Source organism: Bradyrhizobium sp. MI1.10 (assembly GCF_055811035.1).
On sequence record NZ_JBVVPN010000043.1, the window covers coordinates 1 to 54,991 of the forward strand.

Genomic DNA, 54,991 nt, shown 5'->3' on the forward strand with positions numbered 1-54,991 from the left:
TAAATCACAAATACCAACTCTGGGGTTTGCCCGCAGGGGTGGGGCCCCCCGGCTGGGGGCCGGCCCGCCAAAAATTCCCGCGCCCAAAACCCGGGGCCCCCCGCCGGGGGGGACAGCCGGGGGGGGTCGGGGGCACGACACGGGGTGGATGAGGCGCCCGTGTCGGACGCGGGATCCACGTGAGATCGGCCTCAGGGACGCAAAATCAGAAGCAGGTACGAACGCGGCCAACGTACTGGCCGTAGGCGTTGTACTGGGCGGCCCAGCCGCAGCGATGATAGCCGTTGTAATAGGGGTCGTTGCTGGCGGCGATCGCGGAGCCGACGACGGCGGCGGTGGCGATGCCCAGGCCGACGCCGACGCCCCAGCCGAGCGGCTTGGCTTGCGCCTGCGAGGTGGTGGCGACGACGCTGCCGGTCAGGGTGAGCGCGGTGAGGGCAACTGCGAAAATCTTGGTCTTGATCGACATGTGAAACTCCATCCGGGTTGAGGCGGTCCGTTGTGGCCCGCGTACCGAGTTGGACGGAGGCTCCGCGCGTCCGGTTCGAAACCGGCAAAAGCGGAGCTCGACTTTGAATCTTTCCCGAATGATTCCAGCAGGATAAGCGCTAACCGAGCGGGCCTTTGGCGAGCCTGTTCACGTCGAAGTTATCGACCTCGGCAAGCAGCTCGCAAAAAGCGCGGGCGCCCTGGTCGATCAGTTGCTCGCCCTTCGCGGCCACGGCCAGCGTCGCATTGCCGACCGCGCCGCTTGGGTTGAGATCCTGCGCCTGCCAGGCGAATGGTGCGGGTCGCTGCGTCGACAGCCAGCGATATTGCTGCTCCATCGCGATGCTGCTCGCGGGAAAATCCGCGATCGCATCACCGCGTACCTGATCGGGATAGCGCGCCAGCATGATTGAGGTCTCGACCGCGCCGCCATGAATGCCGTGGCGCACTTCGTCGGCCGGGAACAGGCTGTCCGCGCCCGACAACCGCGACCACGACGTCGTCACCACGAACAGCTTCTGATGCGCGCGAAGATCCTGCGCGATCAGCATCATGGCCGCGCTGTTGCCGCCATGGCTGGTGATGATGACGAGCTTCTTCAATCCGCGACGCGCGACATCTTCGCCAATCGCGGTCCATTTTTTCAACGCGATGTCGGTCGGCAGCGTCTGCGTGCCCGGATAGTCGATATGCTCGGTGGAAATCCCGATCGGTTCAACGGGCAGGAAACTGGCCGGAGCGCTCTCGGGCAGCAGCTCGCGCACCCGCGCGAGATAGGTGTCGGCGATCAGCACGTCGGTCTCGAGCGGCAGATGCGGGCCGTGCTGCTCGGTCGCCGCCAGCGGCAGCACTGCGATCCAGCGCGACACCTCGGCGGGGCTGGCATCGGCCCAGCGGATCTCGGTCCAGTCGCGGGAAGGCGTCATCAAGGTTTCTTTGCCCGAATTTGTCGCGTAATTTGGGGTATCAGGGGACGCGGGCCAGGCCGGCTCGCGTCCCTGAATGTCTTGCGGTTTTATCGCGTTGCTTGGACATCGGCTAGAAGCGATCGACGGAGTCCCATCATGAGCCCCTCTCATCTGCGGCGAGCCTTAACGGCGGGTCTGATGGCCGCTTTCGTCTCGGTGGTCCCGGCGCGCGCCGAGACCCTGGACAAGGTCACCTTCGGCACCAATTGGGTCGCCGAGGCCGAGCATGGCGGCTTTTTCCAGGCCGTCGCCGACGGCACTTACAAGAAATACGGCCTCGACGTCACCATCGTTCCCGGTGGTCCCAACGAAAACAACCGGATGCTCCTGATCGCCGGCAAGATCGATTTCTTCATGGCCGCGAACACGCTGATGTCGTTCGACGCGGTCGCCAACAACGTCCCGGTCGTCACGATCGCCGCGGTGTTCCAGAAGGATCCGCAGGTGATGCTGACGCAGCCCGATGCCAAGGTCACCAAGATCGAGGACCTCAAGCCGCTGACGCTGTTCGTCTCCAAGGAGGGCATGACCAGCTATTTCCAATGGCTGAAGTCCGAATACGGTTTCAGCGAGAAGAACGTTCGCCCCTACAATTTCAATCCGCAGCCCTTCATCGCCAATCCCAAGAGCGCGATGCAGGGCTACGTCACCTCCGAGCCCTTCGCGGTCGAGAAGGCCGCCGGCTTCAAGCCCAACGTGCTGCTGCTCGCCGATTACGGCTTCAACACCTATTCGACCCTGATCGAGAGCCGCCGCGACGTGGTCGAGAAGAAGCCCGACCTGGTGCAGCGCTTTGTCGATGCCTCCATGGTCGGCTGGTACAATTACATCTACCGCGACAATTCCGCGGGCAACGCCATGATCAAGAAGCTCAATCCGGAAATGACCGACGAGCTGCTCGCCTATTCTGTCGCCAAGATGAAGGAGTACGGCATCGTCGATTCCGGCGATTCGCTGAAGAACGGCATCGGCGCGATGAGCGACGAGCGCTACACCTCCTTCTTCAACAAGATGGTGAAGGCGGGCGTGGTGAAGGCGGACCTCGATTTCCGCAAATCCTATACGCTGCGCTTCGTCAACAAGGGCGTCGGCGCCGAGCTGCGCCCGAGCAAGCCGTAGCGCAAGGCCGATGTCATCAGTCCAAACGTCGGCGGGGGTCGAGGCCGGCCTGACGGCCCTGGCTGTCAGCCTGCGCGGCGTGACAAAGACCTATGATAACGGCGTGCTGGCGCTCGGCCCGCTCGATCTTGCGGTGCGCAAGGGCGAGTTCATCTCGCTGCTCGGTCCGTCAGGTTGCGGCAAGTCGACGGCGCTGCGGCTGATCGCGGAGCTCAGCGCGCCGTCGTCAGGAATCGTGAGGCTGGCGCGTCGCGAGGGCGGACCCCAGCCAGGTCATGTTCAACCAGGTCATGGCATCGGCTTCGTGTTTCAGGAACCGACCTTGATGCCCTGGACCAGCGTGCGCGAGAACGTGCGGTTGCCGCTGAAGCTCGCAGGCGTTCCGAAGGCGGAATCGCGCGCGCGTGCCGACGAGGCGCTGGCAAGCGTCGGGCTTGCCGATTTCGCCGACGCCTTTCCCCGCGAGCTCTCCGGCGGCATGAAGATGCGGGTGTCGCTGGCGCGCGCGCTCGTCACAGACCCAGATATCCTCCTGATGGATGAGCCGTTCGCGGCGCTCGACGAAATCACGCGCTTCCGCCTCAACGACGATTTGCTCGCGCTGTGGCGCAGGCTCGGCAAGACCGTCATCTTCGTCACGCATTCGGTGTTCGAATCCGTCTATCTGTCGCAGCGCGTGGTAGTCATGACGGCGCGGCCGGGCCGCATCCAGGCCGACTTCCGCATCGAGACGGTCGAGCCGCGTGGCGAGGAGTTTCGCACTTCAGTCGCCTATTCCGATTATTGCCGGAAAGTGTCGGCGGCGCTGGCGCCGTCCTATGCAGGGCAGTCGACGCTATGAACGCGCAAGCTTCCGTCACGGCGAGGCCGTCCGGCGCAAAACGCGCGGTGCGCTTCGTGCTGCCCGTCATCGTGTTCGCGGCGGGCCTGCTCGCCTGGGAGCTCGTGGTCCGCATCAAGGACATCCCGCCTTACGTGCTGCCGGCGCCCTCGGTCATTTTCCTGACGCTGATCAAGGATTGGGCGGTGCTGTCACAATCGCTTGCCGCGACGCTGCTGACCACGCTTGAAGGTTTTGTCGCGGCCAGCATCGGCGGCATCGCGCTGGCGCTGCTGTTCAACCAGTCCAAATGGGTGGAAGCATCGCTGTTCCCCTATGCCGTGGTGCTTCAGGTTACGCCTGTCATCGCGATCGCGCCGCTGCTGCTGATCTATCTGGAGCAGCAGACCGCGGTCGTGGTCTGCGCCTTCATCGTCGCCTTCTTCCCGGTGCTGTCGAACACTACGCTCGGGCTCAATTCGGTCGATCGCAACCTCGCGGGCCTGTTCCAGCTCTATGGCGCCTCGCCGCAGCAGACCCTGCGCTTTCTCAAGCTGCCGGCGGCGCTGCCTTATATTCTCGGCGGGCTGCGTATCGCCGGCGGCCTGTCGCTGATCGGCGCGGTCGTGGCCGAAATCGCGGCGGGAACGGCCGGCGCCGGCTCCGGGCTCGCCTACCGTATCGCAGAATCCGGCTACCGCCTGAACATACCCCGCATGTTCGCAGCGCTGCTGCTGTTGTCGCTGGCCGGGATTGTCATCTATGGGGTGCTGGCGCTAGTTTCCCACCTCGTTTTACGGCGCTGGCACGAGAGCGCGCTTGGAAAGGACAACTGATGACCACCGGTTCGATTTCGTCCGAAAAGATCGACCTCCTGATTTATGGGCCGGTCCGGCCGATCCTCGAGAACGGGTTTTCCGATCATTTCGTCGTGCACAAGGCGGAGACGTGGGGGGATCTCGAGCGGCTGACGCCGGCAATCCGCGAAAAGATCCGCGGCGTGGCGGTGACCTATCACACCGTGCGCGCCGACAAGAATTCGCTGTCGCAATTGCCCAAGATCGAGATGGTGGCGAGCTTCGGCGTCGGCTACGACCACGTCGATGCCAAATACGCCGCCGAGCACAACATCATCGTCACCAATACGCCCGACGTGCTGACCGAGGAGGTCGCCGACGTCGCGATGGGCCTTCTGATCTCTACCGTGCGTGAGTTCATCAAGGCCGACCGATATGTGCGCTCCGGACTCTGGCAGACCCAGAACTATCCGCTCAGCGTCGGCTCGCTGCGCGACCGCAAGGTCGGCATCGTCGGCATGGGCCGGATCGGACAGGCGATCGCACGGCGGCTCGATGCCTCGCTGGTGCCGGTGGTCTATCACACCCGCAATCCGTCCAAGGACGTCGCCTACAAGCATTACCCCGACCTGATCGACATGGCGAAGGCAGTGGACACGCTGATGGTGATCGTGCCCGGTGGCGCCAGCACCAACAAGATGATCAACGCCGAGGTGCTGAAGGCGCTCGGCCCGCGCGGTGTGCTGGTCAACGTCGCGCGCGGCTCGGTGATCGACGAACCGGCGCTGGTCCAGGCGCTCAAGTCCGGCACCATTCTTGCCGCCGGCCTCGATGTGTTCGCGGCCGAGCCGAACGTGCCGGACGAGCTCAAGACCATGCAGAACGTGGTGCTGCTGCCGCATATCGGCTCGGCCTCGGTGGTGACGCGCAACGCGATGGATCAGCTCGTGGTCGACAATCTCAAGTCCTGGTTCTCAGGCAAGGCGCCATTGACGCCGGTTGCGGAAACGCCGTTTAGGGGACGCTGATGGGAGGTCTTCGGGTCCTAGCATCTGTGATCGCGGCATGCGTTGCCGCGATCGGCATCGCGCAGGCGCAGGATACAACGACCCTGAAGAAGGAGATGCCCGGGCAGTGGGAGCTCTCGACCACTGAGCGCAGCAAGACCTGCGTCGTCACGCTCAAGGCGGACGCCGCCGCTCAAGGCTTCAAGCTCGAGCTGGAGCCGGCCTGCAAGGCCGCGCTGCCTTTCACCAAGGACATCGTCGCCTGGAGCGTCAGAGGTCTCGACATCGTCCGCTTGCAGGATTCGAGTGGTGAAGCCGTGATCGACTTCACCGAGGTCGAGGCCGGCATCTTCGAGGGCCTGCGGCAGGGCGAGGGCGTCTACATCCTGCAGGACCTTGCCGCCGCCCGCTCGATGGCAAAGTCGATGGACCAGATGATCGGCGACTGGTCGATCGTGCGCGGCAACGGCCAGCCGGTCTGCGGGCTGACGCTGACCAACACGGAAGCCGGGCCGGACAATTTCCAGGTCTTCCTCAAGCCGAAATGCGATGCGGCGATCGCGCAGTTCAACCCGACGCAATGGCGGCTCGACCGCGGCCAGATCATCCTGCTGTCGAAGGCCGGTGAGGCCTGGCAGTTCGAGGCCGACGACAACGCGCAATGGCGGCGCGTCCCCGATACCGCCGATCCCCTGATCATGCTGCGTCAGTAGCGTTCGCCCGGCCTCGCAATTTTCCCGTTCCTGATGTCGATCCGGCGCCGGCTGGATCGTCATCCCAATAGCGAGCTGATTTCGCGGCCGAACTGGCCGCGTCTCGCCTCAACAGGAGTTTTGCATGCGCTTCATGTACATCGTTACTTCTCCGAAGCCCCTGGCAGGGCCGTCCCCGGCGCTGGCGGAGGCGATGCAAAGGATTTCCGAACGGGAGATCAAGGCCGGCCGGATGCTCGATAATGGCGGCCTGATGCCGCTTGCGACCGGCGCGCGGGTGTATGTCGCTGACGGCGAGCTCAGCGTCATCGACGGCCCGTTCGTGGAGGCCAAGGAGGTGATCGGCGGCTATGCCATTTTCGAATTGCGCGACAAGGACGAGGCCCTGGCGATGGCCAAGGAATTCATGCAGTTGCACCTCGACCACATGCCGGGCTGGGAAGGCACCTGCGAATTGCGGGCATTCGCGACGCCGGGCGTGGACGTGGCCTGTGAGGTCAACGCGCGTGCAGGGGTCGCCGCCCACGCCTGATGGACAACTCCGCTCGTCTCCTTCGGCGGCGATGACGGCCGCCGACACCGACATCGATCGTGTCATCCGCGCCACTTGGCGCGTCGTGCAGCCGCGGCTGATAGCCACGCTGTCGCGGATGCTGCGCGACGTGCCGCTGGCGGAAGAGCTGACCCAGGACGCGCTGGTTGCGGCGCTGGAATCCTGGCCCATCGTCGGCGTGCCCGAAAATCCCGGCGCCTGGCTCATGACCGCTGCCAGGCGCCGCGCGCTTGATCATTTGCGCCGCGGCAAGATGCTCGCGGAGAAGCACGACATGCTGGCGCGGGACATGTTGCAGGAGCAGGCGACCGTGCCGGATTTCGATGCCGCGCTCGACGACGACATCGGCGACGAATTGTTGCGGCTGATCTTCACGGCCTGTCATCCGATCCTGTCGCGCGAAGCCCGCGCGGCGCTGGCGCTACGCATGATCTGCGGCTTGACCACATCGGAGATTGCGCGCGCCTACCTCGTGCCGGAAGCAACGATCTCGCAGCGCATCGTCCGCGCCAAGCGAACGCTGTCGGAATCCGGCCTCGCCTACGAGACCCCGAGCGGCGAAGCTCTGTCGGAGCGTCTCGCCTCGGTGCTGGAGGTTGTCTATCTGATCTTCAACGAGGGCTATCTCGCGGCGCGGGGAGAGGAATGGTTGCGGCCGCAGCTCTGTGACGAGGCGTTGCGCATGGGCCGGGTGCTCGTCGGTCTGGCGCCGGACGAGCCGGAAGTTCACGGCCTCATCGCCCTGATGGACCTGAATGCTTCGCGTACGCGTGCGCGCACCGATGCGAATGGTGATCCCATTCTGCTGATGGACCAGGATCGCACGCTCTGGGATCAATTGCAGATTCGTCACGGCCTGCGGTCGCTCGAACGTGCCTGCGAGCTCGGCGGCGCCGGAGGATTTTACGCGCTTCAGGCCGCCATCGCGGCGTGTCATGCCACGGCGGCGGATTCTGCTGCAGGCACGGACTGGCGGCGCATCGCGCAGCTCTATGCCGCGTTGGCGCTTCTGGTGCGCTCGCCGGTCATCGAGCTCAATCGCGCGGTCGCGGTCGGCATGGCGGAGGGACCGCAAGCCGGGCTCGACGTGCTGGACGCAATCGCCGTCGAGCCGGCGCTGACGGCCTATCATCATCTGCCGGCGGTTCGCGGCGACTTCCTGCAAAAGCTCGGGCATCTCGCAGAGGCGCTGCTGGCGTTCGAGGCTGCCGCTACTCTTGCGACCAATGGGCGTGAGCGCGCGCTGATGCAGCGTCGCGCCGCGGCGCTGCGCGACCAGTGTCTCTAGGTCGTCGGCCTGGGCGGCGGCGCGGTGCCTTGGGCCCACTTCTCCATCTTGCCGAGTATGCCCCAGGCCGTGAGCGCCAGCGAGATCGGCATCGCGAACTGGCCGAGGCCCGGCACCGCCGACACGAGCGTCCCGAGCAACCCGGCAATGCCTCCCGCGTTGGGGCTCGCCGTCACCGACGAGAGCAGCGCCGTGATCAGCGAGCCGCCGATGCCGAGCGCAGTCTTCTTGCCGTCGAGCATCTTGCCGATGGTATCGCCGAGCGCGCCATTGACCTGGCCGAGGACAGGCTTGCCGTCCCGGTTGAGCAAGGTGCCGAGCAGGTCGACGACCTGCTTCAACTGGTCGACGGGAGCGGTGCTGGTCGGGGTGAGGGGGCCTGGCATGGAGGATGTCTTGTTGACGAGGGAGAAGAGCCGTTCGAACAGGCTGATCGGATCATTGGTGGCGGGCAGTGTATTGCCCGATGTAGTCGTTGCCGGCGTCACACCGCCGACCGGCGGCCGCAGCAATTGCGCGAGGTCCTCGAGCCGCTTCATGATCCGGGACACATCGCCGGTCGGTCCGGTGGGGGCCGACTGCGTCGCGCGCGTGAGGGCGGCGACCGTGGCGCCGTCGAGAAGTCCGGTATCTCTCAGGCCGTTCTGCTGCTGAAATTGCGAGACCGCGGTTCTGGTCTTCGGTCCGCTGATGCCGTCCTCGGCGAGCGGCGGATTGGCGCCGAGCTTGTTGAGCGCCTGCTGCATGAGAACGATCGTCGACGCCGCGTCGTCTTCCGGCTCCGCGCGGCTCGCGAATTGCGGGCTGTCGTCGAGGGTGATCGAGGAATCCAGCGACATCATGGCATGCAGGATTACCGCGGTGCCGAGCTGGGAATCGACGTGGTTCGAATCGAACACGTGATCGCGAACGAATTTGCCGGCCCTTGCCTCGGGCGGGCCATACAGCGTCGAACCGCCATAGAGATAGGGCGAATTGCAGCCCTTGGCGTGATAGCCGAAGCCGTTGAACGCTTCGAGCCGGAACAGAATCCGCGCGATCCCCCAGTCGTGAGCGCCGACGAAATTCTCGATCCTGAAGGCGTCTACGGCGCCGTCCACGAACGTGGCAAACGGACCGCGCCCCTTCGGAACGAGCGCCGTCACGCGATGAAGCGTTTCGCCGTTGCCGAGATAGGTGTCGAAATCGAAATTGGACTCGCGGTAATGGCAGAGGGCAGCGAAATGCCAGGGGACGCCGGTCAACCGTTCGATCTGCTGATAGGTCGCCTTGCCGTTGATGGCCTTGCGCGCGACCGCATTCGCGTCGGACAGGCGCGAAGGCCGGATCTCGAGATTGGACCAATTGCGCTCGTATTCGCTTTTCAAACTCTCGAATGAAATCATTTTCCGCTCCCACAATGAATGAACTATCGCAACTCCGCGTCAGACGAAGTGAACCGGGTGCCGTGATCAGGGCGTGAGGCCAGCGTGATCTCCCGCAAGTCTGGCAGGCCGCCGCGGCGCCGCGTGTGAAGTGGGTTACAACCTCGCCGGGAAAATGAGCGGCAGGACCGGGATCAGGGCGGCCGCCCGCGAGGGAACCGGCAGGGCCGCTGCCCCGTTAGCGACGCGAGACAGTCCGGCCAAGGAGCCCTGCATGACCACGCGCGTCCTCGCGATCGGCATCGAACCCGGCAATGCGGACTACAGCGCATTCCCGCAGCTCACGCCGGAGCTCGTGCGCAACTATATCGATGCGCAGCTGCTGCGCCTGCGCGATCTCGGTTACGAGGTCACGAGTTGCCTGATCGATCTCGATGCCGCGGCGGAAGCCGCCGTCACGGCGGCGTTGCGCGAGGAGAATTTCGACTGCATCGTGATCGGCGCGGGGCTGCGCGAGCCGAAGGAGCGCCTGCTGCTGTTCGAGAAGGTGCTCAACCTCGTCCACCGCCTGGCGCCGGATGCGGCGATCTGCTTCAACACCACGCCGGCCGACACCGCCGAGGCCGTGCAGCGCTGGGTCGATGCATGAGATGAAGCATCCGGCCGCGCGGCGCACGCGGCATGGCCTGAGCCGCCTTCGAGCCGAGCCTCCGACGCCATCGCGAGACGTGCCGGGTCCCGGCATGGTGATTTTTCTGGTCCGAATCCGGTTGCGGCGCTATGACTCGTCTGACCACAGGGGAGGGCGAGCATGCTTCGAGGTCTTCGCATTGGAAGTTTCGCTATCGCGGCATGTCTGGCGGTCGTAATCGCGATGCCGGCTCATGAAGCGGCGGCGCAGGACGCAATTGGCGGTGCCATCCTCGGCGGCGTCGGTGGAGCGATCGTGGGTGGCGCCATCGGCGGAGGCCGCGGAGCCGCCATCGGCGCTGTCGTCGGTGCCGGCACGGGCGCCGCGATCGCCTCCGAGGGCGAACGCCGCCGCTCCGGCTATTACGCCTATCAGCGCGGCTGCTACATGCAGCGCCGGGACGGCTCCTATGTCCCGGTCGATCCGCGATATTGTTACTAGATCAACCGCATCCCGCGCAAACTCGCATGCCCGCTCTTGCCCACGATGATGTGGTCGTGGACGGCGATGCCGAGCGGCTTGGCGATGTCGATGATCGCCTTGGTCATCTGGATGTCGGCCTGCGAGGGCGAGGGATCGCCTGAGGGGTGGTTGTGCACCAGGATCAGCGCGGTCGCGGATAATTCCAGCGCGCGCTTGATCACCTCGCGCGGATAGACCGGGGTGTGATCGACGGTGCCGGTCTGCTGCACCTCGTCGGCGATGAGCTGGTTGCGCTTGTCGAGGAACAGCAGGCGAAACTGCTCCTTCTCGGCAAACGCCATGCTGGTGCGGCAATAGTCGATCACCTCGTTCCAGGACGACAGCGCGTTGCGGCTGTTGACCCCGCCCTTGGCGACGCGGTGCGCCGCCGCCGCGAGCAGCTTGAGCTGGTGGATCGCGGATTCGCCGACGCCGTCCACCTCGCGCAGGCGCGACACCGGCGCGTGCACGACCTCGGCAAACGAGCCAAAGGTCTTGATCAGCGACTTCGCCAGCGGCTTGGTGTCACGCCGCGGCAGTGCCGGAAACAGCGCCATCTCCAGCAGCTCGTAGTCGCTGAGCGCGTCCGCACCCGCGCTGTAGAAGCGCTCGCGCAGCCGTTCGCGATGGCCGAGATAGTGCGGCGGCGCGTGCTCCGGCTTGCTCTTGTCATGGTCGGTCTTGGCGGGCATCGGCCGCCAGCATTGCTGCGGGTAATCGTTTTTGCAACCGTCAATTGCGCCTGCGGCGCGCTGGTCCCGACAGCTGGCCCAGAAGATGGTGGCTCAGCCTATCGGCTTCTTGGCGCTGTGCGCCGGCGGGGACACCGTAATCGCCACGACGCCGACGAGAATGAGCGCCATGCCGGCAAGGCTGGACCAGCTGAAGTGCTCGCCGAGCCATACGGTGCCGAGCGCCACGGCAAAGCCCGCACGCAGGTAGCTCCCACTGGTCGTGCCAAGCGGGCCGAGCGTGCGGATCAAGCGGAAGTAGATCACCATCGCAAGGGCCGTACAGACAATCGCGAGCGTGATGACCGCTGCGATCGCGCTCGCGGGCGGTGGCGGGAGGGTCCAGGGCCGTTCGATGGCGGTGGCCGCGGGCAGCATCAGCGCTGCGGCGCAACTCATGGCGCCGGCCGCGGTGACGATTGCGGGCAGGCCCGAGAAGCGTTGTCCCCATATCGGTGCCAGCGCGTAGCAGAGGCTCGCGCACAGCACGGCCGCCTGCGCCAGCGGTGCCGTCGTGCCGATCCCTGAGAGCGCGTCGGCACCCATGGTCACCGCGACGCCCGCAAGGCCGAGGGCGACGCCGATGATCTTCCGGCTACTCATGGTCTGCCGCCCGAGCCGGGTCATCAGCGCGATCGCGAGCACGAACATCGGCGGGGTCGCATTGAGCACGCCGGCAAGACCGCTTGCGATATGCATCTCGCCCCAACTGATCAGTGAACGGCAAGGCGCTTTGCAGCAGCCCTTGCACGAAGAAAGCCGCCCATACCGATCCACGGCCGGGAAGGGCGTGTCCCTGCGTGCGAGCGACCGCAATCAGGAGAATGGCCGCGATCGTCACACGCGCGGCAACCATCGTGAAGGGCGGGATCGTCGGGACCGCGACCTTGATCAGCGTGAACGAGCTGCCCCAGATCAGCGAGAGCAGCAGCAGAAGCCCGATATCGAGCGCGAGAGTGGTTTGTTCTGTCGTGTGTTGCGCCTGCGGGCTCATGCGAATCTGCTCCGGGATGGACCGGGACCATGATCCGGCGCGGCGGCGCAGGCTGGCTGGATTCGGACCTCATCGCCCGACCGAGTCCGATTTCGGCTACTCGGCGTGCAGCGCGGGCATTATTGTCGCGCAATGGCGACAGGTTCGGAACATCGGCAGACGCTGCCACCGCATCTCGACTGGGACACTTGCGATCGCGCGCGCCTCGCGCGTGCGCGCGCATTCGACGGCCTGTTCTTTTCGGGTGTCCGCTCGACGCGGATCTACTGCCGGCCGGTCTGCCCGGTTCGCCCCGCGCGCTCCGAAAACGTCACCTTCTATCCGACCGCCGCCGCCGCCGAACGTGCCGGCTTTCGCCCGTGTCTGCGCTGCCGGCCGGAAACCGCGCCGGGGTCGCCGGCCTGGATGGGAACGGCGAGCACCGTTGCGCGCGGCGTGCGCCTGATCAATGAAGGTTTCCTGGATCGTGCATCCATGGCGGAGCTTGCAGAAGCCCTTGGCGTCGGGCCGCGCCATCTGCTCCGCCTGTTCATGCGCCATGCCGGGGCGAGCCCGAGCGAGATCGCGGCGACGCGGCGCGTGCAGGAAGCCAAGCGCCTGATCGACCAGACCAGCATCACATTGGCGGAGATCGCCTTCGCCGCAGGCTTCGGCAGCGTTCGCAGATTCAACGATGCCTTTGCCGCGACCTACAAGCGGCGACCGTCGTCGTTCCGACGGCCGCGATAGGCGCGCGGTGGGATCACCCGATCTGCTTCTCGCCGTGCCGCTCCGACAGCGTGAAAATCTCGACGCCGGTGGCGGTGACGCCGACGGAGTGCTCGAACTGCGCCGACAGCGAGCGGTCGCGGGTCACGGCGGTCCAGCCGTCGGAGAGGATCTTTACGTGCGGCTTGCCGAGATTGATCATCGGCTCGATGGTGAAGAACATGCCGGGCTTGAGCTGCACGCCTTCGCCGGGCCGGCCGATATGAATGATGTTCGGCTCGTCGTGGAACATGCGCCCGAGGCCATGGCCGCAGAAATCGCGCACCACGCTCATGGCCTGCGGTTCGACGAAACTCTGGATGGCGTGGCCGATGTCGCCGGTGGTGGCGCCGGGCTTCACCGCCGCGATGCCGCGCATCATCGCCTCATAGGTCACCTCGATCAGCCGCTCCGCCTTGCGCGCGATCGGGCCGACCGCATACATCCGGCTGGAATCGCCGTACCAGCCGTCGACGATGAAGGTGACGTCGATGTTGACGATGTCGCCCTCTTTCAGCGGACGGTCGCCGGGCATGCCGTGGCAGACCACGTGGTTGAGCGAGGTGCAGGTCGAATAGCGGTAGCCGCGATACATCAGCGTCGCCGGATAGGCATTGTTGCTGAAGGCGAAGTCGCGGACGAACTGGTCGATGCGCTCGGTCGGAACGCCGGGCCCGACGATGTCCGTGAGCTCGTCGAGACACTTCGCCACCAGCGCGCCCGCCTTGCGCATGCCGGCAAAGGCGCTTGGCCCGTGCAGCTTGATCTGTCCGGTCTTGCGCAGGGAGGTATCGGAGGCTTCGACGTAGCTCATGCGGGCGCAATCTTCTGAGGTGGGCTCGATATCGGCGGAAAGGCTTGATTTCGCGCCCCAATTTAATGATTGCGCGCCTTCATGCAAGTCAGGCCTGCCTGCCTTGCGCCCTTAAGCTGGCCTAATTCGGGACTTCCATGATGGTTTCCACCGGCAGGGCACCGCCGCGGACGCGGATTTCGCGGACCGGGTAGGGAACCCGGATACCCTCGCGCTTGAAGGCGTCCCACAGCGCCAGCATCACGTCGCTCTTGACGTTGTCCATGCCGTCGGGGTCGGCGATCCAGAAGGTCAGCGAGAACTTCATCCCGGCTTCGGCGAACTCGGTCAGGATGCAATTCGGCGGCTTGCCCTTCTGTGCGCGCGGATGCGCGGCCGCGGTCTCGGCGGCGAGCTTGCAGACCAGCCGTGGGTCCGCGTCGTAATTGGTGCCGAAGGCGATCTTCACCAGCGTGTTCTTGTCGGTGTAGGTCCAGTTGACGACCTTCTGCGTCACCAGATCCTCGTTCGGCACCAGGAATTCGCGGCCATCGCCGGCGGCGACGGAAATATAGCGCGTCTTCATCGCGCTGATCCGCCCGGTGTTGTCGCCGATGGTGACGAGATCGCCGGGCTTCACCGATTTGTCAGCGAGCAGGATGATCCCCGAGATGAAATTGGCGACGATCTTCTGCAGGCCGATGCCGATGCCGACGCCGACCGCGCCGGAGAACACCGCGAGCGCCGAGAGATCGATGCCGACCGTGCCGAGCGCGATCACGATCGCGACCGCAAGCAGGCCGATGCGGATGATCTTGACCAGCAGCACCTGTACCGACGGGGTCAGATCGGTGGTCGAGTTGATCCGGCTCTCGGCGAAATTGCTGGCGATGTTGGTGAGCCAGAGCGCGATGAGCAGCAGCGCGCCGGCCTTGATCACCAGCAGCGGTGTCAGCCGCAGCCCGCCGAGCACGATGGCGAAGGAATCGAGCAGGTCGACCGTCGCATCGAGCTGGCCGAGGATCGAGAGCGCCGCGACGAACCAGGCCGTGATCGACACCAGCTTGACGATGAAGGCGTTGCGCAGCACCGAGGTCACCAGCCGGACCGCGAGCCAGGCCAGGCCGAGCTTGGCGGCGACCATCAGCAGATAGGAGCGGCTCGGCCAGGTGGCGTGGTACATGACCACGCGCGAGATGATCACGAGCAGGGTGAACACCGCCGTCGAGGCGCTGGAGACCATCACCCGGGCGAAGTGCCGGAGCGGCAGCGGCCAGCGCATCGCCAGCGAGGTCATGTCGACCCGGCTGCGAACGGCGGCTTCGGCGGCATAGGCGATGCCGGCCGCGGCCAGAATGAGCCCGAACTGCAGGTAGAACCAGGGCGAGGAGATTTCGGCCCCGACGCTGCGCGCAGTGGTCTGCACGAACTCCATGAAGTCTTTGAGGTCCATGTCTATCGGTCTCGTCGGGGAGCGGGCGGGAGGCATTGATTCGAGCGCGCCGGAGAATCCCACAAAGGGCCCGGCCGGGCCACCGATACACCGCTAAGTAAAGCGCGTTAAGGCCGCAAAATGCGGGCAGATTGCCGCGAGCGGGAGAAAATGGGTTGGCGTGGGAGTCCGCCGACGATAAGGATGCAATTCCAGCGATTTCGTACCCGGAAGGTGGATGGCTTCCCTCGACACTGTCAGCCTCGCCATATTGCTCGGCGCCGTCCTGGTGTTGGCCGGGATCCTGTCAAGCCTGCTTGCGCTGCGCTTCGGCGCGCCCCTTCTGCTCGTCTTCCTCGCGATCGGCATGCTCGCGGGCGATTCCGGTCCCGGACAGCTGCAGTTCGACGACGTCCGAACCACCTATCTGGTCGGCTCGGTCGCGCTCGCACTGATCCTGTTCGATGGTGGCTTGCGGACCCGATTTGCCAGCATTCGCACCGTGCTCGCGCCTTCCATGGTGCTCGCGACCGTCGGCGTGCTGCTGACCGCGCTGATCACGGCGCCGTTCGCTAAATACGCGCTCGACCTCAACTGGACGGAGTCGCTGCTGGTCGGCGCGGTGGTGGCCTCGACTGACGCGGCCGCAGTGTTCCTGCTGGTGCATACCCAGGGCCTGCGCCTGCGCCCGCGCGTCGGGGCGACGCTGGAGGTGGAATCCGGCACCAATGATCCCTTCGCGATCTTCCTGACCCTGATGCTGGTCGAATACATCTCGCTCGGAACGGGCACGGCCGTGCATGTGCTGATGGAGTTCGCCCAGGAGGCCGTGCTGGGCGCCGTCGTCGGGGTGATCGGCGGGCGTCTGGTGGTCATCGCGCTCAACAAGGTCGCGCTGCCGCAGGGCCTCCATGCGCCGTTTGTCACCACCGCCGCGCTCGTCATCTTCGGCGGCTCGCAGATCATGCACGCCTCGGGCTTCCTCGCGGTCTATCTCGCCGGTATTATCATCGGCAACCGGCCGACGCGTGCGCATAATTCGGTGGTGGCCTTCCTGGACGCCGCGACCTGGCTCGCGCAGATCGTGATGTTCGTGCTGCTCGGCCTGCTGGTCTCGCCGAGCCGGCTTGGCGGCAGCGTGCTGCCGGCGGTCGGGATCGCATTCGTCCTGATGCTGGTGGCGCGGCCGATCGCGGTGTTCGTGTGCCTGGCGCCGTTCCGCTTCAACTGGCGCGAAAAGATCTTCATCGCCTGGACCGGTCTGCGCGGCGCGGTCGCGATCTTCCTGGCCTCGATCCCGATGCTGGTCGGGCTGTCGAAGGCCTATCTCTATTTCGACGTCGCCTTCGTCGTCGTCATCATCTCGCTCCTGCTGCAAGGCTGGACGCTGGCACCGGCCGCGCGCAAGCTGCACGTGGCGCTGCCGCGCGCCGAGCGTGGCCCGCGCCGTGTCGAATTGGATCTGCCCGGCCAGCTCGAGCAGCAGCTCGTCGGCTATCCGGTGCGGTCCAAGAGCCTGTATTTTCGCCGCGGCCTGATCCCGTCCTGGTCGAAGCCGACGCTGGTGATCCGCAACGAGAACATCTTGACGCCGATTGAAGCCGAGCCGATCGCGCCCGGCGATTACATCTATCTGCTGGCGCCCCCGGAAAAGGCCGAATCGCTCGACCGCTTCTTCGTCGACATGCAGCCGAGCTCGGCGCCGGACCCGCATCTGCTGGGCGACTTCATGGTCTCCGGCGAGCACACGCTCGCCGAGCTCGCGGAGATCTACGGCGTGAAGGTCGGCGAGGACGAGAGCGGGCACACGCTCGCTGATTATTTCGACGTCCATCTCGACCGCGCGCCGAAAGAGGGGGCGGAGCTCGTGCTGGATCCGATCGTGCTTGTGGCGCGCTCGATCTCCGGTGGCCGAGTCAACGTCGTCGGCCTGCGCCTGCCGGAAGATGAGGAAACCCCCGCCCCGCTGACGCGCATGCAGGTCCTGCGGCGCAAGCTCGCGGATTTGTGGAGCTCGGTGGCGGGGGTTTAACGCTACATCCGCGTCGGCGGTCATTGATGAAGCGCACGTCTGCTTCTTCGTCGTCCTGGCCTAGTGCGCAATTGCGCACGGGGGCCAGGACCCATAACCACCGCCAGCTGTTTCGCGAAGGCTGGTGGTGACGATCTGCCCCACCCGCTTCTCCCTAGGGTAATGGGTCCTGCCTTTCGCCAGGACGACGGCGGGGTCCGTGGCGACAGCGCGGGAACCGCCACCAAATCGCCGCAACCGCCGAAGATTTGCGCGTCTTCGTGACCGCCGCTCCCGGAACGCTCCGCGATGCCGCTCGTTCTTAGCGGCGTAAACGCAGCTGACAGGAGTAATCCATGCGAAAGCTCATCTTGCCGGCGATCGTTGCGATCGGCATCGGATCGGCCGCGCCCGCGATGGCCTATGACACCGGAGATCAGATCTCGATGCAGGTCGCGCTCGATGTCGCCACCGATATCGGCGTCATGACCGTCTCGCACACCGAGTTCCTAGGCGATGAATGGCAGATCGAAGGCCGTGATCGCGCCGGCCGCTGGATGGAGGTCGACGTGGACGCCCGAACGGGCGAGGTGCGCAACGTCGATCGCGGCTGGTAGTTGCGGTTCCCGGTAGCAGAGCGCGCCGCCGCAACGCGCGGCGACCGCGTCGCCTCGGTGCGGCTGTCGAGCGCGCTCCACGTTCATCTGGTGGAAGCGCTCGGCAATGCGGAGCTGTCGCACTTCCTCGCCGATCTGCTCAGCCGGTCCTCGGTGATGGTCTCGGTCTACGAGCCCGCCCCAACGTCGTCCTGGCGAAAGCCAGGACCCATTACCCCGGGGAGTAGTTTTGCGAACACCAGTTACGTTTTCTTCGCTGGTACGCACACCACCTGCCGCTGATAGATCACGCGGTATGGGTCCTGGCTTTCGCCAGGACGACGGCGGAGGGTGGGCCGGCGGCTTGCCTCATCCGTTGCCTGCTCAACCGCCCCTCACGTCAGCACCTTCACCCCGCCGAACGACGTCACGCGGCCGTGCTTCAGCATCACGATCTGCGTCGCGAGCTGGCGCAGCTCGGCGGCGTCGTGGCTGACATAGACCATGGGGACGTTGGCCTCGTCGCGCAGCCGCACCAGATAGGGCAGGATCTCCAGCTTGCGGCCCTCGTCGAGCGCGCCGAGCGGTTCGTCGAGCAGCAGCAGGCGCGGCCTCGACAGCAGCGCGCGGCCGAGCGCGACCCGCTGCCGCTCGCCGCCGGAGAGCTTTCCGGGACGGCGACCCTGCAGTGCGCCGATGTCGAGCAGCTCGATGACGCGCTTGTGCTGCGCCGGATCGGGCGCGAGGCGGTTCATCCGCCTGCCATAGTCGAGATTTTGCGCGACGTTGAGATGCGGAAACAGCCGCGCATCCTGAAACACATAGCCGATGCGACGGCGCCAGGTCGGGACATGAATGCCGGCCACGCTGTCGTCGACAGTCTCGCCGTCGATCACGATGGTGCCGCGGTCGGGCCGCAGCAGCCCCGCGATCATGTTGACCAGCGAGGTCTTGCCGGCGCCCGACGCTCCGAACAGGCCGATGACGCGGCCCTCGCTCGCGAAGGCGGCGGACAGCGAGAACTCGCCGAGCTGCTTTTCGATGTCGACACGCAGCATGGTCAATTCCCGTGCAGGCGTGCGGTGGCGCGGCGGGCGAACCATTCGGCGGCGATCAGCGCGCCGAGCGCCAGCACGATCGAGACGATCACGAGCCGTCCCGCGGCGGCGTCGCCATCGGGGGTCTGGATCAGCGAATAGATCGCGGACGAAATCGTCTGGGTCTCTCCGGGAATGTTGGAGACGAAGGTGATGGTGGCGCCGAATTCGCCGATCGCCTTGGCAAAGCCAAGCACCATGCCGGCGAGCACGCCAGGCAGCGCCAAGGGCAGCGTCACCGTGAAGAACACTTTGAAAGGAGTGGCGCCGAGCGTCTCGGCGGCCTGCTCGAGCCGGCGGTCGATCGCCTCGATCGACAATCGCATCGGACGCACCAGCAGCGGAAACGCCATCAGGCCGCAGGCAAGCGCGGCACCGGTCCAGCGGAAGGCGAAGACGATGCCGAGATGGTCCGCCAGGAAGCCGCCGACGAGTCCGCGGCGGCCGAAGGTCAGCAGCAGCAGATATCCGGTGACGACGGGCGGCAGCACCAGCGGCAGATGCACCAGCGCATCGAGCACCGACTTGCCCCAGAACTCACGCCGCGCGAGCAGCCACGCCAGCGCAATGCCGAACGGCGTTGCCACCAGCGTTGCGATCACGGCGACCCTGAGCGAGAGCAGGATCGCCGTCCATTCGGCGGGAGAGATGTCGAGCATCAAATCGCAAAATTAAGTGGAGGGGCTGATCAGGAACTTGAAACCGTATTTTTCCAGAATGGTCTTGGCGGCGGTCGAGCGCAGGAAGGCGAGATAGTCGCTGGTCTCGCCCTTGGCTGTCGTGGTCGCAGCGACGGGATAGATGATCGCGGGATGCGAATCCGTCGGGAAGGTGCCGACGATCTTCACGCCGGGCTCGACCTTGGCATCGGTGGAATAGACGATGCCGAGATTGGCCTCGCCACGCGCGACCAGCGTCAGCGCGGCACGCACGCTCTCGGCCATGGCGAATTTCGGCTCCGCCGCCTGCCAGGCGCCGAGCTTTTCCAGCGCCGCCTTGGCATATTTCCCGACCGGCACCGACTTGACGTCGCCGGTCGCGATCCTGCCATCGCCGGCGAGTTTTGCGAGGTCGAAGCCCTGCGCGATGGCGACGTTGTCGAGTCTGGAATCCTTCGGCGCAATCAGCACGATGCTGTTGCCGAGCAGATTGACCCGGGTCGGCTCGTTGATGGTCTTCTTGGAGATCGCGTAGTCCATCCAGTCGGTGTCGGCGGAGACGAACACATCGGCCGGCGCGCCCTGCTCGATCTGCCTGGCGAGCACGGAGCTTGCGGCATAGCTGACGCTGAACTTGACGCCGGTCCTCGCGGTGTAGGCCGCGTCGACCTCGTCGAGCGCGTTCTTCATCGAGGCTGCCGCGAACACGGTGATGGTCTTGTCCTCGGCGGCGGCAGGCGAAAGGCCCGCGCCCGCGAGGATCACGAAAGCGGTGAAAAGTCCGGCAATACGAATCATGGATGCGCTCCGTGCGAGATCGCGCGCGCAAGAAGCACGCGCAGATCCGGCGTTGGTGGGTCTGAGCGACGAGCGGAAGCGCTGTTCCACGGGTCCCGGCGGCGGCTTACGGCCGGCAGGGATATCGCTACTCTCGAAGATAGCAGGCCAGGGCCTCAGGTCAAAGGCGACCGCTTGGCTCATTGCGCCGGTAGGATGGCGATTGAGAGCGAATTGTCCTTGGCGCCGCTGACCTGGAGCACGACGGGCTGGCCCGACAGCTCGTATTTCATGGTCTTGCGGATGCCGTCGCAATCGGTCGCGCCACTGAACGCCACGGGCTTGAGGGCATGCCCGTCCTGGACCAAATCGACCCACGCGCCCGAGGACAGGCTGACCGTGTAGAGCCCGGCCTTCGGGGCCTTGATGCCAGTGAAGCCGGCAAATGTGCCGTCCTTTGGCGCGCGCTCCGGAGGCGTCGGCAGTTTTGCCTCCGCGGACGCGACCAGCCCCAGCGTGATGGCCGACGACGGCAACGCGGCCTGCTCGCTTCCCGATGCCATCTTGACACCGTCGGGCGCGGTCAGCGCGGCGCGCTCGCGCTCGATCGACCATTTGAATTTGTCGCAGCCGCTGGGTTCTTCCGCCGCAAAGGCGGGCGCGATACCGAGCAACAGCAATCCAAGCAGCAGAGGGATGCGCATCTCAGTCCACCGCGATCATCACATCGGAGGCCTTGATCACCACCGTGACCTGCCCCTTCGCCTTGATGCCGAGGTCGTCGACCGCCTCGTTGGTGATCGAGGAGGTCACGATCGTACCGTTGCCGATGTCGACACGGACGTGGGACGTCGTGGCGCCCTTCGTGACTTCGATGACCGTTCCCTTGATCTGGTTGCGTGCACTGATGCGCATGGGCTCTCACAATGGCTGGCGCGCGCGACGAAGCCGCACGCGTGAGGAGGGATTTGGTTGATGAGGGCGGGATTGCATCCCGGCAGGGCCGACCCGCTTACGGCAGGGCAGCGCCGCACTCTAACGCATTTGGAGATCCGAGGACTAGCCGCTGACGAAGTTGTTACAGCCTGACCGGCTACGGCTTCGCATTGCCCGCGTGCAGCACGGCCTTGCAGGCCGCCGGCATCTGCGCCAGCGTCATCGGCGGTTTCGGCTTCGGTGGCTCCGGCGGGGGTTTGGGGTGCAGCACGCCGTCGCTGAACCAGTAGGCGAGATCGGACGGCTTGCAGCCTTCGTCCTCGGATTGCGACGGCTGGCCCTCGCAGTCGCTCGCGCCCGCCGGGCAGTGCATGCGGATGTGGAAGTGGTAGTCGTGGCCCCACCACGGCCGGATCTTCGACAGCCAGGAACGGTCGCCCTTGGCCTCGCGGCACAGCGCCTTCTTGATCGCGGCATTGACGAAGATGCGCTGCACCGCCGGCTCCTGCGCCGCATCGCGCAGCACCAGCACATGGCCCGGCGTGAACACCTTTGGATCGATGTCGAGCCGGTCCGGCCGCACCATCATCACCGCCGACATGTCCTCGCGCTCTTCGCGCGAGAGCCGATGGTCGGGCATCGGCGTCAGCCAGATGTCGGCATCGAGGCCGATCTGGTGGCTGGCATGGCCGGACAGCGCCGGTCCGCCGCGCGGCTGGGCGATGTCGCCGACCAGGATGCCCGGCCATCCCGCGTCCTTGTGCGCCCTCGCCGCAAGCCGCTTGATCAGCGCGATCATCGCGGGGTGACCATAGCTGCGATTGCGCGATAACCGCATCACCTGCCAATTGTCGCCATTGAGCGGCATCTGCTCGGCGCCGCCGATGCAGCCCTTCACATAGGAGCCGATGACGTGCGCCGGTCCCTTCGACGGCAGCAGCTTTCGCGCGAACAGCTCCTTGGCACCAATACTCGGATCGTTCGGATTGGCGAGCGGCGGCAGCGGCTTTGGGTTGACGCTGCCCTTGTCCTGGGCCAGCGCGTCGCCGGCGGCCAGGAGCGTCATGACGAGCAGGAGAGGGGCGAGGCGGCGGGGACTCATGTTGACATTCTTATAGCCCAACACCGCGTCAGGGTTAAGGAACAGTCCAGCAGATGAAATCTCGTTCAAAAGTCGCAGTTCCGCAGCGTCGGCCGGCCGATTCTTAACGACGCGATAACCCTCTTATGCATTGACCAAAATTCGTGCGCGGGACGCGTGCTCACCCCCTTCTGCATGCAATCGCGCGCGATCCCGGAAATGATTCAAGGCAGCGCGCAATTTTGCGCCATCTCGTTCTCCGATGACGACAATGCGATGCGCCTGGAGCGCCCATCGGCACTGCCGCGCCTTGCAAACGGGCAATGAGGGCTGTTTTTTCGAGACTGCCAGACCGTGCGTCCCACCGCCATGCCACCCAAGATTACCTTTTTTTCAGACACTTGCCCCAAGAGTTGCGGTGGCTGGGCGCGACTGGGGCGAGTGAAGTTGAGTTTGGGGTTTCGAAAGCCAAAAAAGCGAAAGGGAAGCGTGCTTGGCAGGTCCGGCCTGCACCCGCGCAAGCCGCGCTTTGCGCGCGCCCCTCATCCTCCGTCCGAACGCGACGAAGCTTTGCGCAGCCGTGCCGAGGCTGCGATCGCGGAAGCGCGCAAATCCCATGAGCGCCTGCGCCAGGCCATCGACATCCTGCCGCAAGGCATCGTGTTTCTCGATGCCGAGGGCCGCTATGTCCTCTGGAACAAGCAATACGCGGAGATCTACAGCAAGACCGCCGATCTGTTCGAGGAGGGCGCCCGCCTGGAGGACACGCTCCGCATCGGCGTCGCCCGCGGCGACTATCCCGAAGCTGCCGGCCATGAGGAAGAATGGATCGCGGAGCGGCTGCAAAAGCTCTATCAGCCCGGCTCGCGCCACGAGCAGAAGCTGGCGGACGGCCGCGTCATCCTAATCGACGAGCGGCTAACCGAGGACGGCGGCGTCGTCGGCCTGCGCGTCGACATCACCGAGTTGAAGCAGCGCGAGGCCTCGTTCCGGCTGCTGTTCGACGGCAATCCGGTCCCCATGATCGTCTGCGCGCTGGACGACGAGCGCATCCTCGGCGTCAACGATGCCGCGGTCGCCCATTACGGCTATAGCCGCGCCGAGTTCGAGCGGCTGACGATCCGTTCCCTTCAGGCTTTCGACAATGAGCCGCCCTGGACCGCCGCTTCGGCCGGTGAGGAGCAGGCCGGACGCACCTGGAAGCACGTCAAGGCCGATGGCGCCCTGATCGACCTTGCGATCTATTCCCGCGAACTGACCTATGCCGAGCGGCCCGCGGTGCTGCTCGCGCTGATGGACATCACCGAGCGCAAGCGCGCCGAGGCGCGGCTCGCCTTCATGGCCCAGCATGACGGGCTGACCGGTCTGCCGAACCGCAATCTGCTGCGCCAGCAGGTCGACGAGATGCTGCTGCATACGAGGCGCAGCACCGACAAGGTCGCCCTGCTGATGCTGGGGCTCGACAATTTCAAGGCGGTCAACGACACGCTGGGGCACGCGGTCGGCGACAAGCTGCTGCGCGGCGTCGCCAAGCGGCTGCGTTCGTCCTTGCGCGAGGACGACGCGCTGGCGCGGCTGAACTCGGACGAGTTCGCGATCGTGCAGAGCGGCCTGACGCGTCCCGAGGATGCGGTGCTGCTGGCCAAGCGCCTGCTCGAAGCCATCGCCGATCCCTATCTGCTCGACGGCCATTCCGTGGTGATAAGCGCCTCCATCGGCATCGCGATGGCGCCGGGCGACGGCGACGATTCCGAAAAGCTGCTCAAGAGCGCCGACATGGCGCTGTCGCGCGCGAAGCTGGATGCGCGCGGCTCGTTCGCGTTCTTCGAGGCGGCGCTCGATGCGAAAGCGCAGACCCGCCGCAAGATCGAGGTCGAGCTGCGCGACGCCATCCAGAACGACGTGCTGCGGCCGTATTACCAGCCGCTGATCGACCTCCAGAGCGGCCGCATCACCGGCTTCGAGGCGCTGGTGCGCTGGCCGCATGCCGAGCGCGGCATGGTTTCGCCGGCCGAGTTCATTCCGGTGGCGGAAGAAACCGGGCTGATCAATCCGCTCGGCGGCCTGATGCTGCGCCGGGCCTGTCACGACGCAGCGACCTGGCCGGACGACGTCCGCGTCGCAGTCAACCTGTCGCCGCTTCAGTTCCGCAGCGGCAATCTGCTTTCGGTGGTGACGGATGCGCTGAAGCATTCCGGCCTGCCGCCGCGGCGGCTCGAGCTCGAGATCACGGAAACGCTGCTGCTGGAAAAGAGCGCCCAGGTGCTGGCGACGCTGCACGCGCTGCGCGCGCTCGGCGTGCGCATCTCGATGGACGATTTCGGCACCGGCTATTCCAGCCTGAGCTATCTGCGCAGCTTCCCGTTCGACAAGATCAAGATCGACCAGTCCTTCGTGCGCGATCTCGGCGCCAATCGCGAGGCCCAGGCGATCATCCGCTCCATCGTCAGCCTCGGCAAAGGCCTCGGCGTCACCATCACCGCCGAAGGCGTCGAGACCGAAGCCGAGCTGAGCTGCCTGCGTGCCGAAGGCTGCGACGAAGGCCAGGGGTTTCTGTTCAGCAAGGCCCGGCCGAATGCCGAGATCATCAGCCTGCTCGCCGCGCAGCGCGGCATCGACGGTGCCGAGGAAGACGCCGCGCTGGTGGCCTAGAGTTAGGATGCTGACCTGTTGTCTCGCGTCTCCAGATGCCCAAACCTGGAAGCTCACCGACCGACAAGTGTTACGGCCTCTTGCTCCTCGGCAGGAGCGGTTTCATGGGACCGCACGAATACGAAGCGGGATGCTGCGGGGATCTGTGCGTCGGCGCTGCCATCCTGGCCGATGAGGATCAGTCCCGCGCCGCCATTGGCGACATTCAAGATGACGGGCGCGCCCTGCCAGGTCCTGATTGGCTCCATTCCGATGATGAGAAACTCACCGATCGGCTGGTCGAAATATTGAAGCCTCAATTGTGGTCCGACTTCTGCAGCCGCCAGGCCGAAACCCAATTGTTTGGCGCGCGCATAGATCTCCGCCAGCAACGCCGTGTCGGTCCGAAAGCCCAGTTCGGCTGCCGACACCGTGAAAAGCTCTACACTCGTTTTCGTGGCGCTAACGGTAAACGTTGGCCGCGCGAGAATTTCGCCAGCCGAGTTTCCGATGCCACAACCTGCCGCATCCAAAGCGTTACTGAGGGCGAAGAAGTTTGCAAACGTCCCGATCCTGATCGTCTTCCACGCGGGGAGATCGACGGCGGATTTGATTGGGACTTGCGGCCGATCAGACGGCGCCTGCTTGAGCTTCAGCTGATTCCGCAGGACGTCTCGCGCCGAGCATTGAGCCACGGCTTCGCTCGCAAACAGGAGCGTGCATGCGGTGCAGAGGGTGGCAACAATGAGCATGCCACCATGGTGCCATCCCGGCGAATGACCCTGAATGGCATGGCAACTGACTTTCCTGCCAGCTGTTCGGCCCATAACGGACCTCTCTTGCGCAAATGCAGCGCGCTAAAAACAATTCGGAATTATCACTTCCACATGGTCGGCGCGGTCACAGCGGAAAAGCCGTCGTCCTGTAGCTATGGAAATTAGTCGGGGAAAATTCACCAAGGTTCAGCGACGAAGACGCCGGATGGCGAACTCAATATAGGTCAGCGTGCGTGCACTTTCGCAACTGGTCGACGTCAGCGCTCCCCTGAAAGGATCATCTTACCGACATCCTCGTAATGCGTGTCGCGCGCCTGGATCTGCTGGGCGATGGCGTGCATGTCGCGAAAGCGGCGCTCGAACGGATTGCTGCGGAATACGGCGGTCGCGCCGGCCATGTGATAGGCGGTGTCGACCACCTTGGCCGACTGGTGAATGGTCCAGGTCGCGGCGAGGCGAACCGAGCTCCGATGCGCCGCGCTGAACGCGCCGGTCGCGCAGAGGTCGCGCCACATCGCGCTTGCGGTCGCATAGAGATAGGCGCGCGCGGCCCGCAGGTCGCCCTCGGTGCGACCGATCAGGCCCTGGACCGCCGGGTTGTCGTGCATGGCGCTGGCCGCCAGCGACTGATGCTTGCCGCGCGCCAGCGCGATCGCGGCATCCAGCGTGGCGCGCGCCCCGCCGAGCGACACCGCGGCAAAGCCGAGGCTGAAGGTCGAGCCGGTGCCGATCCTGTAAAGTGGACCCTGCTCGCGTAGCGCGGACGGCACGTCACGAAACGCGGTGAAGCGCTCGGGGACGAACAGGTCGGCGACCTCGTAGGAATCGGTGCCGGTGCCGGCGAGCCCGATCGCCTGCCAGACGTCGTGCAGCACGGCGCTCGCGACCGGAAACAGGATGGTGCGCACCTCTGCCGAGCCGTCGGCATTTTTCCGTGGCGTGCCGTCGGCGCCGACGATGCGGACATGCGCCCCGAGCCAGCTCGCCTGCCGCGAGCCCGAGGCAAAATCCCAGCGCGCCGTGACGCGATAACCGCCCTCGACCGCCCGCGCCTCATGCGCGATTGCGCCCCAGGCGAGGATGCCCGGCGCCGTGTTGAAGATCTCCTGCGCGGTGTCGTGGTCGAGCGAGGCCGCGATCATCGCACAGACGCTGCATTGGCCGAGACACCAGGCGGTGGAGGCATCCGCTTTCGCGATCTCCTCCAGCATCTGCATGAAGGCTTCCGGCGGCGCTTCGACGCCGCGAAGACTCTGCGGCAGCAGCGCGCGATAGAGCCCGTTCTCGATCAGCGCGTCGACGACGGCCGGCGTCAGCCGCCGCGTCCGCTCGATATCGTCAGCCTCGCCCGCGATGAGCGGCGCGATGGCGCGGGCGCGTTCGCCCAGATCGACGCCGGAAATAGTGTTCATTCGCGTTTCCTCGCCCCTTCTGCCGTGAGCGGTAAGTGGTGCGATGGTGGTCTATCTGGCAGGGAGGATCAAGCTGTCGCGCAATTTCGCGCGCACGCGGATGACATCACAGCGCGGGCAAGCCCGGCGGCGGCTTGCGAGCGTTGCTTGCTTGCTCGAAGGCATACGCCAGACGCAGCAGCTTGTGCTCGCTCCAGGCGCGCCCTGCGAAGGTGACGCCGAGCGGATAATCAGGCGTGTCTTTGCCGTCGAACGTTCCCGAGATGAAGCCGCCGGGCACCATGACGCTAGGATAGCCCGCCTTGGCGGCGATCGCCGCGCCAGTTGCGCCTGGGAATAGCACGGCGTCGAGCTCGTGCCGGTTCATGTAGGCGTCCATACCGTGCGTCTTGGCGGAGAGCAGATCCATGGCACGTGCAGATTTGTACACACGTTCGCTCAAGTCGCCTCTGGTCAGGTCGGCGGCGAGGAAGAAGTCCTGGCCGAAGCGCAGCGCCTTTCCCGCGTTCGCGTTGTTGAAGGCCACGACGTCGGCAATGGTCTTGATGTCAGTATTGGTGGCCCAGTCCCTCAGATAGAGATTAAGATCACTCTTCAACTCGTAAAGGAAGACGACCGGCGGCCGCACGACCGTGCCTTTTTGGCTGCTTAGGGGATTGCAATTGAGCACCGCCATAGTTGTGCCCGGCCCACCGATCCAGCCGAGCGTCGGCATGTTGGCGCGCACGATGACGGCGCCGAGATCTTCCAGCGTCTTGATCGTTTCGGTCATCAGCTTGAACCTGTCGGGCAGCAGCTTGCCGTAATAGCAATCGTTCAGCGGGTCAGCGGGGTCGCTCGGCACGCCGATGCGCGCGCCCTTAACGGCGTCCGACGCGAGGCCGGCGGTGTAGTCGGCCGGGCGCCGCTGCGCTTGCGTCACTGGGTCGAGCGGGTCCTTGGCAGCCAGCACATTCAGCAGCATCGCCGCATCGCGCACCGTGCGCGTCATAGGCCCGGCGGTGTCCTGGCTGTGCGCGAGCGGCAGGATGCCGGCACGGCTGATCAGCCCGACCGTCGGCTTCACGGTGACCAGTCCGTTCAGGCTGGCAGGAAACAGCAGCGAGCCCGAGGTTTCGGTACCGATCGAGGCCGCGCACAGTCCGGCTGCCACCGCGACGGCCGAACCCGAGCTTGAGCCCCCTGGGGTCAGAACCGGGATGCCGTGCTCGTCCATCAGGCCTGGTGCGTAGGGGTTCTTCACCTGCCCGCCCAGCGATGAATAGCCCGAGGGCATGTCGATCGCGAGCATGTTGGCGAACTCCGTCAGGTTCGCCTTGCCCAGGAGCACCGCGCCGGCGCTCCGCAGCAGCTTGACGATGGTGGCATCATCCCTGGCGTGCGCGCCCTCGAGCGCCAGCGAGCCCGCCGTGGTCGGCTGTTCGTCGCCGGTCGCGATATTGTCCTTCAGCAGGATCGGTACGCCCGCCAGCGGCCGCTGGACCGACGGCCTCGTGCCGTCGAGCGTGCCCGCGAGCGCATCGGGATTGAGCGCGCGGACCGAGTTGAGTTTAGGCCCATCGCGGTCATAGACCGCGATGCGGGCAAGATAGAATTCGGCCAGTGCCCTCGCGGTGATCCGCCCGCCGGCCAGGTCATCGACGATGTCGCTCATCGGCGCGTGCGCGAGCATCTGCATGGTCGGTGCCGACGGCGTCCGTTCAGTCAGGCCAACTCCAGGAAGCTCGGACATGCGCGTTTCCTCGCCCATTCTGCCGTGAGCGGTCAATCGCGCGATGGTGATCTATTTGCAGAGGAGGATCAAGGTGGTGTGGCGTCAATCCGGCAATCACTACGTGAAGTGCGGAATCGGAGATGATAGCGCAAGCTCGAAGAGCTCACGCCGGCCCCAAGAAACTATTGGTGCTGCTCGGACATTATCGTTGTCCAGAAGAGCATGATACTGTTCCGAAACAGGCAGCGATTTTGACCTCCAACCGGCAGCGGCAAATGTCCTCGTCTGATGCTCCAATGAAACGCGGTGACGCAGCCCGCCGAGGGCGGAGACAGACGAAGACCCTACTGCTGATTTTAGCCATCGGATTTCTCGTTTTCGGTGCCGCTGCGGGTACATTGTATTACGCGCTGCGGCCGATAACTCTTCGGATTGCCGTCGGACCGCCGGGAAGCAACGATCACAAAGTGATCGAGGCGATGACCGAGGCCTTTGTCAACGAGAGCAGGACCGTGAGGCTGTCTCCGATCACGACCGCCGGAGCGGCCGAAGCTCTCGCTCTGCTCGGTGCCGGCAAGGTCGACCTTGCGGTGGGTCGCGGCGATCTGGAAATGCCCGCCGACGCGCAAACAGTCGTCATCTTACGCAAGAACTTCGTCGTGCTGTGGTCTTCTTCGGGACCGGCGGGCAAGGGCTCCAAGCGAAAGCCGGCGGCGAAAATCAAGGAGGTCGCCGATCTCGCGGGACACAAGGTGGGGGTGATCGGCGCGACCCCGGCGAACGCCGCGTTGCTGAGGGTGATCCTGAGCGCCGCCGGTGTGGAGCCGGACAAGGTCACGGTCACTCAATTCGGCACGGGCCAACTCGAGGAGCTGGCGCGCGACCCGAGCCTCGACGCCTTCATGGCGGTCGGTCCGCTCGACAGCAAGATAACCGCCGACGCGATTGCCGCGACCGCCCGGATGCGGGGCGAGCCGAAATTTCTCGCGATCGACGCATCGGAAGCCATCGCCCTGAAGCATCCTCGTTATGAATCGGAGGAAATTCCGCCAAGCATTTTCAATGCGAATCCAGCCCGGCCGGATGACAAGGTGGAGACCGTCAGTGTCAGCCATTTGATCGTCGCACGGAAAGCCTTGTCCGAAACGACAGTGTCAGCGTTCTACCGCCAGCAATTCGCCCTCCGCCAGGCGATCGCCAGGCAGGTGCCTGGCGCTGCGCAAATCACCAAGCCGGACACAGAGAAGGAAGCCGAGCTGCCGGTTCACCGGGGAGCGGCGGCCGTGATCGACGGGACCGAGCGCACCTTCCTCGACAGGTACGGCGACTACTTCTGGTTTGCGCTCCTGCTTCTCTCCGGCATCGGCTCGGCCGGCGCCTGGCTGCGTCAATATCTGAATCGGGATGAAAGGGACGAGAACACCAGCCATCGCAACAGAATCCTGGCCCTGGTTTCCAAGGTGCGCACCGCGGAGTTCGACCACGAACTGCTGGCCATGCAGCAGGAGGTTGACAGCATCATCGAGGAAACGCTTGGCTGCTACGATGACGGCGCCATCGAGGAGGAGGAGCTGGCAGCCTTCGGCCTTGTGCTCGAACTGTTCGACCATGCCCTCAGTGAGAGGCGCGCAGCGTTGCAAACCCCTCCTTCGAACGTGCTCGCCGCGCGGCGGTAGGCGAAACAATAAGCCCGCTGCCCGCTGAATCCCAGAGAACAGTCCAAACCGGATCTAGGTCGGGTCCTTTAGCAGGCGCTCCATGATAATCGTGCGTTCGTCACCATGATAGCTGTCGTGCACCGCCTTGAACCCGAGCCGCGCGTAGAAAGTCTCGGCGGTAACGGAAGAAGGGACGGTCAGCGAAGCAATGTTTCGCGCGCGCGCCGTGCGCTCAATCTCGGCCATCAGCAGCTTGCCGATGCCCCGGGCCTGAACATCGGGAGCCACGAAAACGGTGCGGACCACATTTCCGTCGAGACCTGCGGTCGCAACGATGCGGCTGCGGATCGTGGCGACAAACACGGTGCGTTGTCCGATCAGTCGCCGTACGGCTTCGGGACTGAAGCTATGCGCGATCCTTTCGATGATCCCGTCCGCATAGTCCTTCGCGTTCGTTTCCCGCAGCGCCCACAAGATGACCGCGCTGATCTCATCGGCATCATCTGCGCGTGCAGGCCGGATTGCGCATTCCATGGGCCACTCCAGTCGGCGCGCCGGGTTCGCTCCGTGAAAAGCGCAATGACCCCTCGCTATTGCAGTCCCAGACCGCTGCAGTACCACGCCATGTCTTCGTGTCTCCAGCCCCGCTTGACGCCTGATTCCTTGCATTCGTTGTAGGTCTTGAAGTTTGCTCCGTTTCGGCAGCCTGACGGGTAGCTCCCGAAGCCGCCACCCGAGGTGGAACATGCGACCGGGCTGGCTGCCGTGGTCGGGGCGGCCGTGGCTTTGGGAGCTGCGTTCGCTGATGTGATCGACAAAATGATCAAGCCCCCTAACGCTAAAACCGAAGCTTTCATTGCCTTCTCCTGATCGCAGGGATGCGTCATGCTATCCCAGGATGTGTTGTAGCAGAAGATGCAACCGAGATGAAGGAACACTGTGCTGCGCGCGCTTTCTGGTTGTGCCATTCAACAGCAAACCCCCACTGCGTCGGTTCCTTCGGAGGAACGGTCATCAGCTCCAGGCGTTTGAGGTAGCGAAAGGACACTTGCATGACCGAGAAATTCGATCCGGCGCCGCCGGACAAGAACGCGGAAGATCTCAAGCGTGGCATCCGACGCGACAAGGCCAAGGACGACGAATTGGAAAAGGGCTTGAAGGACAGTTTCCCGGCGTCGGACCCGGTGAGCAGCACCCAGGCGTCGAAGGCGACGCCGGACGCATGAAGGAGGGATAGATTATGGGCATCGCAGCCTATGATATTGTTGGCAGGGATGGTGCATGGCACGTCGACCACGATGGTGAAATCAGGAACACTTACCAGACCAAGGAAGCCGCTTTCGAGGCGGCTGTTGCGGCGGCATCGCTTGCCATGCGGCAGGGTCACTCCGTCCGGCTGACGGTGCCGGAGAGCGAGAACGCCGTCGGCGCGGAAAATTCGGGCGGATGACCTTCGAGGAAATCCCCGTTCTACACGGCCGCCAGCAAATGAGCTGGCGCAAACGGCTTGCGCAAAAAAATCGTGTTGGGCGGCAGCGGCGCCATCACCGTCCCGGACATCAGCACGATGTTCAGCCCCGGATGGGCACTGCGAGCGTACTCTGCGAGCTCGAGCCCGGTCATTCTCCCTGCGAGGTTGTGATCGGTGATGAGCGCCCGCAGCTCCGTGCCCGTCGACGCCACGATAAGCTCCGCCGCTTCTGCGGTGGCACATTCGACGACTTCGAACCCTTCGTCCTTGAGGAGGTCGGATAGAACTTCGCGCTGGAGCGAGTCATCCTCGACCAGCAGCATGACGAAATTCGACATGCGGTCATTCCCAACTTATCGGATGTTAATGCGCATCCCGGAAGATTGTTCGGTTGTGATGTCTTCGTTCGCAGCAACCTGCGCACGGCATGATCAGTCGAACATGTTGCATTCTCCTTGAGGCTTCGACGGAGGCGCCGAAGCGGGGATCGGACAGGAGTGGCAATGGCAATCGTCTTCATCACGGGCAGCACGGACGGTCTGGGCCGCGCAGCTGCCCAGTCTCTCCTCGAACAGGGCCACCAAATCGTCCTGCACGCGCGATCGGCGGAACGTGCGGCGGCAATCTCCGAGCTTGAATCGCATTCCGCACGGGTCGTGATCGGCGATCTCAAGAGCGCCGCCCAGACGAGGCACGTGGCAGATCAGGTCAACGCAATCGGACGAATGGACGCGGTCATCCACAACGCCGGCGTCTATACCGAGCGCAGCCGCGGCCCGACGCCCGAAGGCCACGCCACCACCCTGGCGGTCAACACGCTCGCACCCTATTTGCTCACCGCCCTGATGAAGCGCCCCGATCGCCTGGTGTATCTCAGCAGCGGACTACATCGCGGCGGAGAGGGATCGCTAGGCGATCTCGACTGGACGAGGCGAGCCTGGGATTCGGCCAAGGCGTATGCGGAGAGCAAGCTGCACATGGTCGCACTGGCCTTTGCCTTGGCGCGGCGTTGGCCGCAGGTGCTGAGCAACGCCGTCGATCCCGGCTGGGCGCGCACCAAAATGGGCGGTGCCGGAGCGCCGGTCGGCGTGGCCACCGGACAACGGACGCAGACCTGGCTCGCTGTGAGCGATGATCCCGCCGCCCTGGTCAGCGGTCGTTACTGGCATGACCTCCGGCAACAAGAGCCGGCGCACGAAGCGACCGATCCCGATTTTCAGGACAGGCTTCTCGACAGACTGGGCGAGTTGACGGGGGTGATGCTGCCCCCGGCGTAGAAGCAATTCGCCTGATGCTCGTAGGATGGGTAGAGCGCAAGCGAAACCCATCAAACTTCCAGACAGCGCTCGTCGGCCGATGGGTTTCGCAAGAGCTCAACCGATCCTACGAGCTGATCGGGCGTTGGTCCAAATGACCGGAATGTGCACCGATGCCTCGTCGAGCCGGTGTTCCTCCAATCGCACCGAAGACCTCGCGTGAGGTCCGTCAGACGTCCGCTATCGGAAACACTTCCAGCTTGGCTGCTGATTTTTCCAGCAACGAGGCCTGACCTGTCCGCCGAGGGTCATTCCGATAGTTTTGAAAGTCCTCATCGGATGCGAAGCTGACGATGTGCATCTCGATGGTGCCATCCGGAGTTCGAAGCCGACGGTCCAGACGTCCGTTGAACTCGGGCAATAGCGGCAGAACCGCGCCCTTGTAGGCTCGAAAGTCCGCGATACCCTCTGCCGGTATTCGGGCCACGAGCACGACTGGTTTGCTTTGATGGGACATCGCCGCCTGCCGACCGCACCGCTGCCATGATGCCATCATGCTCCTGTTTTGCCCGACGAGTCAAACAGGATTCGTAAAATCGGAAGTTGGAAAAACCTTGTGCCAACAACGTGCCGGCTACTGTGCATGGGGTTGTTTTCGCGTTTTTTGTTATCCGGCCCCAAACATCCCTACCGGACCTGTGTTGTTTCGCTCGAGCCGGGCTAGGCCCCCGCCTCAGCTATCCACCTTCAGCGCGGCAATGAAGGCTTCCTGCGGGATGTCGACCTTGCCGAACTGCCGCATCTTCTTCTTGCCTTCCTTCTGCTTCTCCAGAAGTTTTCGTTTGCGCGTGATGTCGCCGCCGTAGCACTTTGCGGTGACGTCCTTGCGCAGCGCACGCACCGTCTCGCGGGCGATCACCTTGCCGCCGATCGCCGCCTGGATCGGGATCTGGAACATGTGCGGCGGGATCAAATCCTTCATCTTCTCGACCATGGCGCGGCCGCGCCCCTCCGCGCGGGTGCGGTGGACCAGCATCGAGAGCGCGTCGACCGGCTCGTTGTTGACGAGGATCTGCATCTTCACCAGATCGGCCGGCTTGTAGTCGGTGAGATGATAGTCGAACGAGGCGTAGCCTTTGGAGACCGACTTCAGGCGGTCGTAGAAGTCGAACACGACCTCGTTGAGCGGCAGATCGTATTTCACCATGGCGCGGGAGCCGACATACGTCAGCTCCTTCTGCACGCCGCGGCGATCCTGGCACAGCTTCAGCACGCTGCCGAGATATTCGTCGGGCGTGAGAATCGTGGCCTCGATCCAGGGCTCCTGGATCTCCGCGATCTTGACCACATCAGGCATGTCGACAGGATTGTGGATCGAGATTTCCTGCCCGTCGGTCAGGCTCATCTTGTAGATCACGCTCGGCGCGGTCGCGATCAGGTTGAGATCGAATTCGCGCGACAGACGCTCCTGGATGATCTCCAGGTGCAACAGCCCGAGGAAGCCGCAGCGGAAGCCGAAGCCGAGTGCGGCCGAGGTCTCCATCTCGTAGGAGAAGCTGGCATCGTTGAGGCGCAGCTTGCCCATCGCCGCGCGCAAGGTCTCGAAGTCGTCGGCGTCGGCGGGGAACAAGCCGCAGAACACCACGGGAATGGCCGGCTTGAAGCCCGCCAGCATCTCGGTGACAGGCTTCTTGTCGTCGGTGATGGTGTCGCCGACGCGGGTGTCGGCCACTTCTTTGATCGCGGCGGTGATGAAGCCGATCTCGCCGGGGCCGAGCTCGTCGACCTGCGTCATCTTCGGGGTGAAGAAGCCGACGCGCTCGATGTCATAGGCCGCGCCCGTGCCCATCATGCGAACCCGGCTGCCCTTCTTCATGACACCGTCGACGACGCGGATCAGCACGACGACGCCGAGATAGACGTCGTACCAGCTGTCGACCAGCAGCGCCTTCAGCGTCGCCTCGCGGTCGCCCTTCGGCGGCGGCAGGCGGGTGACGATCGCTTCCAGCACATCGGGCACGCCGAGGCCGGTCTTGGCCGAGATCATCACGGATTCGGAGGCGTCGATGCCGATGACGTCCTCGATCTGTTGCTTGACCTTCTCGGGCTCTGCGGCGGGGAGGTCGACCTTGTTCAGGACCGGAACGATCTCATGCCCCGCATCGAGCGCGTGGTAGACGTTGGCGAGCGTCTGCGCCTCGACGCCCTGGCTGGCGTCGACCACCAGCAGGGAACCCTCGCAGGCCGCCAGCGACCGCGAGACTTCGTAGGCGAAGTCGACATGGCCGGGCGTGTCCATCAGGTTGAAGATGTAATCCTTGCCGTCCTTGGCGCGGTAGGCGAGGCGCACCGTCTGCGCCTTGATGGTGATGCCGCGCTCGCGCTCGATGTCCATGGAATCGAGCACCTGCTCCTTGCCCGCCATTTCCCGGTCGGTGAGGCCGCCGGTCATCTGAATCAGGCGGTCGGCCAGCGTCGATTTGCCATGGTCGATATGGGCGACGATGGAGAAATTGCGGATGTTGGAAATGGGGACGGTCGTCATGGGCGCGGGATACCACTCACATCCCCGTGCGGCAACCATATTGCTGTATTTTCAGGGCCTTTGTTCACGCCAAGCTGATTCCACGACAGCCCGAAACGCGCTACGCAACGCCTGATGTCCAGGCCCATGTCGACGACCTCGATCCCGTCTGCCCGAGCGCGCGCGAAGACCCGGGTGAGCTATGCCCGCTTTCGGGCCTGGCTGGTTGCCAGCGCGACCCGCCCCGAGGCGCGCCTGTGGCTGGTGATCCAGCTCGCCATCCTGCATGCGGTGCTCTGGACCTTCATCCTGATTAATCTCAAGGCCGCGCAGGACGTTCACATGGACGTCGCGGAAGCCTGGGGCTGGGGCCAGAAATTCCTCTGGGGCTACGGCAAGCACCCGCCGCTGTCCGGCTGGGTCGCCGGCCTCTGGTTCACATTGTTCCCGCCGACGGACTGGGCGACCTATGCGCTGGCGATGACGACCGTCAGCACCGGTATGGTGATCTGCTGGCTCATCGCGCTACGCGTCGTGGATGCGCGGCGCGCGTTCCTGGTCGTGGTGATGGTCGCGCTCTACCCGATCTTCAATTTCAAGGGTTTCAAGTACAATCCCGACCTGCTCCAGCTCGTCACCTTGCCGCTCGTCGTGCTCGCTTATCTCAATGCGTTCGAGAAGCGGGGCTGGCAATCCGGAGTCTTGCTCGGCCTTGCCGGCGCACTGGCGCTGATGACCAAATACTGGGTGCTGACCATGATCGGCGCCATCGGGCTTGCCGCGCTGATCCATCCGGAGCGGATGAGATTCCTGTCGTCGCCGGCGCCATGGGTTGCGATCGCGACGATGGTGGTGGCGATGATCCCGCACATCGTCTGGCTGGCGGACGCGCATTTCGTGCCGCTGACCTATGCGGGCGACACCTACAGCCTCGAGGACAGCGGCCAGGTGCATCAGCTCGTGGCCGGCTATGCCCTGCATAATGTCGCGCTGCTGGCATTGCCGGTGGCGCTGGCTGCACTGGCGATGGCGCTGGTGCCGCCTTGGTTCAGGCTGCTCCTGCGTGCGCCCTTGCGCATCGTCACGCGGGCCTGGGCGCGCGGCGCGAATGTGAGCGTGAACCTTTCGCAGGCGCGCAACGTCTGGATTATCCAGATCATCGTCGCGGTCGGCCCGGCGCTCGGCGCGCTCGCCTTCAGCATCTACATGAAGACCGATTGGGGCATCTCGCTGTTCTTTCTGGTGCCGCTCTCGCTGGTCGCGATCCCGGCGTTGCGGGTGCAGAGTGCGGCGCTGTTCAACATTGTCGCGATCTGGCTCGTGCTCAGCGTTGCCACGCTCGCTGCCTCGCCGTGGATCGCCGCGCGCGAGATGGCGGCCAATGCCGGCAACACGGCGACTTATGGCGCGCGCTCGGATCTCGCACGCGAGCTGACGCAGGCCTGGCACGCGCGCTTCGCCTCGCGCTGGGCGGTCGTCGCCGGCACCATGGAGTCGATCCAGCCGATGGTGTTCTACAGCCCGGATCATCCGGCCGCGTTCACGCCGCTCGAAGCCTGGGGGTCCGGGTTGATTTCGCCCGATGACGTCAAGCGATACGGCTTCATCGGCGTGTTCGACCCGGCCGACGGCCGCCTGCCGGCGTTCGAGAAATGGGTGTCCGAAGTTGCGCCAAACGCCGAGCGCATCGTCATGACGACGCGCCGTTTCACCCACGGCAAGGCCGGTCCGTCGATGAGCTGGAACATCTACATCGCGCCGCCGGGGAAATGATCGAGGCGAAGCCGCCTAAATCCCTTCCTCGTTGAATTTGCTTTCAACGAGTTCGGTGATCGCCGCGAGCGCGGCTTCGGCATCGTCGCCGGAAGCGGCGACCGTGATGGTGGTGCCGGGACCGGCGGCGAGCATCATCAGGCCCATGATCGAGGTGCCGCCGACGGTTTCGCCGCCGCGCGTCACCCAGACCTGCGCGTTGAAGCGCTCGACGGCCTGGACGAACTTGGCGGAGGCCCGCGCGTGCAGGCCGCGCTTGTTGATGATCAGGAGGTCCTTGGAGATCGCGCCCGCGGGCACGCCCGTCCCGGCTTGCGGCGCCTCGTCGCTCATTTGCCGGCGAGGACGCGGCTGGCGATGGTGACGTATTTGCGGCCGGCTTCCTGGGCCATCGCGATCGCGTCGGGGAGCGGACGCTCCTCGCGCACCTTGGCGAGCTTCACCAGCATGGGAAGGTTGATGCCCGCGAGCACTTCGACCTTCGGCCGGCTCATGCAGGATATTGCCAAATTGGACGGCGTGCCGCCGAACATGTCGGTGAGGATCGCGACGCCGTCGCCGGAATCGACGCGGTTAACCGCCTCGATAATGTCGCTTCGACAGAGATCGGAATCATCTTCGGCGCCGATCGTGATCGCTTCGATTTGCTTTTGTGGGCCCATGACATGTTCAAGCGCTGCCTTGAATTCGTCGGCAAGGCGCCCGTGGGTCACAAGTACTAGACCAATCATCGGAAAACTCCTCGCGGGCGCTTTTGGTGCACCGCACGAACGCGCCACTTTGACCATCCAGAGCCCCCGCGCAAGAGGGGATGTTGCGTATCTCCCTGAATCTAGACGGATGGATAAGGGGAGCTGCGCCGGTCTATTCGGTCGCGAGTGTGGGGTTCATATGGTTACCATTTCCCTTCAAACAATCGGCTGAAGGGTTAACGGAAGATGAACTCTTGGTAGTGGTCAAGGCCGCGACAACCAGAGGGAGGGGCAAATAGTCGCGGCCCACAGGTATTCGCGGTATTTCGACACCGAAAATGACTGTTTTCAAAGATTCTGCCGGCGGCAGTCGCTCCGCATCCGCGGCGTCCAGATCGACCACGAGGCCGACGGTCGCATGCTCCACAAAGTCGCAGCGGCGGATTCCCAGCCCCCGGATCTCGATCAGGCCGGCCAGGACCGGGGCGGGGCGGACCTCAATTTCGCGGCCGAGTGTCGCCAGATGGACACGGTCATCACCGACCAGAACGGCCCTTTCGAGCACGCCGCTACGTCCCGCCATGATCAAATCGAAGGCAAGGCGCGACTTGCCGGAGCCCGAGGGCCCGCGGATCAGCACCGCCAGATCTCCAACCTTGACCGCCGAGGCGTGAATGCTGGGGCCGCCGTCGCTCATAGCGCCGGCAGCCTCACCACGAAGCGCGCGCCGACAACACTCGGCGCTCCGTCCTCGTCCGCCGGGCCGGGGCGGTTCTCGGCCCAGATACGTCCGCCATGCGCGTCGACGATCTGCTTGGAGATCGACAGGCCGAGGCCGGAGTTCTGGCCAAAGCCCTGATGAGGTCGGTCGGTGTAGAAGCGCTCGAAGATGCGCTCCAACGCGTCGTCGCGGATTCCGGGGCCGTCGTCGTCGACCACGATCTCGATCTCTCCGCGCACGCGGCGGCAGGTGAGGCGCACCTTGTTGCCGGGCTCGGAGAAGGACTGTGCGTTCGAGAGCAGGTTGGAGACCACCTGTCCGAGCCGCGAATCGTGGCCGGTCACGGCGAAATTGTCGGTCGGGCTGCGGCCCTCGAAACGCATTTCGACCGCGACGTCATGGCCGAGCTTGGTTTCATTGGCGACGGAGACGAGCGTCGTCAGCAGGCGGCGCAGGTCGACCGGGATCGCATCCTGGCGCTGCAGTTCGGCATCGAGACGGCTGGCGTCGGAGATGTCCGAGATCAGCCGGTCGAGCCGCTTGACGTCATGCTCGATCACCTCGAGCAGCCGCGCGCGGCTGTTCTCGTTGCGCGCCAGCGGCAACGTCTCGACCGCGGAGCGCAACGAGGTCAACGGGTTCTTCAATTCGTGGGCGACGTCGGCGGCGAACATCTCGATCGCTTCGATGCGGCTGTAGAGTGCACTGGTCATGTCGCGCAGCGCACCGGAGAGATGGCCGATCTCGTCGCGACGACGTGTGAAGTCGGGAATTTCGACCCGGGTCCTGATGCGGCGGCGGATCAGCTCGGCGCTGTCTGCGAGCCGGCGGACCGGACCTGCGATCGTGCTGGCGAGCAGCAGCGACAGCATGATCATGACCGCGGCGGCGACACCGCCCACCTTGAGGATCGCGAGGCGCTCCGCGGTGACCATCTGGTCGATGTCGTCGCCCTGCGTCGACAGCATCAGCGCGCCGTGGATGGCGCGCGAGCGCAGTACGGGGACCGCGACCGAGACGATCACCTCGCCGCGCGCATTGACCCGCACCATCGAGCGCTTCTGGCCCTGAAGCGCGTCGCCCACCTCCGCATAGCCATTGCCGTTCTCGGGGCCGAGCTCGCGATAGAGCGGCAGGTCGCCGCGATTGAGCCAAGTACGAACCGCGACCATGCCGCGTTCGACCATGCCCGGCTTCTCGGCGGAGACTGACGGCAGGGGGAAGCGCACCACGGTATCGAGGCTGCGGCTGTCGACCAACAGGCTGCCGTTCGGGTCGTAGATGCGGGCGCGCGTCTTGGTCGGCGAGATCAGCGTGCGCAGCACCGGCGCCACGCGCTCCGGATTGATCGGAAAATCCAGCGGGGAATACTCGTCCGACCCGCCATAGGTCTCGCCCGGCTTGAGGTCGAGCAACCGGTCGGGGTCGATGGTGATGGCGTTGGTCTGCACCGTCGCGGAGGCCGCGATCGCGCCGGCGATGATCTCCGCCTGCACCAGCAGGCTCTGCGCGCGCGCGTCGATCAGGCCGGCGCGGAATTGCGACAGATAGAGGATGCTCGCCACCAGCGCGACGAGGCCGGCGAGGTTGAGCGAAACGATGCGGCGGGTCAGGCTCGAGAAGGACAGCGCGAAGAAGAACTGCCCGGCGCGTTTCAGCCAGTTCAGCGGACGCCAGCCCCGCACGGCCGGCTTGTCATCGGCCAATTGATCCGGAGCGCCGCGGGCGGTGACGTCCTCGGCGTTCTGGTTCTCGTCAGGCTGCGTTCGGTCAAGCAATGCTCACGCCCGCGTTAGGACAGCTCGTGCGAAGGTCCCCGCATCCTAGAGCCATCCCGGTCCCGATGGAATCAGAACCGGCGATGCTCTCGGTCTTTCGTGGAGGCGCGCGCGCCTCAGGCTTCCTTGAAGCGGTAGCCGACGCCGTAGAGCGTCTCGATCATCTCGAACTCGTTGTCGACGACCTTGAACTTCTTGCGCAGCCGCTTGATGTGGCTGTCGATGGTGCGGTCGTCGACATAGACCTGGTCGTCATAGGCGGCGTCCATCAGCGCGTTGCGGCTCTTCACCACGCCGGGCCGGGTCGCGAGCGCCTGCAGGATCAGGAATTCGGTGACGGTCAGCGTCACCGGCTCATTTTTCCAGGTGCAGGTGTGCCGTTCAGGATCCATGCGCAGCAGGCCGCGGTCGAGCGCCTTGGCGTCGTTCTCCTTCGGCGTGACGGTCGGATCCTTCGGCGCCGAGCGGCGCAGCACCGCCTTGACGCGCTCGACCAGCAGGCGCTGCGAGAACGGTTTGCGGATGAAGTCGTCGGCGCCCATCTTGAGGCCGAACAGCTCGTCGATCTCTTCGTCCTTGGAGGTCAGGAAGATCACCGGGAGATCGGATTTCTGCCGCAGCCGGCGCAACGTCTCCATGCCGTCCATGCGCGGCATCTTGATGTCGAGGATGGCAAGATCGGGCTGGGTGGTGCGGAAACCGTCGAGCGCGGAGGCGCCGTCGGTATAGGTCATGATGCGGTAGCCTTCGGCCTCCAGCGCGATCGAGACGGATGTGAGAATGTTGCGGTCGTCGTCGACCAAAGCGATTGTGGGCATGAGCCTCTGCTTTCTGCTTTCCGTTTGGGTCGTGGCTTGAAAACGGCGAGCAATCCACTGATGCGCCGCATACATGGGTGCCGATGTTGGCATTCGAACCTTGTCACCGAGCAATGCAAGCTAGGCTGAAGTGTGACCAAGTTCCACGAAACACGGCAGATTCGCCGCATCTCGACCCATATCCGGGCCCCGGTTTACCCGAAAAAAGGCCCTCCATGCAACCACCTGACCCGAGAAAGCCGATGCAACCGACCTCCGATTTCGACCCCGGAAAGCTCGCCAAATCGCTGCTGCGGCGGTCACGGCAGGGGGCCCTGGCGACATTGATGGCCGGCAGCGGCGATCCCTATTGTTCCCTGGTCAATCTGGCGAGCCATCCGGATGGCTCCCCGATCCTGCTGATCTCGGGATTGGCCGTGCACACCAGGAACATCCTGGCCGACAGCCGGGTGTCCCTGATGCTCGATGAGCGGGCGGCGGGCGATCCGCTGGAAGGTGCCCGAATCATGCTGTCCGGCCATGCCGAGCCGGCCGATGCGGACAAGGATCTGCTCCGGCGACGGTATCTCAATGCTCATCCCTCAGCGGAAGCCTTTGTTTCGTTTAAGGATTTTTCTTTCTTTCGGATCCGACCTACGGGAACCCATCTGGTCGCCGGCTTCGGCCGGATCGTCGATCTCAAGCCGGAGCAATTCCTGACGGACCTCACGGGGGCCGAGGACTTGCTGGCGGCGGAGCAGGGCGCGGTCGAGCACATGAATGCCGACCACCGCGAGGCCATGGGCCTCTATGCAACAAAACTGCTGGGCGCTGCCGCGGGCGACTGGCGCTGCACCGGCTGCGATCCGGAGGGCCTCGACATGCAGGACGGCCAGACCGCCTTGCGGCTGGACTTCCCGGAGCGGGTTACTGATGGCACCTTGCTGCGCAAGATGCTGGTTCGCCTCGCCGGCGAAGCGCGCACCAGGATGGACCAGAGCGCAAAAGATTGAACGCTGCTGCCCATCGCCGCGACCCAAGACCATAATTGGTCAGAAGGCGGCGGCGAGAGCGTCATGGCAGAATGGAATAGACTGACGCTGGTTGCGGGTTTGACGCTCGCGATCACCGCATCGTTTGTCACGCCCAGCCTTGCCCAGACAAGCCTTGCTCAGAAAGGTCTCGCCGCGGAGGGCGAGCGGATCAACGCACTCATGAGCGCCGGCAGATATTCGGAAGCACTGCCGCTGGCGCAAGGCATGGTCGCGAGCCTGGAGAAGAGCGACACCGGTCGCGACCTCGCCGCCGCGCTGAACAACCTCGGCCAGGTTCATGCCGGTCAGGGCCACGACGATCTGGCGGAGCCGCTCTACAAGCGCGCCATCATGCTGATGGAAAAGTCGCTCGGTCTCGAAACCCCGTTGATTGGAGCCGAACTGAGCAATCTCGCCGCGCTTTACCAGCGGCAGAGCCGCTACGCCGAGGCCGAGCCGCTGTTCAGGCGAGCGCTCGCCGTTCGCGAGAAGGGGCTGTCGCGCGAGCATCCCGATGTCGGGCAGTCGCTCAATAATCTCGCCACGCTCTATGTGAAGCAGCAGCACTATGCAGACGCCGAACCGTTGTTTCAGCGGGCGCTCGCGATCTATCAGAAGGCCGGCGGCCCCGAGCATCCGGCGGTGGCGACGGTCCTGAACAATCTCGGCCAGGTCTATCGCGATCTCAACCGCGATGCCGACGCGGAAGCGCCGATCAAGCGCTCGCTCGCGATCCGCGAGAAGGTGCTGGGACCGGATCATCCCGACGTCGCCCGCTCGCTGAACAATCTCGCAGGCCTCTACGAGCACCAGCAGCGCTACGGCGACGCCGAGCCGCTCTATCGCCGCGCGCTGCTCATCCGCGAACGCGCGCTTGGGCCTGATCATCCCGAGGTCATGACCTCGACCAGCAATCTCGCTTATTTCCTCTACGTGGCCGGGCGCACCGCGGACGCATTGCCGTTCGCGGAAAGGACGCTTCGGGGCGATCGCGCCCAGTTGCGCGTCGTGTTGCCGGTCCTGTTTGCCGCACGCCAACAAGATCTGCTGCCCGGCGACAAGGCGCTGGACGAGGCCCTCGCCGCGATCCAGCGCGGCACACAATCCTCCGCCGCATCCGCCGTGAACAAGCTCGCGGTTCGGCTTGCCGCCGGCAGCGACCGGCTCGCCGAGCTGGTTCGCCGGGACCAGGATCTTGCGGCTGAATCCGAGGCACTCGACAAGGCGATCGTCACCGCAGTGTCGAAGCAATCCGCGCAGCGCGATCTCGCAACCGAGCAGCGCAGCCGCGCGCGGATTGCAACGATTGCCAACGAGCGTGCGGGCTTGCAGAAGACGCTCGCGGTCGAGTTTCCCGACTACGCGTCGCTCTCCAATCCCCAGCCGTTGACGGCAAAGGACATCCAGCTGCTGCTATCAGCCGACGAAGCGATGGTGCTCTACTCCGTCGTCGACAAGCAGAGCTATGTCATCGCGATCACGCGCGAGGGCGTCGACTGGATGGCCATCCCACTCGGCGCGGATGCGCTGACGCAGAAGGTGACGGCATTCCGCAAGGGACTCGACGTCGGCAAGGCGCGCGATGCCTCCGGCAAATCCGGATTGTTCGATCTCGCGCTCGCCAACGAACTCCATGTCGCGCTGCTCGGTCCGGTCGAGGCGTTGACAAAGGACAAGCGCAGCCTGCTGGTGGTGCCGTCGGCTGCGCTGACCGCATTACCGTTTCATCTGCTCGTCACCGAGAAGCCGCAGGCTGCGATCCCCGACACGCTCGAAGGCTATCGCAGCGCTGCCTGGCTGCTGCGGCGTCAGGCCGTCTCGGTGCTGCCGTCGGTGGTCAGTCTGAAATCGTTGCGGGCCTTTGCGCGTCGGACCAAAGCGTGAAGCCGATGACCGGCTTCGGCGATCCCGTGTTCAATCCTGCACTGGAAGCGCCCGCCGAGCGGCGCGCCGCGAACGGCAAGGTCGCCGCGCGCAGCATCGCGACCATTGCCTATAGCGATTTCTGGCGCGGTGCCGGCGTCGATCGCGCGCGGCTTGCGCAGGCGTTGCCGCAACTGCCCGACACCGCCGACGAGTTGAACGCGGTGGCCAGGGATGTCGGCGCTGCCGAGGCCGATATTCATCTCGGCCGCGACGCCAGCGAGACGACGCTCAAGCGTGCAGCGCTTGCTCAATACGGCATCATCTACTTTGCCACCCACGGCCTCGTTGCCGGCGACATCAAGGGACTGGGTGAGCCCTCGCTCGCGCTCTCCATTCCCGATCAGCCGACAGAGCTCGACGACGGTCTCCTCACTGCAAGTGAAGTCGCTCAGCTCAAGCTCAATGCGGATTGGGTTGTGCTGTCGGCCTGCAATACCATTGCAGGCGACAAGCCGGGCGCCGAGGCTCTGTCGGGACTGGCGCGCTCGTTCTTCTACGCCGGTGCGCGCGCACTCCTGGTCTCGCATTGGGCCGTGGATTCGGAAGCTGCCACCCGCCTGACCACGATGACTTTCGAGCTGCTCAAAAACGAACCAAAAATGGGGCGTGCCGAAGCCTTGCGCCGCGCGATGTTAACCTACGTTGACGACACCTCGTCACCGCGCAACGCCTATCCTGCGATGTGGGGGCCCTTCGCGCTCATCGGCGAAGGCGCGGTAAGATAGGGTGGGCTTGGAATTTTCGCTGCGACTGTCTTCGGAATTGTGCGTCGCAACAACCTTGGGAAACGCCGAAGCGCGCATTTGGTTGCGCGATCATTGTCGATTTTTTGACGCACCTGCTCAGAGCTGACATGCGCGACGTTTGGCGCGGTCCTTGAATAAACCAAATCCTAAGGGATCAGCTTGGCAACGCCTGCGTTCATCAGTATTAGGTCGTTCCAACCGAGGCCGAACGGCCTGTAATCACGGTGACCGCGGCGGCGCCAAGCATGATCGCGCTGAGTGGGTTCTAGGAGGATTTTTCGTGCAAGAGACGGGCGTGCGCAACGGTGCCTTCGGCGCCGACAAATTCGGCTTAAAGAATCTCAAGCAGGTTCACTGGAACCTCGGTGCGCCGCAACTCTATCAATACTCGCTCTCCGCGGGCGAGGCGGTGCTGTCGGCCGATGGCGCTCTCTGCGCCGACACAGGCGAGTTCACCGGCCGCAGCCCCAAGGACAAATTCACGGTGCGTGATGCCACCACCGACAAGAAGATGTGGTGGGCCGGCAACCAGTCGATCACCGCAGAGCAGTTCGAGACGCTCTACCAGGACTTCCTCAAGCACGCCGAAGGCAAGTCGCTGTTCGCGCAGGACCTCTATGGCGGCGCCGATCCGGCTTATCGCATCAGGACCCGCGTCTTCACCGAGCTCGCCTGGCACTCGCTGTTCATCCGCACGCTGCTGATCCGTCCCGAGGCGGTCGAGTTGTCGAGCTTCATGCCAGAACTCACCATCATCGACATGCCGAGCTTCCGCGCCGATCCGAAGCGCCATGGCTGCAAGTCGGAGAACGTCGTCGCGATCGATTTCGCCCGCAAGATCGTGCTGATCGGCGGGTCTTATTACGCCGGCGAGATGAAGAAGTCGGTCTTCACCACGCTGAACTACTATTTGCCAGAGCGCGGCGTGATGCCGATGCATTGCTCGGCCAATGTCGGCGCCAAAGGCGACGCCGCGATCTTCTTCGGCCTGTCCGGCACCGGCAAGACCACGCTGTCAGCCGATCCGAACCGCACGCTGATCGGCGATGACGAGCACGGCTGGGGCCCGAACGGCGTCTTCAATTTCGAAGGCGGCTGCTATGCCAAGTGCATCAAGCTGTCGCAGGAAGCCGAGCCCGAGATCTACGCCGCCTCGACCCGCTTCGGCGCAGTGCTCGAGAACTGCGTGCTCGACGAAGACACCCGCGTGGTCGATTTCGACGACGGCTCAAAGACCGAGAACACGCGCTCGGCCTATCCGCTCGAATTCATCCCGAACGCCTCGCGCACCGGTCGCGCGCCGCAGCCGAAGAACGTGGTGATGCTCGCCGCCGACGCCTTCGGCGTGCTGCCGCCGATCGCCAAGCTCTCGCCGGCGCAGGCGATGTATCACTTCCTGTCGGGCTACACGGCGAAGGTCGCGGGCACCGAGCGCGGTCTCGGCAATGAGCCGCAGCCGGAATTCTCGACCTGCTTCGGTTCGCCCTTCCTGCCGCTCGACCCCAGCGTCTACGGCAACATGCTGCGCGACCTGATCGCCCAGCACAATGTCGACTGCTGGTTGGTCAACACGGGGTGGACCGGCGGCAAATACGGCACCGGCTCGCGCATGCCGATCAAGGTGACGCGCGCGCTGCTCACCGCTGCGCTCGACGGCTCGCTTCGCAACGTCCAATTCCGCACCGACAAATATTTCGGCTTCGCGGTCCCGACCGCGCTGCCGGGTGTGCCGAGCGAGATCCTCAATCCGGTCAACACCTGGAAGGACAAGGACGAGTTCGACAAGACCGCCCGCGCGCTGGTCGGGATGTTCCAGAAGAATTTTGCCAAGTTCGAAGCCCAGGTCGACGCCGAAGTCCGCGCCGCTGCACCGGACGTGAAGCTCGCGGCGGAGTAAGATCGCCGCGCTTGAAATCGAAAGGGCGGCCGCGAGGCCGCCCTTTTTTATCTTTCCTTCTCCCCTTGCGGGAGAAGGTGGCGCGAAGCGCCGGATGAGGGGTTCTCTCCGCGCGTTCAACCGCAAGAGAAGCGCTCGCGGAGAGAACCCCTCACCCGTCTCGTCGCTCCGCGACGAGCCACCCTCTCCCGCAGGGGGAGAGGGGAAGCAGCTACGCCTTGAAATACGCGATCTGCGTGCTCGTCGCGAGCAACCTTCCGTTCGGCGACCACAGCTCGGCGTTCTGGTCGGCGTAGCTCTTGTGCATGATCTTGGAATCTGCGGTCGCCAGCACGCGGGTGATGTCCTCGGCCGCGAGCTCTTCGCTGTCGGTGTGGAAATACGTCGTCAGCGACACCGTGCCGAACGGCACCAGCTCGCGCCGCGCATGGAAGATGCGGCCGAAGAAGGCGTCCGACATCGACATCAGCGACGGCATGTCGAGCTTGCGCGGCTCGCGATCACTGATCCAGAGCTTTGAGTAAGTGCTGGCGAGCTCGGCCCGCGGCGGGCCGATCCGCATCTCGCCCTCGACGAAGCGGAATTCATACTGGTTGGCCCAGGACGCCGCGATCTTCGGGAACGGCATCGTCTGTTCGAACGGCTTTGCATCGGGATATTGCGCCACCCTGTGCTCCCAGGACGGCCGGCGTTCGGCGAATACGGCGGTGGCGAGCGTTGCGACCTCGCTGCCGCCTTGCGACAGTTCGACGCTCCAGTGCTGGCTGGAGCGGTTGGCCTTCACCAGCCGCACGTCGAGATCGAACGGTCCCTTCGCGATCGGCGCGCAGTAATTCACGGTGAGCGCCAGCGGATCGCCGGCACGTTCCGGATGCTCGATCAGCGCACGCAAAATGGTCGCAGCAGTGGCGCCGCCGAACGGGCCGACAAAGGCCCAATAGTCGTCGCTGGTGTGTCCCTGCCAGCTCGAGTCACCGGCGGTGACGCGGGTGGCGTCGTCGAAAGGGTGCGGGAGCTTGGCGTGCATCGTTTGATCCGGCGTTCAATGACGGACGTCATATCACGTCCGCCGCCGGCTTGTGCAATTACCTCGCGGGTAACCGATTTCACGCAGCGGAAAATCAGCCCGCGACGTCGCGCAGGGTCGGCAGCAGCGGTGTGGTCGGATTCACCGGCACGTTCCAGATCTCCTCGGCGTATTCGCGGATGGTGCGGTCGGAGGAGAACCATGCCATGCGCGCGACGTTGAGGATCGAGGCGCGGGTCCAGGCCGGCGCCACCTGCCAACGCGCATCGACGCTGCGCTGCGCCTCGTAATAGGAATCGAAGTCCGCGCTGACCATGTAATGGTCGAGATAACGCAGCGCGTGCGCGATCGATTCGAAGCGGCCGGGATCGCCGGGCGAGAACTCGCCGGCGCCGATCGCGTTGATGGCGCGCTGGAGCTTTGGCGAATTGCGGATCACGTCGGAAGCGTCCAGCCCCTGCTTGCGCCGGATCATGACGTCGCCGGCTTCCATGCCGAAGATCGCGATGTTCTCCGCGCCGACATGGTCGCGGATCTCGATGTTGGCGCCGTCGAGCGTGCCGATGGTGAGGGCGCCGTTCAGCGACAGCTTCATGTTGCCGGTGCCGGAGGCTTCCATGCCGGCCGTCGAGATCTGCTCGGACAGGTCGGCGGCGGGAATGATCACCTCGGCAAGGCTGACATTGTAGTCGGGCAGGAAGACGACCTTGAGCTTGCCGCCGATCGCGGGATCGTTGTTGACGGCTTCCGCAACGTCGTTGATCAGCTTGATGATCAGCTTGGCGTAACGGTAGCTCGCCGCAGCCTTGCCCGCAAAGATCTTCACCCGCGGCACCCAATTGCCGTTGGGATCGTCCTTGATCGCCTGGTACAGCGCGACGGTCTCGATGACGTTCAGGAGCTGGCGCTTGTATTCGTGGATGCGCTTGATCTGCACGTCGAACAGCGCGGTCGGATCGACCTTGATGCCGAGCCGCTCGCCGATCAGGCGCGCCAGCGCGGTCTTGTTGTGATGTTTGACGGCGCGGAACTTCTTCTGGAATTCGACGTCGCTGGCGCGGGCCTCGATCAGGCTGAGCTGCGTCGGATCGTCGAGCACGGCATCGCCGCAGGTCTCGCGCAACAGATCGGTCAGCTTCGGGTTCGCCAGCATCAGCCAGCGGCGGAAGGTGATGCCGTTGGTCTTGTTGGTGATGCGACCGGGATAGAGATGGTTGAGGTCGTGGAACACGGTCTCGCGCATCAGGTCTGAATGCATCGCGGAGACGCCGTTGATGCGGTGCGAGCCGACGAAGGCGAGCTGGCCCATGCGCACGCGCCGCCCGCTCCTCTCGTCGATCAGCGAGACCGAGGCGCGGAAGTCGATGTCGCCGGGGGCGCGCGCCTCTGCGAGCGCGAGATGCTGCACGTTGATGCGGTAGATGATCTCGAGATGCCGCGGCAACAGCCGTTCGAACAGCTCGACCGGCCAGGTCTCCAGCGCTTCGGGCAGCAGCGTGTGGTTGGTGTAGGACAGCGTGGCGACCGTGATCTTCCAGGCCTCGTCCCAACGGAAATTGTGGTCGTCGATCAGGATCCGCATCAGCTCGGTGACGGCGAGGCTCGGATGGGTGTCGTTGAGCTGCACCGCGACCTTGCTCGACAGGCTGCGGAGTTGGCCGTCCGACGTAAGATGCCGCTTGATTAGGTCCTGCAGCGAAGCCGAGACGAAGAAATATTCCTGGCGCAGGCGCAGCTCGCGGCCCGCCGGGCTCTCGTCGTTCGGATAGAGGAATTTACAAATGGCTTCCGCGCGCGACTGCTCGGCGCTGGCGCTGACATAGTCGCCGGTGTTGAAGGCGTCGAGCTTCAACGGATCGGGCGAACGTGCCGACCACAGCCGCAGCGCGTTGACGTGCTGGCCGCGCCAGCCGACGATCGGCGTGTCATAGGCCATCGCCTGCACGGTCTCGGACGGATGCCAGATCGCGCGATCCCGGCCCTTGTCTTCGACGTGCTCGACACCGCCGCCGAAGCGAATGTCATAGATCACTTCGGGCCGCTGCAATTCCCAGGGGTTGCCGAAGCCGAGCCATTCGTCCGGGTATTCCTGCTGCCAGCCCTGATTGATGATCTGGCGGAACAGGCCGTAATCATAACGGATGCCGTAGCCGATCGCGGGGATCGACAGCGTCGCCATGCTTTCCATGAAGCAGGCGGCGAGACGGCCCAGGCCGCCGTTGCCGAGCGCCGCGTCCGGCTCGCATTTGCGCAGCTCAGGCAAGGAGACGCCGAGATCGCCGAGCGCGACCTCGAAGATCTTCAGCAGCCCCATATTGTTCAGCGCGTCGCTGAAGAGGCGGCCGATCAGGAATTCGAGCGAGAGATAGTAGACGCGCTTGCGTCCCGCATCGTAGCTGTGCTTCTCGGCCGTGAGCCAGCGATGCACGATGCGGTCGCGCAGCGCCAGCGCGGCGGCCTGGTACCAGTCGTGCTTGGTCGCCATGCCCGCATCCTTGCCGATGGCAAGGCGCAGCTTCGCCAGAATCGCGCCCTTGATCTCAGCCAGCGCGAGCTCGTCGATGGGCTGGTTGGCGGCGGGAAAATTGGGCTGGAACGATGAATCTTGCAAAGTCGTCACTTCCTGGTCGCGAGAACACTACTGACCCTACGCATCTTGCCTCTGTACCGGAACCATTGCTGGTGCGACCGTGCACTGCGCTGGCGTAAAATTATGCAAGGAACGGGCCGATTTGGGAACCCGGACGCATACGGGGAAACGTGGATTTGGTGCTAGAATGGCGGCCAATTCAGCCATCAGTGTGGAGGAGACATCCATGAAAGCTCTGATGAGACCTGTGACGCGACGGCTGATCGAAATCGCAGCGGCCATCTTTCTCGTCGTCTGCATCACCGCCTCCAGCGCCGCCTTCGCCGCCGGCAAGATCGGCCGCAGCGTCGACGGCCTGAGCTGCGCCGTCACACTCCCGCAAAACGCATCCCCCGCCGCCCGCTGCGCCGCCATCAAGCGCCAATGCGGCGGCAAGTTTTATGCGAGCGCGTGCGGGGATAAGCTGATGTCGGCGGCGAATTGAGGAGGGCCTCGCGACAAAATTGGCGTCGTCCTGGCGAAAGCCAGGACCCATTACCCCGACTGTGAGATGAGGCCCGACCGGTCATTCCAATCGGGATTTTCTTCTTCGATCAGTTTGATCTTCCAATCCCGCTTCCAGAATTTGAGCTGCTTCTCGCGCGCGATCGCCTCCTGCGGAGTTGCGAAGGCTTCGACATGAACGAGGCCGAATATCTTGTATTTGTGCACGAACTTCGAGCCGCGACCCGAACGATGTAGCTCAAGCCGCGCGCGGATGTCATTGGTCACGCCGGTAGATCGTGCCGTGGTGGCGGCTCGCCAAGATGTAGACGTAGTAGCTGCTTGCGCTCATGGCCTCAGCTCGCAAGGGCAACGCTGACCGGGGTAATGGGTCCTGGCTTTCGCCAGGACGACGCTCTCCAACAATCGCGCCTAGCGTCAGAACAAATTAAGAACACTTTAGCAAGTCTTTGATATATCATTGTGATTCGGCGCGTTGCCGACACAATATCTAGCGTCCGCCAGACTTCGCGAGGACTACATGTCCACCATTGCCTTCGACCAGTTTGCCCTCACCAGGATCGCCGATTTCGCGCGCTCGCTGTCGCGGCTGCATCAGGCGGCGCGGCGCTACGCGGTCGATGACGACCAGTTCGACCGCGAGTTCAATGCGGTGTGCCAGTCGATCTGGGGCTACACCATCGACGACGTCAGCGACGATCTGTTTTCTGCCGAGGACCATCTGTTCCTCGACACGCTGGACGAAGCGCAAGCGCGCATCTTCGCCGCCGAGCAGGGTTATGACCTCGTCGACGATCAGGGCATGCTCACCGACTGGTGGGGGTTTTGCTGGATGATCCTGGCCGAGAAGCGCGGCCTGCTCACGGCAGACAACCGCGCCGCCGCGCGCGCGGCGATCGAGGAGAAATATCTGGCGGCGCCGAACGTGATCGGCGTGATCATCGGACGTTGACGGTCTCAACCCTCATCCTGAGGAGCTTGCGCAGCAAGCGTCTCGAAGGATGAAGGCCGAGCCGTAGCAGCCGGGCCTTCATGGTTCGAGACGCGCGTTCCGCGCTCCTCACCATGAGGATTTCAGTCCAGCCCCGCCCGCTTCGCTGGCTTTTGCGTTTTCGGCACCGTCACGTCGGGCAGCGTCTCGCGCACGATCTCCGTGGCGGGGCCATCCGCCGCCACCGTGTCGGCGCGCACCGGCGCCACCTTCATCTCGCCGAGCCGTGCGCGGACCTGCGCGGTGAGACCGGGATAGGAGGCGACCGGCGTGAAGTCCGCGGCCTGGTCGTTGCCGACGCGAATGCCGGTATAGGCGACGAGGCCGTCGCTGGTGGCGATCACGTCGCCGGGTTTTAGCGACGAATCCAGCGCCAGATCGACCGGAGCAAGTCCGACCGGCTCGCGGCCGTTGCAGGTGCAGTCGGCGCGCAGCGCCTTGCGATAGGCGAACGCGTTCTCGCTATCGGCGTAGCGCTCGCCGGTCTGCGACGCGGCGCCGTCGATCGAGGAGCCGAAATAGATCTTTGTCGCGCTCGCAGGACAGAAGGCCTGACACATCTGCGCGGGCGAGGTGAGACCGCGCATCAGCGGAAAATATTTGCCGTCGCAGCTGCGCACGCAGAACGCCGGTCCCGAGCCGCCGGCTGCGGCCGAACGTGTCGGCGGCACGTATTGCGGGGATGCGGCATTCTGCTGGCCAGTGAAGGGATCGGCGTAGGAGCTCGCCTGCTGCGGCACCTCACGCTGCGGCCGCTGCTGCTGCTGCATTCCGCCGAAGAAGAATTCGAACAGGCCTTCGGCCGAAACCGGCGCCGGAGCCGCGAGCAGCGGTGCTGCCAGTGTCGCGGCGACGAGCATCGCGCGACGCCGCCGGCGCGCATGGGACATGACTGTACGCAAACGCTTACTCCACCCGACGCTACCGAACCGGCCGGGACCATCAGGCCCAGCACATGATTCACCATAGAGCGGGATGGTAAATGAGCGGTTGAGGGGGGAGCGGTGTCGCCGGACGGGGTGGACCTCGTCATGGCCGGGCTTGTCCCGGCCATCCACGATCTCTGGTGCGGCAAAGACGTGGATGCCCGGGTACGACGGCGGAGAAAGTCTAGCCGCTCAAGCCTTCAAGAACTCCGACGCCTTGTACAGCGAGCGGAATGGCAGCCCGGCCGCGCCAAAAGTGTCGTCGGCGCCTTCCTCGCGGTCGACCATGGTCAGCACCAGCACCACCTCGGCGCCGGTCTCGCGCACCGCTTCCACTGCCTTCATCGCCGAGCCGCCGGTGGTGGTGACATCCTCGACTATCACGACGCGCTTGCCCTCCAGCGTCTCGCCCCTGGGCAGCCCCTCGATCGCGAGCTTGGCGCCGTGCTCCTTCGGCTTCTTGCGCACGAAGAACGCCGCGATCGGATGGCCCTTGATCCAGGAAATCTGCGCCAGCGCGCCGGCCAGCGGCACCGCGCCCATCTCGAGCCCGCCGATGAAATCGAGATTGTCGTCCTTCAGCGCCTCATAGGTCAGCTCGGCCAGCAGGGTCGCGCCCTCCGGGTCCAACATGGTCGGCTTGAGGTTGAAGTAGAAGTCGCTCTTGCGGCCCGACGCGAGCGTCACCTCGCCGCGGCCGAAGGAGCGCCGGCGGATGATCTCGAACAGGCGGGCGCGGGAGGCTGATTTAGACACGGCGGGCCCTCGGGAGCATTTTTGGAAGTGGCGGAATTTATCCGCGACGGCCCCGACATTCCAGAGGGGGCTTCCCCCGTCAACAGGGATCGGCCATCCCGGCCCGCCGGTTGTGGGGGTGCAACCTTCTGGAGTAGGTGGATGCCGGATATCTCGGGCAAGAAAACCGGCAAGAAGGCTGGGCAAGGACACGCGAAAATGACCATCGAGCTGCACACCTGGAATACGCCGAATGGCCGCAAGATCTCGGTCGCGCTGGAGGAGATGGGGCTGCCCTACAGGGTGATCCCGGTGAATATCAGCAAGGGCGAACAGATGGCGCCGCAGTTCCTGAAGCTCTCGCCCAACAACAAGATCCCCGCGATCCTCGATCCTGATGGCCCGGACGGCAAGCCCGTCAGCATCTTCGAGTCGGGCGCGATCCTGCTTTATCTCGGCGAGAAGACCGGCAAATTCCTGCCGAAATCGCTTTCAGGCCGCATCCCCGTCTATGAATGGCTGATGTGGCAGATGGGCGGTTTCGGGCCGATGCCGGGCCAGGTGCACCATTTCATCGCGCTCGAGAACGAGCAGGACCGCGCCTACGGCCTCAAGCGCTACATGGCGGAGACGCGACGGCTCTACGGCGTCCTCGATCGCCGGCTAGAGGCCCGCGATTTCGTCGCCGGCGAGCTCTCGGTTGCCGATTTTGCCATCCTGGGCTGGGCCTGGCGTCACCCTCGCCACAAGGTTGACCTGGCCGACTTCCCCCACGTGAAGCGCTGGTACGAGGCCCTGATGGCACGCCCGGCGGTGAAGCGGGGCATGGAGGCGAAGCTGGATTGAACTGACGGTGTCATCGCCCGCGAAGGCGGGCGATCCAGTATTCCAGAGGCGGTGGTGATTTACCGAGAGGCCGCGGCGTACTGGATGCCCCGCCTTCGCGGGGCATGACAGCGTTGCGCCTCACACCTTCCGCGCTTCCACCGCCATCCGCACCGCAAGCCCGGCCAGCACCGTGCCCATCAGCCAGCGCTGGACCAGCATCCAGCTTGGCCGGCTTGCGAGAAACAGCGCGATCGATCCGGCCGCGAGCGCGATCATCGCATTCACGCTGACACTGATCGCGATCTGGATCGCGCCGAGCACCACCGACTGCGCCAGCACGCTGCCGGCGGTGGGATCGATGAACTGCGGCAGCAGCGCGAGATAAAGCATCGCGATCTTCGGGTTGAGCAGATTGGTGACGAACCCCATTGCGAACAATTTGCGCGGGCTGTCGATCGC

At 64.6% G+C, this 54,991-nt stretch carries 55 protein-coding genes and 2 pseudogenes (1 of these 57 cut by a window edge); 25 read left to right on the forward strand and 32 right to left on the reverse strand.

Annotated elements, in window-relative coordinates:
* Positions 1-205 precede the first annotated feature (205 nt).
* Positions 206-469: a hypothetical protein gene (locus tag AC0L3K_RS32310; RefSeq protein ID WP_354126995.1), complete on the reverse strand. Its 264-nt coding sequence runs from the start codon at positions 467-469 to the stop codon at positions 206-208.
* Positions 470-608: 139 nt separating this feature from the next.
* Positions 609-1,415, reverse strand: coding sequence for a creatininase family protein (locus AC0L3K_RS32315; RefSeq protein ID WP_219679117.1), 807 nt, complete (start codon positions 1,413-1,415; stop codon positions 609-611).
* Between the two features lie 138 nt (positions 1,416-1,553).
* On the opposite strand from AC0L3K_RS32315, the gene AC0L3K_RS32320 reads away from it, so the two are divergent.
* The 7 genes from AC0L3K_RS32320 (at position 1,554) to AC0L3K_RS32350 (ending at position 7,754) form a co-directional block, all read left to right on the forward strand.
* Positions 1,554-2,576, forward strand: a complete 1,023-nt coding sequence (locus AC0L3K_RS32320; protein ID WP_007597806.1) for an ABC transporter substrate-binding protein — start codon at positions 1,554-1,556, stop codon at positions 2,574-2,576.
* A 10-nt stretch (positions 2,577-2,586) separates the two neighbouring features.
* Positions 2,587-3,417, forward strand: a complete 831-nt coding sequence (locus AC0L3K_RS32325) for an ABC transporter ATP-binding protein (RefSeq protein ID WP_354200108.1) — start codon at positions 2,587-2,589, stop codon at positions 3,415-3,417.
* On the forward strand, positions 3,414-4,232 hold the full coding sequence (locus AC0L3K_RS32330; RefSeq protein ID WP_354200107.1) for an ABC transporter permease: 819 nt from the start codon (positions 3,414-3,416) through the stop codon (positions 4,230-4,232). Before AC0L3K_RS32325 ends, AC0L3K_RS32330 begins: the two co-directional genes overlap by 4 nt.
* Positions 4,232-5,221: a 2-hydroxyacid dehydrogenase gene (locus AC0L3K_RS32335; protein ID WP_354200106.1), complete on the forward strand. Its 990-nt coding sequence runs from the start codon at positions 4,232-4,234 to the stop codon at positions 5,219-5,221. Before AC0L3K_RS32330 ends, AC0L3K_RS32335 begins: the two co-directional genes overlap by 1 nt.
* Positions 5,221-5,913, forward strand: a complete 693-nt coding sequence (locus tag AC0L3K_RS32340; RefSeq protein WP_007597798.1) for an AprI/Inh family metalloprotease inhibitor — start codon at positions 5,221-5,223, stop codon at positions 5,911-5,913. The genes AC0L3K_RS32335 and AC0L3K_RS32340 overlap by 1 nt, the downstream gene beginning before the upstream one ends.
* A gap of 124 nt (positions 5,914-6,037) precedes the next feature.
* A complete protein-coding gene (locus AC0L3K_RS32345; RefSeq protein ID WP_007597797.1) occupies positions 6,038-6,445 on the forward strand; it encodes a YciI family protein in 408 nt (135 codons plus the stop codon).
* A gap of 31 nt (positions 6,446-6,476) precedes the next feature.
* On the forward strand, positions 6,477-7,754 hold the full coding sequence (locus tag AC0L3K_RS32350; RefSeq protein ID WP_354200105.1) for an RNA polymerase sigma factor: 1,278 nt from the start codon (positions 6,477-6,479) through the stop codon (positions 7,752-7,754).
* Here AC0L3K_RS32350 and AC0L3K_RS32355 read toward each other — a convergent pair.
* Positions 7,751-9,139: a peptidoglycan-binding protein gene (locus tag AC0L3K_RS32355; protein ID WP_473367568.1), complete on the reverse strand. Its 1,389-nt coding sequence runs from the start codon at positions 9,137-9,139 to the stop codon at positions 7,751-7,753. The two genes, AC0L3K_RS32350 and AC0L3K_RS32355, sit on opposite strands and share 4 nt — an antisense overlap.
* 253 nt (positions 9,140-9,392) lie before the next feature.
* Between AC0L3K_RS32355 and AC0L3K_RS32360 the strand changes: the two genes are divergently transcribed.
* Together AC0L3K_RS32360 and AC0L3K_RS32365 are read left to right on the forward strand one after the other, a co-directional pair.
* Positions 9,393-9,767: a hypothetical protein gene (locus AC0L3K_RS32360; protein WP_219679124.1), complete on the forward strand. Its 375-nt coding sequence runs from the start codon at positions 9,393-9,395 to the stop codon at positions 9,765-9,767.
* A gap of 162 nt (positions 9,768-9,929) precedes the next feature.
* Positions 9,930-10,250, forward strand: a complete 321-nt coding sequence (locus tag AC0L3K_RS32365; RefSeq protein ID WP_007597793.1) for a glycine zipper domain-containing protein — start codon at positions 9,930-9,932, stop codon at positions 10,248-10,250.
* Here AC0L3K_RS32365 and radC read toward each other — a convergent pair.
* From radC to AC0L3K_RS32380, 3 genes are all read right to left on the reverse strand, one after another.
* Positions 10,247-10,963, reverse strand: coding sequence for a RadC family protein (radC, locus tag AC0L3K_RS32370; RefSeq protein WP_354126991.1), 717 nt, complete (start codon positions 10,961-10,963; stop codon positions 10,247-10,249). The genes AC0L3K_RS32365 and radC overlap by 4 nt on opposite strands.
* Before the next feature lie 93 nt (positions 10,964-11,056).
* Positions 11,057-11,701 carry a DMT family transporter gene (locus AC0L3K_RS32375; protein WP_473367569.1) on the reverse strand — a complete coding sequence of 215 codons (645 nt, stop codon included), beginning with the start codon at positions 11,699-11,701 and terminating at the stop codon, positions 11,057-11,059.
* Positions 11,598-11,996, reverse strand: a complete 399-nt coding sequence (locus AC0L3K_RS32380; protein WP_473367570.1) for an EamA family transporter — start codon at positions 11,994-11,996, stop codon at positions 11,598-11,600. The genes AC0L3K_RS32375 and AC0L3K_RS32380 overlap by 104 nt, the downstream gene beginning before the upstream one ends.
* A gap of 132 nt (positions 11,997-12,128) precedes the next feature.
* Between AC0L3K_RS32380 and AC0L3K_RS32385 the strand changes: the two genes are divergently transcribed.
* Positions 12,129-12,725, forward strand: a complete 597-nt coding sequence (locus AC0L3K_RS32385) for a bifunctional transcriptional activator/DNA repair enzyme AdaA (RefSeq protein ID WP_354200041.1) — start codon at positions 12,129-12,131, stop codon at positions 12,723-12,725.
* Between the two features lie 13 nt (positions 12,726-12,738).
* On the opposite strand, the gene map is transcribed toward AC0L3K_RS32385, so the two are convergent.
* Both map and AC0L3K_RS32395 read right to left on the reverse strand, forming a co-directional pair.
* Positions 12,739-13,557, reverse strand: a complete 819-nt coding sequence (gene map, locus AC0L3K_RS32390; RefSeq protein ID WP_007597786.1) for a type I methionyl aminopeptidase — start codon at positions 13,555-13,557, stop codon at positions 12,739-12,741.
* Positions 13,558-13,678: 121 nt separating this feature from the next.
* Positions 13,679-14,995, reverse strand: coding sequence for a mechanosensitive ion channel family protein (locus AC0L3K_RS32395; RefSeq protein WP_354200379.1), 1,317 nt, complete (start codon positions 14,993-14,995; stop codon positions 13,679-13,681).
* Positions 14,996-15,206: 211 nt separating this feature from the next.
* Here AC0L3K_RS32395 and AC0L3K_RS32400 point away from each other — a divergent pair, with 211 nt between their 5' ends.
* The 3 genes from AC0L3K_RS32400 (at position 15,207) to AC0L3K_RS32410 (ending at position 17,878) form a co-directional block, all read left to right on the forward strand.
* Positions 15,207-17,000: a potassium/proton antiporter gene (locus AC0L3K_RS32400; protein ID WP_007597784.1), complete on the forward strand. Its 1,794-nt coding sequence runs from the start codon at positions 15,207-15,209 to the stop codon at positions 16,998-17,000.
* A gap of 335 nt (positions 17,001-17,335) precedes the next feature.
* Positions 17,336-17,596 carry a PepSY domain-containing protein gene (locus AC0L3K_RS32405; RefSeq protein WP_007597783.1) on the forward strand — a complete coding sequence of 87 codons (261 nt, stop codon included), beginning with the start codon at positions 17,336-17,338 and terminating at the stop codon, positions 17,594-17,596.
* Positions 17,597-17,878 (forward strand): hypothetical protein, encoded by a 282-nt coding sequence (locus tag AC0L3K_RS32410; protein WP_473367571.1) that lies wholly within the window; start codon positions 17,597-17,599, stop codon positions 17,876-17,878.
* 92 nt (positions 17,879-17,970) lie between these two features.
* On the opposite strand, the gene modC is transcribed toward AC0L3K_RS32410, so the two are convergent.
* From modC to mepA, 6 genes are all read right to left on the reverse strand, one after another.
* Complete coding sequence (gene modC / locus AC0L3K_RS32415) at positions 17,971-18,633, reverse strand: molybdenum ABC transporter ATP-binding protein (RefSeq protein WP_219679129.1); 663 nt, start codon at positions 18,631-18,633, stop codon at positions 17,971-17,973.
* A 2-nt stretch (positions 18,634-18,635) separates the two neighbouring features.
* Complete coding sequence (gene modB, locus AC0L3K_RS32420; protein ID WP_007597781.1) at positions 18,636-19,331, reverse strand: molybdate ABC transporter permease subunit; 696 nt, start codon at positions 19,329-19,331, stop codon at positions 18,636-18,638.
* 12 nt (positions 19,332-19,343) lie between these two features.
* Entirely contained in the window at positions 19,344-20,129 is a 786-nt protein-coding gene (gene modA / locus AC0L3K_RS32425) for a molybdate ABC transporter substrate-binding protein (protein WP_473367572.1), read from the reverse strand.
* A 179-nt stretch (positions 20,130-20,308) separates the two neighbouring features.
* Positions 20,309-20,812: a hypothetical protein gene (locus AC0L3K_RS32430; RefSeq protein WP_007597779.1), complete on the reverse strand. Its 504-nt coding sequence runs from the start codon at positions 20,810-20,812 to the stop codon at positions 20,309-20,311.
* A gap of 1 nt (position 20,813) precedes the next feature.
* Positions 20,814-21,023 carry a TOBE domain-containing protein gene (locus AC0L3K_RS32435; protein WP_007597777.1) on the reverse strand — a complete coding sequence of 70 codons (210 nt, stop codon included), beginning with the start codon at positions 21,021-21,023 and terminating at the stop codon, positions 20,814-20,816.
* A gap of 178 nt (positions 21,024-21,201) precedes the next feature.
* Entirely contained in the window at positions 21,202-22,146 is a 945-nt protein-coding gene (gene mepA, locus AC0L3K_RS32440; RefSeq protein WP_473367573.1) for a penicillin-insensitive murein endopeptidase, read from the reverse strand.
* A 468-nt stretch (positions 22,147-22,614) separates the two neighbouring features.
* On the opposite strand from mepA, the gene AC0L3K_RS32445 reads away from it, so the two are divergent.
* Positions 22,615-24,777, forward strand: a complete 2,163-nt coding sequence (locus AC0L3K_RS32445; RefSeq protein ID WP_219679138.1) for a putative bifunctional diguanylate cyclase/phosphodiesterase — start codon at positions 22,615-22,617, stop codon at positions 24,775-24,777.
* Between the two features lie 53 nt (positions 24,778-24,830).
* Here AC0L3K_RS32445 and AC0L3K_RS32450 read toward each other — a convergent pair whose 3' ends face one another.
* From AC0L3K_RS32450 to AC0L3K_RS32460, 3 genes are all read right to left on the reverse strand, one after another.
* A complete protein-coding gene (locus tag AC0L3K_RS32450; RefSeq protein ID WP_354200035.1) occupies positions 24,831-25,583 on the reverse strand; it encodes a hypothetical protein in 753 nt (250 codons plus the stop codon).
* Positions 25,584-25,789: 206 nt separating this feature from the next.
* Complete coding sequence (locus AC0L3K_RS32455) at positions 25,790-26,944, reverse strand: acyl-CoA dehydrogenase family protein (RefSeq protein WP_473367574.1); 1,155 nt, start codon at positions 26,942-26,944, stop codon at positions 25,790-25,792.
* Between the two features lie 106 nt (positions 26,945-27,050).
* Entirely contained in the window at positions 27,051-28,676 is a 1,626-nt protein-coding gene (locus AC0L3K_RS32460; protein WP_473367575.1) for an amidase family protein, read from the reverse strand.
* A gap of 278 nt (positions 28,677-28,954) precedes the next feature.
* On the opposite strand from AC0L3K_RS32460, the gene AC0L3K_RS32465 reads away from it, so the two are divergent.
* Positions 28,955-30,334: a TAXI family TRAP transporter solute-binding subunit gene (locus tag AC0L3K_RS32465; RefSeq protein ID WP_473367576.1), complete on the forward strand. Its 1,380-nt coding sequence runs from the start codon at positions 28,955-28,957 to the stop codon at positions 30,332-30,334.
* A gap of 54 nt (positions 30,335-30,388) precedes the next feature.
* Here AC0L3K_RS32465 and AC0L3K_RS32470 read toward each other — a convergent pair whose 3' ends face one another.
* A complete protein-coding gene (locus tag AC0L3K_RS32470) occupies positions 30,389-30,850 on the reverse strand; it encodes a GNAT family N-acetyltransferase (RefSeq protein ID WP_473255336.1) in 462 nt (153 codons plus the stop codon).
* Positions 30,851-31,368: 518 nt separating this feature from the next.
* On the opposite strand from AC0L3K_RS32470, the gene AC0L3K_RS32475 reads away from it, so the two are divergent.
* Entirely contained in the window at positions 31,369-31,542 is a 174-nt protein-coding gene (locus AC0L3K_RS32475) for a hypothetical protein (protein ID WP_219679146.1), read from the forward strand.
* Positions 31,543-31,556: 14 nt separating this feature from the next.
* Positions 31,557-31,766 (forward strand): hypothetical protein, encoded by a 210-nt coding sequence (locus tag AC0L3K_RS32480; protein WP_219679148.1) that lies wholly within the window; start codon positions 31,557-31,559, stop codon positions 31,764-31,766.
* A 20-nt stretch (positions 31,767-31,786) separates the two neighbouring features.
* On the opposite strand, the gene AC0L3K_RS32485 is transcribed toward AC0L3K_RS32480, so the two are convergent.
* Positions 31,787-32,125, reverse strand: a complete 339-nt coding sequence (locus AC0L3K_RS32485) for a response regulator (protein WP_007597763.1) — start codon at positions 32,123-32,125, stop codon at positions 31,787-31,789.
* A 165-nt stretch (positions 32,126-32,290) separates the two neighbouring features.
* On the opposite strand from AC0L3K_RS32485, the gene AC0L3K_RS32490 reads away from it, so the two are divergent.
* Positions 32,291-33,064 carry an SDR family NAD(P)-dependent oxidoreductase gene (locus AC0L3K_RS32490; RefSeq protein ID WP_473367577.1) on the forward strand — a complete coding sequence of 258 codons (774 nt, stop codon included), beginning with the start codon at positions 32,291-32,293 and terminating at the stop codon, positions 33,062-33,064.
* A gap of 208 nt (positions 33,065-33,272) precedes the next feature.
* Here AC0L3K_RS32490 and AC0L3K_RS32495 read toward each other — a convergent pair whose 3' ends face one another.
* Positions 33,273-33,560: a hypothetical protein gene (locus AC0L3K_RS32495; protein ID WP_473255332.1), complete on the reverse strand. Its 288-nt coding sequence runs from the start codon at positions 33,558-33,560 to the stop codon at positions 33,273-33,275.
* A 216-nt stretch (positions 33,561-33,776) separates the two neighbouring features.
* Complete coding sequence (lepA, locus tag AC0L3K_RS32500; protein WP_007597755.1) at positions 33,777-35,588, reverse strand: translation elongation factor 4; 1,812 nt, start codon at positions 35,586-35,588, stop codon at positions 33,777-33,779.
* A 126-nt stretch (positions 35,589-35,714) separates the two neighbouring features.
* Between lepA and AC0L3K_RS32505 the strand changes: the two genes are divergently transcribed.
* The gene (locus AC0L3K_RS32505) at positions 35,715-37,340 is read left to right on the forward strand and encodes a glycosyltransferase family 39 protein (RefSeq protein WP_354200377.1); all 1,626 of its coding nucleotides are present in this window, start codon (positions 35,715-35,717) and stop codon (positions 37,338-37,340) included.
* A 15-nt stretch (positions 37,341-37,355) separates the two neighbouring features.
* On the opposite strand, the gene AC0L3K_RS32510 is transcribed toward AC0L3K_RS32505, so the two are convergent.
* From AC0L3K_RS32510 to AC0L3K_RS32530, 5 genes are all read right to left on the reverse strand, one after another.
* On the reverse strand, positions 37,356-37,673 hold the full coding sequence (locus AC0L3K_RS32510; RefSeq protein ID WP_007597753.1) for an HPr family phosphocarrier protein: 318 nt from the start codon (positions 37,671-37,673) through the stop codon (positions 37,356-37,358).
* Positions 37,670-38,071, reverse strand: coding sequence for a PTS sugar transporter subunit IIA (locus tag AC0L3K_RS32515; protein ID WP_007597752.1), 402 nt, complete (start codon positions 38,069-38,071; stop codon positions 37,670-37,672). The genes AC0L3K_RS32510 and AC0L3K_RS32515 overlap by 4 nt, the downstream gene beginning before the upstream one ends.
* Positions 38,072-38,204: 133 nt before the next feature.
* Positions 38,205-38,729: an HPr kinase/phosphorylase gene (locus AC0L3K_RS32520; RefSeq protein WP_354200024.1), complete on the reverse strand. Its 525-nt coding sequence runs from the start codon at positions 38,727-38,729 to the stop codon at positions 38,205-38,207.
* Complete coding sequence (locus AC0L3K_RS32525) at positions 38,726-40,531, reverse strand: sensor histidine kinase (protein WP_219679159.1); 1,806 nt, start codon at positions 40,529-40,531, stop codon at positions 38,726-38,728. The genes AC0L3K_RS32520 and AC0L3K_RS32525 overlap by 4 nt, the downstream gene beginning before the upstream one ends.
* A 116-nt stretch (positions 40,532-40,647) precedes the next feature.
* On the reverse strand, positions 40,648-41,349 hold the full coding sequence (locus tag AC0L3K_RS32530; RefSeq protein WP_007597749.1) for a response regulator transcription factor: 702 nt from the start codon (positions 41,347-41,349) through the stop codon (positions 40,648-40,650).
* A gap of 242 nt (positions 41,350-41,591) precedes the next feature.
* Between AC0L3K_RS32530 and AC0L3K_RS32535 the strand changes: the two genes are divergently transcribed.
* The 3 genes and pseudogenes from AC0L3K_RS32535 to AC0L3K_RS32545 all read left to right on the forward strand — a co-directional run bounded on the left by AC0L3K_RS32535 (position 41,592) and on the right by AC0L3K_RS32545 (position 46,931).
* Entirely contained in the window at positions 41,592-42,341 is a 750-nt protein-coding gene (locus tag AC0L3K_RS32535) for a HugZ family pyridoxamine 5'-phosphate oxidase (protein ID WP_354200023.1), read from the forward strand.
* A 63-nt stretch (positions 42,342-42,404) separates the two neighbouring features.
* Positions 42,405-45,013 (forward strand): annotated as a pseudogene (locus AC0L3K_RS32540) (CHAT domain-containing protein).
* A gap of 301 nt (positions 45,014-45,314) precedes the next feature.
* Positions 45,315-46,931 carry a phosphoenolpyruvate carboxykinase gene (locus AC0L3K_RS32545; protein ID WP_354200021.1) on the forward strand — a complete coding sequence of 539 codons (1,617 nt, stop codon included), beginning with the start codon at positions 45,315-45,317 and terminating at the stop codon, positions 46,929-46,931.
* 211 nt (positions 46,932-47,142) lie between these two features.
* Here AC0L3K_RS32545 and AC0L3K_RS32550 read toward each other — a convergent pair whose 3' ends face one another.
* Both AC0L3K_RS32550 and AC0L3K_RS32555 read right to left on the reverse strand, forming a co-directional pair.
* Positions 47,143-47,958 (reverse strand): acyl-CoA thioesterase, encoded by an 816-nt coding sequence (locus AC0L3K_RS32550; protein ID WP_007597740.1) that lies wholly within the window; start codon positions 47,956-47,958, stop codon positions 47,143-47,145.
* 94 nt (positions 47,959-48,052) lie between these two features.
* Positions 48,053-50,569, reverse strand: coding sequence for a glycogen/starch/alpha-glucan phosphorylase (locus tag AC0L3K_RS32555; protein ID WP_473367578.1), 2,517 nt, complete (start codon positions 50,567-50,569; stop codon positions 48,053-48,055).
* Positions 50,570-50,774: 205 nt separating this feature from the next.
* Between AC0L3K_RS32555 and AC0L3K_RS32560 the strand changes: the two genes are divergently transcribed.
* Positions 50,775-51,032 (forward strand): hypothetical protein, encoded by a 258-nt coding sequence (locus AC0L3K_RS32560; RefSeq protein ID WP_354200376.1) that lies wholly within the window; start codon positions 50,775-50,777, stop codon positions 51,030-51,032.
* A 50-nt stretch (positions 51,033-51,082) separates the two neighbouring features.
* On the opposite strand, the pseudogene AC0L3K_RS32565 reads toward AC0L3K_RS32560, so the two are convergent.
* A pseudogene (locus AC0L3K_RS32565) lies at positions 51,083-51,383 on the reverse strand (GIY-YIG nuclease family protein).
* Between the two features lie 189 nt (positions 51,384-51,572).
* Here AC0L3K_RS32565 and AC0L3K_RS32570 point away from each other — a divergent pair.
* A complete protein-coding gene (locus AC0L3K_RS32570; RefSeq protein WP_007597734.1) occupies positions 51,573-52,004 on the forward strand; it encodes a hypothetical protein in 432 nt (143 codons plus the stop codon).
* Between the two features lie 122 nt (positions 52,005-52,126).
* Here AC0L3K_RS32570 and AC0L3K_RS32575 read toward each other — a convergent pair whose 3' ends face one another.
* Positions 52,127-52,903 carry a DUF2865 domain-containing protein gene (locus tag AC0L3K_RS32575; protein ID WP_354200375.1) on the reverse strand — a complete coding sequence of 259 codons (777 nt, stop codon included), beginning with the start codon at positions 52,901-52,903 and terminating at the stop codon, positions 52,127-52,129.
* A 258-nt stretch (positions 52,904-53,161) separates the two neighbouring features.
* The gene (gene pyrE / locus AC0L3K_RS32580) at positions 53,162-53,725 is read right to left on the reverse strand and encodes an orotate phosphoribosyltransferase (protein WP_007597730.1); all 564 of its coding nucleotides are present in this window, start codon (positions 53,723-53,725) and stop codon (positions 53,162-53,164) included.
* 198 nt (positions 53,726-53,923) lie between these two features.
* On the opposite strand from pyrE, the gene AC0L3K_RS32585 reads away from it, so the two are divergent.
* A complete protein-coding gene (locus AC0L3K_RS32585) occupies positions 53,924-54,550 on the forward strand; it encodes a glutathione S-transferase family protein (protein ID WP_035995324.1) in 627 nt (208 codons plus the stop codon).
* Between the two features lie 120 nt (positions 54,551-54,670).
* On the opposite strand, the gene AC0L3K_RS32590 is transcribed toward AC0L3K_RS32585, so the two are convergent.
* Positions 54,671-54,991, reverse strand: partial view of a LysE family translocator gene (locus tag AC0L3K_RS32590; RefSeq protein WP_007597728.1) — the 3' portion only. 315 nt of this gene lie beyond the right edge of the window; 321 of the gene's 636 nt are visible here — the last part of the coding sequence; the start codon falls outside the window, past its right edge — the gene reads right to left on this strand; its stop codon occupies positions 54,671-54,673.

What these genes read in the sequence shown, in the direction of transcription:
- modC (WP_219679129.1), bottom strand. Translation starts at nt 18,633, where the DNA reads ATGCTGCGTGTCGACATCGAAAAGCAGCTCGGCGAGTTCTCGCTGTCC.
- AC0L3K_RS32385 (WP_354200041.1), top strand. Translation starts at nt 12,129, where the DNA reads ATGGCGACAGGTTCGGAACATCGGCAGACGCTGCCACCGCATCTCGAC.
- AC0L3K_RS32585 (WP_035995324.1), top strand. Translation starts at nt 53,924, where the DNA reads ATGACCATCGAGCTGCACACCTGGAATACGCCGAATGGCCGCAAGATC.
- AC0L3K_RS32360 (WP_219679124.1), top strand. Translation starts at nt 9,393, where the DNA reads ATGACCACGCGCGTCCTCGCGATCGGCATCGAACCCGGCAATGCGGAC.
- AC0L3K_RS32450 (WP_354200035.1), bottom strand. Translation starts at nt 25,583, where the DNA reads ATGGGCCGAACAGCTGGCAGGAAAGTCAGTTGCCATGCCATTCAGGGT.
- AC0L3K_RS32330 (WP_354200107.1), top strand. Translation starts at nt 3,414, where the DNA reads ATGAACGCGCAAGCTTCCGTCACGGCGAGGCCGTCCGGCGCAAAACGC.
- AC0L3K_RS32530 (WP_007597749.1), bottom strand. Translation starts at nt 41,349, where the DNA reads ATGCCCACAATCGCTTTGGTCGACGACGACCGCAACATTCTCACATCC.
- radC (WP_354126991.1), bottom strand. Translation starts at nt 10,963, where the DNA reads ATGCCCGCCAAGACCGACCATGACAAGAGCAAGCCGGAGCACGCGCCG.
- AC0L3K_RS32340 (WP_007597798.1), top strand. Translation starts at nt 5,221, where the DNA reads ATGGGAGGTCTTCGGGTCCTAGCATCTGTGATCGCGGCATGCGTTGCC.
- AC0L3K_RS32345 (WP_007597797.1), top strand. Translation starts at nt 6,038, where the DNA reads ATGCGCTTCATGTACATCGTTACTTCTCCGAAGCCCCTGGCAGGGCCG.
- AC0L3K_RS32550 (WP_007597740.1), bottom strand. Translation starts at nt 47,958, where the DNA reads ATGCACGCCAAGCTCCCGCACCCTTTCGACGACGCCACCCGCGTCACC.
- AC0L3K_RS32325 (WP_354200108.1), top strand. Translation starts at nt 2,587, where the DNA reads ATGTCATCAGTCCAAACGTCGGCGGGGGTCGAGGCCGGCCTGACGGCC.
- AC0L3K_RS32365 (WP_007597793.1), top strand. Translation starts at nt 9,930, where the DNA reads ATGCTTCGAGGTCTTCGCATTGGAAGTTTCGCTATCGCGGCATGTCTG.
- AC0L3K_RS32405 (WP_007597783.1), top strand. Translation starts at nt 17,336, where the DNA reads ATGCGAAAGCTCATCTTGCCGGCGATCGTTGCGATCGGCATCGGATCG.
- AC0L3K_RS32560 (WP_354200376.1), top strand. Translation starts at nt 50,775, where the DNA reads ATGAAAGCTCTGATGAGACCTGTGACGCGACGGCTGATCGAAATCGCA.
- lepA (WP_007597755.1), bottom strand. Translation starts at nt 35,588, where the DNA reads ATGACGACCGTCCCCATTTCCAACATCCGCAATTTCTCCATCGTCGCC.
- AC0L3K_RS32335 (WP_354200106.1), top strand. Translation starts at nt 4,232, where the DNA reads ATGACCACCGGTTCGATTTCGTCCGAAAAGATCGACCTCCTGATTTAT.
- AC0L3K_RS32570 (WP_007597734.1), top strand. Translation starts at nt 51,573, where the DNA reads ATGTCCACCATTGCCTTCGACCAGTTTGCCCTCACCAGGATCGCCGAT.
- modA (WP_473367572.1), bottom strand. Translation starts at nt 20,129, where the DNA reads ATGATTCGTATTGCCGGACTTTTCACCGCTTTCGTGATCCTCGCGGGC.
- AC0L3K_RS32480 (WP_219679148.1), top strand. Translation starts at nt 31,557, where the DNA reads ATGGGCATCGCAGCCTATGATATTGTTGGCAGGGATGGTGCATGGCAC.
- AC0L3K_RS32435 (WP_007597777.1), bottom strand. Translation starts at nt 21,023, where the DNA reads ATGCGCATCAGTGCACGCAACCAGATCAAGGGAACGGTCATCGAAGTC.
- mepA (WP_473367573.1), bottom strand. Translation starts at nt 22,146, where the DNA reads ATGAGTCCCCGCCGCCTCGCCCCTCTCCTGCTCGTCATGACGCTCCTG.
- AC0L3K_RS32380 (WP_473367570.1), bottom strand. Translation starts at nt 11,996, where the DNA reads ATGAGCCCGCAGGCGCAACACACGACAGAACAAACCACTCTCGCGCTC.
- modB (WP_007597781.1), bottom strand. Translation starts at nt 19,331, where the DNA reads ATGCTCGACATCTCTCCCGCCGAATGGACGGCGATCCTGCTCTCGCTC.
- AC0L3K_RS32350 (WP_354200105.1), top strand. Translation starts at nt 6,477, where the DNA reads ATGACGGCCGCCGACACCGACATCGATCGTGTCATCCGCGCCACTTGG.
- AC0L3K_RS32430 (WP_007597779.1), bottom strand. Translation starts at nt 20,812, where the DNA reads ATGCGCATCCCTCTGCTGCTTGGATTGCTGTTGCTCGGTATCGCGCCC.
- AC0L3K_RS32310 (WP_354126995.1), bottom strand. Translation starts at nt 469, where the DNA reads ATGTCGATCAAGACCAAGATTTTCGCAGTTGCCCTCACCGCGCTCACC.
- AC0L3K_RS32505 (WP_354200377.1), top strand. Translation starts at nt 35,715, where the DNA reads ATGTCGACGACCTCGATCCCGTCTGCCCGAGCGCGCGCGAAGACCCGG.
- AC0L3K_RS32535 (WP_354200023.1), top strand. Translation starts at nt 41,592, where the DNA reads ATGCAACCGACCTCCGATTTCGACCCCGGAAAGCTCGCCAAATCGCTG.
- AC0L3K_RS32455 (WP_473367574.1), bottom strand. Translation starts at nt 26,944, where the DNA reads ATGAACACTATTTCCGGCGTCGATCTGGGCGAACGCGCCCGCGCCATC.
- AC0L3K_RS32490 (WP_473367577.1), top strand. Translation starts at nt 32,291, where the DNA reads ATGGCAATCGTCTTCATCACGGGCAGCACGGACGGTCTGGGCCGCGCA.
- AC0L3K_RS32475 (WP_219679146.1), top strand. Translation starts at nt 31,369, where the DNA reads ATGACCGAGAAATTCGATCCGGCGCCGCCGGACAAGAACGCGGAAGAT.
- AC0L3K_RS32485 (WP_007597763.1), bottom strand. Translation starts at nt 32,125, where the DNA reads ATGTCGAATTTCGTCATGCTGCTGGTCGAGGATGACTCGCTCCAGCGC.
- AC0L3K_RS32355 (WP_473367568.1), bottom strand. Translation starts at nt 9,139, where the DNA reads ATGATTTCATTCGAGAGTTTGAAAAGCGAATACGAGCGCAATTGGTCC.
- AC0L3K_RS32470 (WP_473255336.1), bottom strand. Translation starts at nt 30,850, where the DNA reads ATGGAATGCGCAATCCGGCCTGCACGCGCAGATGATGCCGATGAGATC.
- AC0L3K_RS32375 (WP_473367569.1), bottom strand. Translation starts at nt 11,701, where the DNA reads ATGCATATCGCAAGCGGTCTTGCCGGCGTGCTCAATGCGACCCCGCCG.
- AC0L3K_RS32510 (WP_007597753.1), bottom strand. Translation starts at nt 37,673, where the DNA reads ATGAGCGACGAGGCGCCGCAAGCCGGGACGGGCGTGCCCGCGGGCGCG.
- AC0L3K_RS32515 (WP_007597752.1), bottom strand. Translation starts at nt 38,071, where the DNA reads ATGATTGGTCTAGTACTTGTGACCCACGGGCGCCTTGCCGACGAATTC.
- map (WP_007597786.1), bottom strand. Translation starts at nt 13,557, where the DNA reads ATGAGCTACGTCGAAGCCTCCGATACCTCCCTGCGCAAGACCGGACAG.
- AC0L3K_RS32495 (WP_473255332.1), bottom strand. Translation starts at nt 33,560, where the DNA reads ATGTCCCATCAAAGCAAACCAGTCGTGCTCGTGGCCCGAATACCGGCA.
- AC0L3K_RS32320 (WP_007597806.1), top strand. Translation starts at nt 1,554, where the DNA reads ATGAGCCCCTCTCATCTGCGGCGAGCCTTAACGGCGGGTCTGATGGCC.
- AC0L3K_RS32400 (WP_007597784.1), top strand. Translation starts at nt 15,207, where the DNA reads ATGGCTTCCCTCGACACTGTCAGCCTCGCCATATTGCTCGGCGCCGTC.
- AC0L3K_RS32465 (WP_473367576.1), top strand. Translation starts at nt 28,955, where the DNA reads ATGAAACGCGGTGACGCAGCCCGCCGAGGGCGGAGACAGACGAAGACC.
- AC0L3K_RS32575 (WP_354200375.1), bottom strand. Translation starts at nt 52,903, where the DNA reads ATGCTCGTCGCCGCGACACTGGCAGCACCGCTGCTCGCGGCTCCGGCG.
- AC0L3K_RS32315 (WP_219679117.1), bottom strand. Translation starts at nt 1,415, where the DNA reads ATGACGCCTTCCCGCGACTGGACCGAGATCCGCTGGGCCGATGCCAGC.
- AC0L3K_RS32520 (WP_354200024.1), bottom strand. Translation starts at nt 38,729, where the DNA reads ATGAGCGACGGCGGCCCCAGCATTCACGCCTCGGCGGTCAAGGTTGGA.
- AC0L3K_RS32460 (WP_473367575.1), bottom strand. Translation starts at nt 28,676, where the DNA reads ATGTCCGAGCTTCCTGGAGTTGGCCTGACTGAACGGACGCCGTCGGCA.